Annotated in this window: 58 protein-coding genes and 1 riboswitch (2 of these 59 only partly in view); of the genes, 28 read left to right on the top strand and 30 right to left on the bottom strand. The window is 67.2% G+C overall.

Features of this window, described 5'->3' with window-relative positions; genetic code table 11:
• The 3 genes from RJ1_RS09800 to RJ1_RS09790 form a co-directional block, all read left to right on the top strand.
• Positions 1-522 carry the 3' portion of an ATP-binding cassette domain-containing protein gene (locus tag RJ1_RS09800; RefSeq protein ID WP_073359770.1) on the top strand. The gene continues 429 nt to the left of window position 1, outside the view, so only the last 522 of its 951 coding nucleotides appear in the window; its start codon lies beyond the left edge, outside the window; its stop codon occupies positions 520-522.
• A complete protein-coding gene (locus tag RJ1_RS09795; protein WP_073359748.1) occupies positions 519-1,307 on the top strand; it encodes an ABC transporter permease in 789 nt (262 codons plus the stop codon). The genes RJ1_RS09800 and RJ1_RS09795 overlap by 4 nt, the downstream gene beginning before the upstream one ends.
• A gap of 125 nt (positions 1,308-1,432) precedes the next feature.
• Positions 1,433-1,819: a hypothetical protein gene (locus RJ1_RS09790; protein WP_073359769.1), complete on the top strand. Its 387-nt coding sequence runs from the start codon at positions 1,433-1,435 to the stop codon at positions 1,817-1,819.
• A gap of 15 nt (positions 1,820-1,834) precedes the next feature.
• Here RJ1_RS09790 and RJ1_RS09785 read toward each other — a convergent pair whose 3' ends face one another.
• Positions 1,835-2,560, bottom strand: a complete 726-nt coding sequence (locus RJ1_RS09785) for a hypothetical protein (RefSeq protein WP_073359747.1) — start codon at positions 2,558-2,560, stop codon at positions 1,835-1,837.
• 250 nt (positions 2,561-2,810) lie between these two features.
• Here RJ1_RS09785 and RJ1_RS09780 point away from each other — a divergent pair, with 250 nt between their 5' ends.
• Together RJ1_RS09780 and RJ1_RS09775 are read left to right on the top strand one after the other, a co-directional pair.
• Positions 2,811-4,046 carry a hypothetical protein gene (locus RJ1_RS09780; protein ID WP_073359746.1) on the top strand — a complete coding sequence of 412 codons (1,236 nt, stop codon included), beginning with the start codon at positions 2,811-2,813 and terminating at the stop codon, positions 4,044-4,046.
• Between the two features lie 15 nt (positions 4,047-4,061).
• Positions 4,062-6,893, top strand: a complete 2,832-nt coding sequence (locus tag RJ1_RS09775; RefSeq protein WP_073359745.1) for an FtsW/RodA/SpoVE family cell cycle protein — start codon at positions 4,062-4,064, stop codon at positions 6,891-6,893.
• Here RJ1_RS09775 and RJ1_RS09770 read toward each other — a convergent pair whose 3' ends face one another.
• On the bottom strand, positions 6,894-7,883 hold the full coding sequence (locus RJ1_RS09770; RefSeq protein WP_073359768.1) for a rod shape-determining protein: 990 nt from the start codon (positions 7,881-7,883) through the stop codon (positions 6,894-6,896).
• Positions 7,884-8,132: 249 nt separating this feature from the next.
• Entirely contained in the window at positions 8,133-8,927 is a 795-nt protein-coding gene (locus tag RJ1_RS09765) for a class I SAM-dependent methyltransferase (protein ID WP_240320091.1), read from the bottom strand.
• Between the two features lie 442 nt (positions 8,928-9,369).
• On the opposite strand from RJ1_RS09765, the gene RJ1_RS09760 reads away from it, so the two are divergent.
• The 3 genes from RJ1_RS09760 (at position 9,370) to RJ1_RS09750 (ending at position 11,411) form a co-directional block, all read left to right on the top strand.
• Positions 9,370-10,062 (top strand): transglycosylase family protein, encoded by a 693-nt coding sequence (locus RJ1_RS09760; protein WP_073359743.1) that lies wholly within the window; start codon positions 9,370-9,372, stop codon positions 10,060-10,062.
• Positions 10,063-10,160: 98 nt separating this feature from the next.
• Positions 10,161-10,448, top strand: coding sequence for a hypothetical protein (locus RJ1_RS09755; protein WP_073359742.1), 288 nt, complete (start codon positions 10,161-10,163; stop codon positions 10,446-10,448).
• Positions 10,449-10,574: 126 nt separating this feature from the next.
• Positions 10,575-11,411 carry an HpcH/HpaI aldolase/citrate lyase family protein gene (locus tag RJ1_RS09750; RefSeq protein ID WP_073359741.1) on the top strand — a complete coding sequence of 279 codons (837 nt, stop codon included), beginning with the start codon at positions 10,575-10,577 and terminating at the stop codon, positions 11,409-11,411.
• Here the strand turns inward: RJ1_RS09750 and RJ1_RS09745 are convergent.
• A complete protein-coding gene (locus tag RJ1_RS09745) occupies positions 11,395-12,816 on the bottom strand; it encodes an MFS transporter (RefSeq protein WP_073359740.1) in 1,422 nt (473 codons plus the stop codon). The two genes, RJ1_RS09750 and RJ1_RS09745, sit on opposite strands and share 17 nt — an antisense overlap.
• Before the next feature lie 50 nt (positions 12,817-12,866).
• Between RJ1_RS09745 and soxR the strand changes: the two genes are divergently transcribed.
• The 3 genes from soxR (at position 12,867) to RJ1_RS49245 (ending at position 14,660) form a co-directional block, all read left to right on the top strand.
• Entirely contained in the window at positions 12,867-13,307 is a 441-nt protein-coding gene (gene soxR, locus RJ1_RS09740) for a redox-sensitive transcriptional activator SoxR (RefSeq protein WP_073359739.1), read from the top strand.
• Between the two features lie 120 nt (positions 13,308-13,427).
• Positions 13,428-13,838 carry a DUF1801 domain-containing protein gene (locus tag RJ1_RS09735; RefSeq protein ID WP_073359738.1) on the top strand — a complete coding sequence of 137 codons (411 nt, stop codon included), beginning with the start codon at positions 13,428-13,430 and terminating at the stop codon, positions 13,836-13,838.
• A 360-nt stretch (positions 13,839-14,198) separates the two neighbouring features.
• Positions 14,199-14,660, top strand: a complete 462-nt coding sequence (locus RJ1_RS49245; protein WP_378381314.1) for a hypothetical protein — start codon at positions 14,199-14,201, stop codon at positions 14,658-14,660.
• On the opposite strand, the gene RJ1_RS09725 is transcribed toward RJ1_RS49245, so the two are convergent.
• The 3 genes from RJ1_RS09725 to RJ1_RS09715 form a co-directional block, all read right to left on the bottom strand.
• On the bottom strand, positions 14,565-15,335 hold the full coding sequence (locus RJ1_RS09725) for a class I SAM-dependent methyltransferase (protein ID WP_073359737.1): 771 nt from the start codon (positions 15,333-15,335) through the stop codon (positions 14,565-14,567). The two genes, RJ1_RS49245 and RJ1_RS09725, sit on opposite strands and share 96 nt — an antisense overlap.
• Positions 15,336-15,424: 89 nt before the next feature.
• Positions 15,425-16,771, bottom strand: a complete 1,347-nt coding sequence (locus tag RJ1_RS09720; RefSeq protein WP_073359736.1) for an FAD-binding oxidoreductase — start codon at positions 16,769-16,771, stop codon at positions 15,425-15,427.
• 15 nt (positions 16,772-16,786) lie between these two features.
• Positions 16,787-18,256: an APC family permease gene (locus RJ1_RS09715; RefSeq protein ID WP_073359735.1), complete on the bottom strand. Its 1,470-nt coding sequence runs from the start codon at positions 18,254-18,256 to the stop codon at positions 16,787-16,789.
• A gap of 684 nt (positions 18,257-18,940) precedes the next feature.
• Here RJ1_RS09715 and RJ1_RS09705 point away from each other — a divergent pair.
• Positions 18,941-19,363: a hypothetical protein gene (locus RJ1_RS09705; RefSeq protein WP_073359733.1), complete on the top strand. Its 423-nt coding sequence runs from the start codon at positions 18,941-18,943 to the stop codon at positions 19,361-19,363.
• A gap of 34 nt (positions 19,364-19,397) precedes the next feature.
• Here RJ1_RS09705 and RJ1_RS09700 read toward each other — a convergent pair whose 3' ends face one another.
• Complete coding sequence (locus RJ1_RS09700) at positions 19,398-19,604, bottom strand: hypothetical protein (RefSeq protein WP_073359732.1); 207 nt, start codon at positions 19,602-19,604, stop codon at positions 19,398-19,400.
• Positions 19,605-19,763: 159 nt separating this feature from the next.
• Positions 19,764-20,723, bottom strand: coding sequence for a class A beta-lactamase (gene bla / locus RJ1_RS09695; RefSeq protein WP_073359731.1), 960 nt, complete (start codon positions 20,721-20,723; stop codon positions 19,764-19,766).
• Between the two features lie 147 nt (positions 20,724-20,870).
• Here bla and RJ1_RS09690 point away from each other — a divergent pair, with 147 nt between their 5' ends.
• The gene (locus tag RJ1_RS09690; RefSeq protein ID WP_073359730.1) at positions 20,871-21,764 is read left to right on the top strand and encodes a LysR family transcriptional regulator; all 894 of its coding nucleotides are present in this window, start codon (positions 20,871-20,873) and stop codon (positions 21,762-21,764) included.
• Positions 21,761-22,669, top strand: coding sequence for a serine hydrolase (locus RJ1_RS09685; RefSeq protein ID WP_073359729.1), 909 nt, complete (start codon positions 21,761-21,763; stop codon positions 22,667-22,669). The genes RJ1_RS09690 and RJ1_RS09685 overlap by 4 nt, the downstream gene beginning before the upstream one ends.
• Positions 22,670-22,677: 8 nt before the next feature.
• Here RJ1_RS09685 and RJ1_RS09680 read toward each other — a convergent pair whose 3' ends face one another.
• The 3 genes from RJ1_RS09680 to cobG are packed head-to-tail and all read right to left on the bottom strand — an operon-like array spanning position 22,678 to position 25,961.
• The gene (locus tag RJ1_RS09680) at positions 22,678-24,180 is read right to left on the bottom strand and encodes a precorrin-2 C(20)-methyltransferase (RefSeq protein ID WP_073359728.1); all 1,503 of its coding nucleotides are present in this window, start codon (positions 24,178-24,180) and stop codon (positions 22,678-22,680) included.
• The gene (locus RJ1_RS09675; protein ID WP_073359727.1) at positions 24,177-24,803 is read right to left on the bottom strand and encodes a precorrin-8X methylmutase; all 627 of its coding nucleotides are present in this window, start codon (positions 24,801-24,803) and stop codon (positions 24,177-24,179) included. The genes RJ1_RS09680 and RJ1_RS09675 overlap by 4 nt, the downstream gene beginning before the upstream one ends.
• Positions 24,804-24,827: 24 nt before the next feature.
• Positions 24,828-25,961: a precorrin-3B synthase gene (gene cobG / locus RJ1_RS09670; protein ID WP_073359726.1), complete on the bottom strand. Its 1,134-nt coding sequence runs from the start codon at positions 25,959-25,961 to the stop codon at positions 24,828-24,830.
• 9 nt (positions 25,962-25,970) lie between these two features.
• A riboswitch (cobalamin riboswitch) is annotated at positions 25,971-26,110 on the top strand.
• A 54-nt stretch (positions 26,111-26,164) separates the two neighbouring features.
• On the opposite strand from cobG, the gene cobN reads away from it, so the two are divergent.
• The 3 genes from cobN to RJ1_RS09655 all read left to right on the top strand — a co-directional run bounded on the left by cobN (position 26,165) and on the right by RJ1_RS09655 (position 31,738).
• Positions 26,165-29,767 carry a cobaltochelatase subunit CobN gene (cobN, locus tag RJ1_RS09665; RefSeq protein WP_073359725.1) on the top strand — a complete coding sequence of 1,201 codons (3,603 nt, stop codon included), beginning with the start codon at positions 26,165-26,167 and terminating at the stop codon, positions 29,765-29,767.
• Positions 29,768-29,798: 31 nt separating this feature from the next.
• Entirely contained in the window at positions 29,799-30,194 is a 396-nt protein-coding gene (locus RJ1_RS09660) for a PPOX class F420-dependent oxidoreductase (protein WP_073359724.1), read from the top strand.
• 143 nt (positions 30,195-30,337) lie between these two features.
• Positions 30,338-31,738 (top strand): FAD-dependent oxidoreductase, encoded by a 1,401-nt coding sequence (locus tag RJ1_RS09655; protein WP_240320093.1) that lies wholly within the window; start codon positions 30,338-30,340, stop codon positions 31,736-31,738.
• Here the strand turns inward: RJ1_RS09655 and RJ1_RS09650 are convergent.
• The gene (locus RJ1_RS09650) at positions 31,718-32,389 is read right to left on the bottom strand and encodes a TetR/AcrR family transcriptional regulator (protein WP_240320095.1); all 672 of its coding nucleotides are present in this window, start codon (positions 32,387-32,389) and stop codon (positions 31,718-31,720) included. The two genes, RJ1_RS09655 and RJ1_RS09650, sit on opposite strands and share 21 nt — an antisense overlap.
• 77 nt (positions 32,390-32,466) lie before the next feature.
• Between RJ1_RS09650 and RJ1_RS09645 the strand changes: the two genes are divergently transcribed.
• Positions 32,467-33,654, top strand: a complete 1,188-nt coding sequence (locus tag RJ1_RS09645; protein ID WP_073359765.1) for a DUF418 domain-containing protein — start codon at positions 32,467-32,469, stop codon at positions 33,652-33,654.
• Here RJ1_RS09645 and RJ1_RS09640 read toward each other — a convergent pair.
• The 5 genes from RJ1_RS09640 to RJ1_RS09620 form a co-directional block, all read right to left on the bottom strand.
• Positions 33,623-33,973, bottom strand: coding sequence for an ANTAR domain-containing protein (locus RJ1_RS09640; protein WP_073359766.1), 351 nt, complete (start codon positions 33,971-33,973; stop codon positions 33,623-33,625). The genes RJ1_RS09645 and RJ1_RS09640 overlap by 32 nt on opposite strands.
• Positions 33,970-34,176: a hypothetical protein gene (locus tag RJ1_RS09635; protein ID WP_073359723.1), complete on the bottom strand. Its 207-nt coding sequence runs from the start codon at positions 34,174-34,176 to the stop codon at positions 33,970-33,972. The genes RJ1_RS09640 and RJ1_RS09635 overlap by 4 nt, the downstream gene beginning before the upstream one ends.
• Before the next feature lie 219 nt (positions 34,177-34,395).
• A complete protein-coding gene (locus RJ1_RS09630) occupies positions 34,396-35,757 on the bottom strand; it encodes a metallopeptidase TldD-related protein (protein ID WP_073359722.1) in 1,362 nt (453 codons plus the stop codon).
• A complete protein-coding gene (locus RJ1_RS09625; RefSeq protein WP_073359764.1) occupies positions 35,754-37,274 on the bottom strand; it encodes a TldD/PmbA family protein in 1,521 nt (506 codons plus the stop codon). The genes RJ1_RS09630 and RJ1_RS09625 overlap by 4 nt, the downstream gene beginning before the upstream one ends.
• Before the next feature lie 22 nt (positions 37,275-37,296).
• Positions 37,297-38,064, bottom strand: a complete 768-nt coding sequence (locus tag RJ1_RS09620) for a TSUP family transporter (RefSeq protein ID WP_073359721.1) — start codon at positions 38,062-38,064, stop codon at positions 37,297-37,299.
• 46 nt (positions 38,065-38,110) lie between these two features.
• Between RJ1_RS09620 and RJ1_RS09615 the strand changes: the two genes are divergently transcribed.
• Positions 38,111-39,274: a sensor histidine kinase gene (locus tag RJ1_RS09615; protein WP_073359720.1), complete on the top strand. Its 1,164-nt coding sequence runs from the start codon at positions 38,111-38,113 to the stop codon at positions 39,272-39,274.
• Between the two features lie 10 nt (positions 39,275-39,284).
• Here the strand turns inward: RJ1_RS09615 and RJ1_RS09610 are convergent, their stop codons facing one another.
• Positions 39,285-39,689 carry an Rv0313 family protein gene (locus RJ1_RS09610; RefSeq protein ID WP_073359719.1) on the bottom strand — a complete coding sequence of 135 codons (405 nt, stop codon included), beginning with the start codon at positions 39,687-39,689 and terminating at the stop codon, positions 39,285-39,287.
• 137 nt (positions 39,690-39,826) lie between these two features.
• Between RJ1_RS09610 and RJ1_RS09605 the strand changes: the two genes are divergently transcribed.
• Positions 39,827-40,096, top strand: a complete 270-nt coding sequence (locus tag RJ1_RS09605; RefSeq protein WP_073359718.1) for a metal-sensitive transcriptional regulator — start codon at positions 39,827-39,829, stop codon at positions 40,094-40,096.
• Positions 40,097-40,138: 42 nt separating this feature from the next.
• Positions 40,139-40,540 (top strand): DUF302 domain-containing protein, encoded by a 402-nt coding sequence (locus RJ1_RS09600; RefSeq protein ID WP_073359717.1) that lies wholly within the window; start codon positions 40,139-40,141, stop codon positions 40,538-40,540.
• 20 nt (positions 40,541-40,560) lie between these two features.
• Here RJ1_RS09600 and RJ1_RS09595 read toward each other — a convergent pair whose 3' ends face one another.
• Together RJ1_RS09595 and RJ1_RS09590 are read right to left on the bottom strand one after the other, a co-directional pair.
• Entirely contained in the window at positions 40,561-42,216 is a 1,656-nt protein-coding gene (locus RJ1_RS09595; protein WP_073359716.1) for an amidohydrolase, read from the bottom strand.
• Between the two features lie 55 nt (positions 42,217-42,271).
• Positions 42,272-43,807, bottom strand: a complete 1,536-nt coding sequence (locus tag RJ1_RS09590; RefSeq protein WP_073359715.1) for an APC family permease — start codon at positions 43,805-43,807, stop codon at positions 42,272-42,274.
• Between the two features lie 129 nt (positions 43,808-43,936).
• Here RJ1_RS09590 and RJ1_RS09585 point away from each other — a divergent pair, with 129 nt between their 5' ends.
• Entirely contained in the window at positions 43,937-44,665 is a 729-nt protein-coding gene (locus RJ1_RS09585; RefSeq protein WP_073359714.1) for a TetR/AcrR family transcriptional regulator, read from the top strand.
• A 14-nt stretch (positions 44,666-44,679) separates the two neighbouring features.
• Here RJ1_RS09585 and RJ1_RS09580 read toward each other — a convergent pair whose 3' ends face one another.
• Complete coding sequence (locus RJ1_RS09580) at positions 44,680-45,306, bottom strand: class I SAM-dependent methyltransferase (protein WP_378381302.1); 627 nt, start codon at positions 45,304-45,306, stop codon at positions 44,680-44,682.
• Positions 45,307-45,383: 77 nt separating this feature from the next.
• Positions 45,384-45,908 carry a YceI family protein gene (locus RJ1_RS09575; RefSeq protein WP_162850417.1) on the bottom strand — a complete coding sequence of 175 codons (525 nt, stop codon included), beginning with the start codon at positions 45,906-45,908 and terminating at the stop codon, positions 45,384-45,386.
• Between the two features lie 332 nt (positions 45,909-46,240).
• On the opposite strand from RJ1_RS09575, the gene arr reads away from it, so the two are divergent.
• Positions 46,241-46,660, top strand: a complete 420-nt coding sequence (gene arr / locus RJ1_RS09570) for an NAD(+)--rifampin ADP-ribosyltransferase (RefSeq protein ID WP_073359712.1) — start codon at positions 46,241-46,243, stop codon at positions 46,658-46,660.
• Positions 46,661-46,666: 6 nt separating this feature from the next.
• On the opposite strand, the gene RJ1_RS09565 is transcribed toward arr, so the two are convergent.
• Positions 46,667-47,008, bottom strand: coding sequence for a hypothetical protein (locus RJ1_RS09565; RefSeq protein ID WP_073359711.1), 342 nt, complete (start codon positions 47,006-47,008; stop codon positions 46,667-46,669).
• A 149-nt stretch (positions 47,009-47,157) separates the two neighbouring features.
• Between RJ1_RS09565 and RJ1_RS09560 the strand changes: the two genes are divergently transcribed.
• Both RJ1_RS09560 and RJ1_RS09550 read left to right on the top strand, forming a co-directional pair.
• Positions 47,158-47,970: an HAD-IC family P-type ATPase gene (locus RJ1_RS09560; RefSeq protein ID WP_378381299.1), complete on the top strand. Its 813-nt coding sequence runs from the start codon at positions 47,158-47,160 to the stop codon at positions 47,968-47,970.
• Positions 47,971-48,178: 208 nt separating this feature from the next.
• Positions 48,179-48,559 carry a VOC family protein gene (locus tag RJ1_RS09550; protein WP_073359709.1) on the top strand — a complete coding sequence of 127 codons (381 nt, stop codon included), beginning with the start codon at positions 48,179-48,181 and terminating at the stop codon, positions 48,557-48,559.
• Between the two features lie 109 nt (positions 48,560-48,668).
• Here the strand turns inward: RJ1_RS09550 and RJ1_RS09545 are convergent, their stop codons facing one another.
• The 3 genes from RJ1_RS09545 to RJ1_RS09535 all read right to left on the bottom strand — a co-directional run bounded on the left by RJ1_RS09545 (position 48,669) and on the right by RJ1_RS09535 (position 51,806).
• Complete coding sequence (locus tag RJ1_RS09545) at positions 48,669-49,034, bottom strand: DsrE family protein (RefSeq protein ID WP_073359708.1); 366 nt, start codon at positions 49,032-49,034, stop codon at positions 48,669-48,671.
• Between the two features lie 270 nt (positions 49,035-49,304).
• Positions 49,305-50,546 (bottom strand): UPF0158 family protein, encoded by a 1,242-nt coding sequence (locus RJ1_RS09540; RefSeq protein ID WP_073359707.1) that lies wholly within the window; start codon positions 50,544-50,546, stop codon positions 49,305-49,307.
• 297 nt (positions 50,547-50,843) lie between these two features.
• Positions 50,844-51,806, bottom strand: a complete 963-nt coding sequence (locus RJ1_RS09535; protein WP_083400821.1) for an NADP-dependent oxidoreductase — start codon at positions 51,804-51,806, stop codon at positions 50,844-50,846.
• Between the two features lie 375 nt (positions 51,807-52,181).
• On the opposite strand from RJ1_RS09535, the gene RJ1_RS09530 reads away from it, so the two are divergent.
• The 3 genes from RJ1_RS09530 (at position 52,182) to RJ1_RS09520 (ending at position 53,720) form a co-directional block, all read left to right on the top strand.
• Positions 52,182-52,523: an ArsR/SmtB family transcription factor gene (locus RJ1_RS09530; RefSeq protein WP_005254327.1), complete on the top strand. Its 342-nt coding sequence runs from the start codon at positions 52,182-52,184 to the stop codon at positions 52,521-52,523.
• Between the two features lie 3 nt (positions 52,524-52,526).
• Positions 52,527-53,012 (top strand): SRPBCC family protein, encoded by a 486-nt coding sequence (locus tag RJ1_RS09525; RefSeq protein WP_073359705.1) that lies wholly within the window; start codon positions 52,527-52,529, stop codon positions 53,010-53,012.
• A 132-nt stretch (positions 53,013-53,144) separates the two neighbouring features.
• A complete protein-coding gene (locus RJ1_RS09520; RefSeq protein WP_073359704.1) occupies positions 53,145-53,720 on the top strand; it encodes a dihydrofolate reductase family protein in 576 nt (191 codons plus the stop codon).
• 25 nt (positions 53,721-53,745) lie between these two features.
• Here the strand turns inward: RJ1_RS09520 and RJ1_RS09515 are convergent, their stop codons facing one another.
• From RJ1_RS09515 to RJ1_RS09505, 3 genes are all read right to left on the bottom strand, one after another.
• Complete coding sequence (locus tag RJ1_RS09515; protein WP_338049607.1) at positions 53,746-54,549, bottom strand: dihydrofolate reductase family protein; 804 nt, start codon at positions 54,547-54,549, stop codon at positions 53,746-53,748.
• A gap of 108 nt (positions 54,550-54,657) precedes the next feature.
• Positions 54,658-55,065, bottom strand: coding sequence for a DUF3224 domain-containing protein (locus tag RJ1_RS09510; RefSeq protein ID WP_073359762.1), 408 nt, complete (start codon positions 55,063-55,065; stop codon positions 54,658-54,660).
• A gap of 249 nt (positions 55,066-55,314) precedes the next feature.
• On the bottom strand, positions 55,315-55,516 hold the 3' end of the coding sequence (locus RJ1_RS09505) for a nitroreductase/quinone reductase family protein (RefSeq protein WP_240320096.1). It continues 341 nt past the right edge of the window; the window shows 202 of its 543 coding nt (coding positions 342-543); its start codon lies beyond the right edge, outside the window; the stop codon is at positions 55,315-55,317.

Below are 55,516 nucleotides of genomic sequence, written 5' to 3'. Positions count from 1 at the left end.
CGACGGCTCGACCTCGCGATGACTCTGGTCGGTGATCCCCGGATCATCTTTCTCGACGAGCCGACGACGGGCCTCGATCCGCGAAGCCGCCGCACGATGTGGCAGATCATTCGCGATCTCGTCGCCGACGGCGTCACGATCTTCCTCACCACGCAGTACCTGGAGGAAGCGGATCAGCTCGCCGACCGGATCGCGGTGCTCGACGGCGGCACACTGGTCGCGGAGGGCACGCCCGAACAACTCAAGCGACTCGTTCCGGGTGGTCACATCTCACTGCAGCTGCCCGGGATGGACGAGTTCGCCGCCGCGTCCCGAGTGCTCGGCGATGTAACCCGAGACGAGGACGCGCTGACCCTGCAGGTTCCCAGCGACGGCAGCGTGCAGTCGTTGCGGTCGGTGCTCGATCGGCTCGACTACGCCTCCATCGAGGTCGCGAACCTCTCCGTCCACACGCCCGATCTCGACGACGTCTTCCTCGCGCTCACCGAGCGCACCGAACCCCGGAAAGAGAGCCTGCGATGACGACCATGGGCTACGCCCTGAGCGATTCGGCGACGATGCTGCGACGCAACGTCCGGCACATGATCCGGTATCCGTCCATGACGCTGATGCTCGTCGGGATGCCGATCATCCTTCTACTGCTGTTCGTCTACGTCTTCGGCGGGACCCTGGGCGCGGGCCTCGGCGACCCCGCCGGTGGGCGCGGCGCATACGTCGACTACGTCGCACCCGGAATCATCCTGATGACCGTGGCGAGCGCTGCACAGGGAACCGCAATCTCCGTTGCCACGGATATGACGGAGGGGATCATCGCCCGATTCCGCACCATGGCCATCGCCCGCGTGTCGGTCCTGACCGGGCATGTCGTCGGCAGCATGATCCAGACATTGCTCAGCCTCGCCGTGGTCGTCGGTGTCGCCGTTCTCATCGGATTCCGCCCCACGGCCGACCTGGGCGAGTGGGTCGCAGCGTTCGCGGTGCTCGCACTGTTCACCTTCGCGCTCACGTGGCTGTCGGTCGCGTTCGGATTGGTATCCAAGAGTGTCGAAACGGCGAGCAACCTCCCGATGGTGCTCGTACTGCTTCCTTTCCTCGGCAGCGGTTTCGTCCCGACCGACTCGATGCCGGCCGGTCTCCGCTGGTTCGCCGAATACCAGCCCTTCAGCCCCGTCATCGAGACCATCCGAGGACTGCTGCTCGGTGGGCCCATCGGCAGCAGTGCCGTGCTCGCCGTCGGCTGGAGCATCGGGATCGCGCTGGTCGGCTATCTCTGGGCGAAGCGACTGTTCAATCGGCGAGTCAGCTGACACTTTCCCCGCGCTGGTGAGCGATGACCGCGGTAGTCTTCCGATGCCGCGGTTTCGCCACCGATGATGCAGCCGCGAGTTACAGTCGGAACCGGTTTTTCCTTCTTCAGCAGGGTGGGATCGCGATGAACTTGATCAAGAAATCGGCAATGTCGGCGGTCGTCGCTGCGGCGGTGACACTCGGCGCGGGTACCGCTCACGCCGACCCCGTGCTACCGAACCCGGGAACACCGGCGCTCGAGATCCCCGGACGGCACGAGGTCGACAAGCAGAAGGCCCTCGAGAACATGCTCAACGAGCTCGGCGTCGGCTGGGCCAACGGGGGAGCGGCCGGGACAGCGATCGGCGCGCTCATGGGTCTGGGTGTCGGGTGTGTCTCGATGTTCCCCGGCAGCCTCGCAGGCTGCATCATCGGCACGCCGATCGGTGCCATCACCGGCGCGATCGTCGGCATCGGACAGGGAAATCCCAAGGCGCAGCAGGCCATCCAGGAGTACATCAACACGCCGTGAGTGCGCGGCTGGGCGTCAGGGGCTGGTGCCGGCGTCGGTGCGGACCTTCCGCAGAAGCCGCTTCAGTGCCCTGGCGTCCCGCCATCCGAACGACGTGCGGTCCGTCGCACGACGGTGCACCATGTCGAAGATTCGTGCAGGCATGACGACCCGGTGCCTCGCCGCGCTACCCACGGCTTCGATCACCGCACGGTGGGGCCGGTCGTCCTCGAGCGCGAAGCTCACGGAGTGCAGCGCCTCGGCAGGCAATGACGGGCGGAGCGCTGAAATCACCCCGTAGGCAAACGCAATGAAATCCCTTCTGCCGAAGGCATTCGCGAGGGTGACGGTGGCCACCGAACCGAGAAGCTCGCTCTCACGGGCCAGGCGAGGGAGTTGGCGTTCCCAACCGGGAGCGGAAGTGATGCCCGCTCCGGCGATCACGCCGACCGCGCCGAGGGCGCGAACCTGTTCGATCCACCCGTCCGGCGGCACGACGACACCCTCGAAGAGGACGTCTGTGTCGTCCTCGATCAGAAGGGTGCGTCCATCGACCGGTCGCAACGACAGGACCGTGGACGTCAGTCCGTCCACTCCGTCGAACACGGGGCTGGGATCGCGCCACCCGCGCCCTTCGAGGGCCTGCAGCAGCGGGCGGCGCATCGCTGGTTCGACGTCGTAATCGAGTGCGACGATCGGAGTGATCCGCTCGTCGTCGTGTGCGTGATAGATGGCGACTGCGTCGACGTTGGAATCCCCCATGTCTCGATACGATGCCACAGAAAAAGTCCGACCGGAAGGTTTTCTTCGTCACCGAGGGCAAGTCGGCCGAACGACGGGCGTCCACATCTCGGATGGATAAAAGCCATGTTCCGGGCACACGGATCGGAGTTAAATGAAGTAACACAGTTGTAGTGGATTTCGACAGCGAGTAAGCCCAGCTCAAGGTCCGCCGCCCCCCGCTCCGGTCCGTTCCAAACCGTACGGGAGGCATAGCGTTTCGGGGTGCGCGATGATCGAAGCAGTGACCGGGCTCCTCTCCAGGAGAATCGAGCCCGCCGAGGCCCGATCCGAACCGCCCGTACCACGCGAGGACACCGGTGGCGGTGGTGTCGCGCTCCGGAGACTGCTTGCGGTAGCAAGGGTGACACCGGCGCAGGCTGCTCTGCTCGTCGGGGATGTGCTCGACCAGATCGCGATCGCGCGCAGTCAGGGCCCTTACCCGACCCGCTTCCGAGACGATGCCGTGACGGTGTCCGACGCAGGGCACGTCACGATCGAGTGCACCGTCGGTGCGGCGTCGTGGCACGACATGAACGATGCGCTGACCAGCCTGGTTCTCAGTATCGCGGCGAACTGTCAGGGTTCGGCACTTGCCGAGCGACTGGACGAATCGATCACCGAATCAACAGATCTCGACAGTCTGGTGTACTCGGTCGGTCGGGCGATCGGACCCGACGTCGGCGCGGACGCGGAGCGCAGAAAGCGGCAGCAGATCGCCGACCTCGTCTCCGCGACGATGGGGCGCCCTCTTCCAGATGGTCGGTTGGTGGCCGAGCAGGCGAAGACGCTGTCGCCGTCGTCCGCGGTGTCGGGATCGACACTCGCTCCGGATGGCTGGTATCCACCGGTCCGAAACCCCTGGCACCGCAGAAGTAGACGGCCGTCGCGACGCAAAGGCGTGCTGGGCCTGATCACGATCCTGGTTCTCGTCGGAGCTGTGTGGACGGCTCCACGGCTGTGGTCGGAGCTGCGTCGGGGTTGGGATGCCGTCCTCAACCCGGTGAATTCCTCGGAGCAGAACCAGATTCGTCCGGTATCGCCCCCACCGGAACCCTCGGCTGCTCGAGCAGAGCCGGCACCGGACAGTGGAGCCACGGTGCCCGGACCCGTCGATGTCGGCGCCCCCGGTAGTGCCGGGCCGATCACTCTGGTCACTGCCACCCTCGCCGACGGCCGGTGTGTGTCCGGACAGGCGTGCGAGATCCGGGTCGACGTTCACCTCGATCCGGCGGCGAGTGTCGGTGTCGTGACCTGGAGGGTGAACGTGTACGACCGCTGTTCCGGCGAGGTGCGTCCGAGCAACGAAGTGTCGCTGCCCGTTCACCCCGGGTCGCAGCAGGTATACGGAATCGTCCGGACGGATCTGCCCCCCGGCGCCGCGCTCGCCGTGGCGGCGATCACGAGTGCCCCGGCAACCGCCGCGTCCGACCCTCTGCTGATACCCGCCGAGAACGCACGTTGTTAGGCGCCGGGGGGAGGGATGCACGACGGCAAGCAGGAATCCGATCCGTGGATCGTCGGGGCGGCGATCGTCCTCGTACTGCTCGGCCTCCTGAATCTCACCTCGACGGGGTTGGCGGGACATGCTGTTCGGCACGCGCTCTTCGCCGCAGCCGGTCTCGGCGTCATGTACCTGGTGTCCCGTCTGCGGATGAGTGATCTCCGCGCCTTCGGCTGGGCGGTCTTCACGGTGGCGACCGTGTTGCTGGCGGTCGTGCCCCTCGCGGGAGTCGCGACGAAGGGCGCCCAACGCTGGCTGGACTTCGGCATGTTCACCGTCCAGCCGTCCGAACTGGCCAAGCTCGCTCTCGTTCTCGTGCCCGCAACAATGCTCGCGGGTGGGTTCAGCCTGGCGCGATTCCTCGCGACCTTGATGATCGCGGCCGTGCCGGTGGCACTCGTCGCACTCCAACCCGACCTGTCGACTGCCGTCGTCCTCGTTGCGACGGTGGGGTTCATGCTCATCCTTGCCCGCGTCCCGCTGCTGCCTCTCGTTCCGCTGTTCGTGCTGGGTATCGCGTCGCTCCCGCTTGCCGTGCTCTTCCTCCGCCCCTACCAGCTCGAACGGGTGCACGTGTTCCTGTCGAGCAACGCCGATCCCGCCGGGGCGGGATGGGCCGAGCTGCAGGCGAACATCGCGATCGGAAGCGGTGGCCTGTGGGGTCTGGCGCGTGACCCGCTGTACGACGTGCGGGCGGAGTTCCTTCCCGAATCGGAGCACGATCTCGCGTTCGCCAGCCTCGTGTACGGGTGGGGCCTGATCGCCGGTCTGGCTGTGGTGGTGGCGACCTCGGTCATCGTGTGGCGGGCCGCACTCGCCGCGCGAACGGCGCGGACCCGGGAGGCTGCACTCGTCGCGGCCGGAATCGGCGGGTTGTTCGGGATCCACGCGCTGGTGTCGATCGGTCAGAGTCTGTCGCTGCTGCCCCATACCGGGATGCCGATACCTCTGTTCAGCTACGGAGGTACGGCCGCAATCGTCGGATTCGCCGCCATCGGACTGGTACTCGCGGTGCGCCGGGACGGCGTCGCGCGACCACTGTGGGCCCCGGATCCCCGGCGCCGCCGGCGCCCGCGCGGAATGTCGGCGGGCACCGTGACGATGACCGCGGCGCTGGTTGCGATGTCGGTGTTCGCCTGGCAGTTGCAACACGACCGGGGTGCGGAATTCCGGGCGATGAGCGACCAGCAGATGATGCGGTGCATCCGCCTGCCTGCCGAGCGCGGACTGATCCTCGACCGCAACGGTGTTCCTCTCGCGGTGAACGTCGCCGAGTACACCGTCGCGGTGGTCGCCCGGATGTTCCAGGAGAACGACGACGACACCCGCAACCGGCTCGCCGCGCTGCTCGCCACGTCTCCGGACGCGTTGGCGGATCTGATCGACGCCGGTGGGGAAGGGGAATCTCAGGTAGTCGTGGGCCGAGTCACGCCCGACCAGGCCCGGCGCATCGTGGACGCGCGACTTCCCGGTGTCCTCGTGGTGCCGTCCGGCCGCAGGCAGTACCCGTACGGTGCGGTGTTCGCCTCCGTCCTCGGACACGTCGGGGTCGCCGACACCGACGACATGGAACGCTGGCCGCATCTCGCGCTCGGATCACGGGTCGGCAAGGCGGGACTCGAGAAGCAGTACGACGCGCTGCTCCGCGGCAGCGACGGCAAACAGTGCATGTACGTCGATCCGTCCGGACATCCTGTGGCCACCGGTGAGCGCGTGGACCCGGTGCGGGGCCACGATCTGCGCTTGCACCTCGACCTCGGGGTGCAGAACCTGGCCACCGACGCTCTCGTGGAGGCGATGCGAACCAGCAAGGGCGACCTCGCTGCCGCCGTCGTGATGGACGCCCGGACCGGAGCTGTGCTCGCCCTCGCCAGTGTCCCGGGGGCCGACAACAATGTCTACGGTCCTCCGGCCGACGTCGTCGCGCTCGCCGCGCAGAGCCAGACCCCGGGGCCGAGTCCGTTGGTCAACAACGCCACCCAGACCGCGGTCCCGCCCGGCTCGACCTTCAAGATCGTCGTCGCGGCGGCGAATACCCAGTACCCGGTGCTGTCGCCAGACACGGTGGTCGACACCGGCGCGGCCTACACCTACGGTGGGCACACCTTCCGGAACTGGCAACCGATGGGTCCACACAACCTGCTGCAGGCCATCCAGTGGTCCGACAACGTCTACTTTTACAAGCTCGGTGAACTCCTGGGCCCGGAGAGGATGGCGGACGTCGCAGGGCAACTCGGCGTCGGCCGGCGTTCCGGGATCGATCTTCCGGGCGAGGCCGAGGGATTTCTCGGCACCCCGGAGAACGTCGGAAGCATCGGGGCCACCTGGTATCCCGGTTCGACGCTGTTGATGGGTATCGGGCAGGGCACCGTCAGCGCGACCCCGATACAGGTCGCGCGGTGGACGTCGGGCATCGCCACCGGCGCCATTGTGACGCCTCAGCTCGCGGCAGCCTACGGGTCGGAACAGATTCCCATCCCGACAGCGGCACCGGAGCGCCTACCGTTCGCAGACCGACTCGGTCCCGTGCGGGCGGGGATGCGGGCGTCCGCTGCAGCCGGTACCGCAGGACAACTCGCCGATCTCCCGGTGCCGGCCGGCGCGAAGACCGGCACGGCGGAGGATCCGTCGGCGCCGGGGGAGGGCCTCAACGCCTGGTTCTCCGCGGTGGCGCCGTTCGACGCTCCCGAAATCGTGGTGTCGGTGCTGGTCCGTGGCGGCGGATTCGGGTCCGCGACTTCAGGACCGGTGGTCAAGAAAATCCTCGAACGCTACTTCCCGCGACCGCCTGCCCCGCCGCCGAATCGGTGATCAGCTGCTGTAGGCGGCAACGACCTCAGGGTGCGTGAGACACGCCGTCGCGCCTTCGGCGACGCACGTGAGCGGGCGCTCGGCCGACTTGACGGGAAACCCGAAGGACTCTTCGAGCAGCTGCGACAGACCGCGCAACATCGCCCCGCCGCCGATGACGAGTAGCCCTTCCGACATCACGTCACCGATCGCCTGGGGAGGAAGGTCCTCGAGAACCTCGGTCAGTGTCTGCACGATTCCGGTTGTTGTCGGCCGCAACGCATCCACGATCTCCTCGGTCTCGAGGGTGACGAATCGTGCCCGGCCGGTGACGGCGTCGCGCCCCTCCACGACGAGCGACTGACCCTCCTCGGTGTCGGGTGCACCGAGCTTGGCTCGCTCCGCGGTGAGCTCGCCGACGACGATCTTGTGCTCTGCCCGCAGGTACTGGTACAGCGCGTTGGTCAGTTCGTCCCCCGCGAGCCGGCAACTGCGGTGGGACAGAATGCCACCGAAACAGATGGCGGTGATTTCGGAAGTGCCGCCGCCGATGTCGACGACGAGGTGGGCACGCGGTTCGAGCGGATTGATCCCGCAGCCGAGCGCTCCCGCCACCGGCTCCGGCACCAATCCCACTTTCCGCAGACCGGCCTCGTGTCCGACCTCGAGCAGGGCGCGACGTTCGAGCGGGGTGGCGCCCGCGGGTACCGAGATGACACCCTTCGGGCGCAGACCGTACCGCCGGGACGGGGACACCCGCTTGATGACGGCTGTGACGAAGGCGCGCGCCGACTCCAGATCCACGATGACCCCGTGGCGCATCGGCCGAACCGGCGTGATGCCGATCGGTGTGCGGCCGACGAGGCTGCGCGCTTCCGTGCCGATCGCGAGAGCGCGATGCGGATTCTTCGTTCGAACCAGCATGAATGATGGTTCGTTCAAGACGATCCCGTCGTCGGGGGTTCCGACGACAGTGTTGGCAGTTCCGAGATCGATACCAAGTCCACCCACGTCGGCCTCCACAGGGATTCCAGCGAGATGGTGTAGATGTTACGCATGTGCAGCGGTGTTCGGAAGATGTCGCTCGCCACCAAAGACCAGTACACTGTGCCCCGATCGTCCCGCGGAGCCGTCCGCACTTCGCGGATCCGGGAGGTGGGGGAGATCGACTGCGCGACGGACGTGTTCGAACCGCAACTCGACCTCGAGAACCTTCGAGCATCCCGAACGGTCGCAGCCACTCCTCCTCGGCAGGTCCGATCACCTGCTGCGGCGGGCGGTGACGAACTGGGAGATGCCGCGCAGCTGTTGCTCGACGTCGATGAGCCCCGCGGCGGCAAGGAAGGCCGGGACGGTCGTGCGGTCGAACACCCGCGCTCCGCACAATGCTGCGCCCAGCTCGAGTCCCTTCCGCAGGAAGAGGGACTCGCGACCGTAGCTGGTCGTCACCGCGATCCGGCCACCGGGCGCCAGCACCCGTACCATCTCGCGGAGCACGGCACACGGCTCCGCCACGAGGTAGAGCGCCGCGAAACAGCAGACGGCGTCGAACGTCCGGTCGTCGAACGGCAGGCTGACCGCGTCGGCGTGGAGGTAGACCGCCCGGGTGCGACTGTTGTCGCGGACTGCGCGCTCGAGCATTGCCGGCGAGTTGTCCACTCCGATGACGAATCCGTCGCCGACGAGCCTGTCGGCGAAGAAACTGGTGAAATTGCCCGGACCGCATGCCACGTCGAGCACTCGTTGCCCGCCGTCGAGTTCCATGGCCGCGGCGGCCCGTTCGCGCTCTTCGGCGATGGAAAGTCCGTGCAGGCTCAGCGCCGCGACGACGACCGGCCGCCACAGTCGTTCGTAGACCGCGGCAACGGTTCTGTTGGTCATCGCCCGCTGCGCGATGGTGCGTCGTGTCGGTGGATGCGACTCGAGGAGGTCGATATATCCGGTGTCCGAGTACCGCGTCGAGCGCAGCGCGTCCTCGCGGATGAGTCCCCGGGCCAGCGCTGTCGACCACATCCCGTCGGATTCCGGAGCCGGACCGGATTGTCGAACGGTCATAACCTATTCACGAAAACGGGCGCCCGATAGTTCACCGATCTCACCCGGTCGGTCCGATCGCACGCACAACCCTCTATCGGTGTCGTATCACGACCGAGACCGAAGGGCTGAGCGGGACCGAATGGGCCCCTACATCATTCACATTCACGCTTACTGCGTCACGAAATTATCACGACATGACGTCGGAATGGTATCGAAACCTCAGAACTACACAATTTTCACTCCCGCATCTCAATAGTCGGACATCCGTACCTTGTTCATGCCGTGTGAATTTCGGGAGGAGGCCACGTTCGGGGGCCCGCCGCTGCAAATCTGTGCACGCGGGTTCGGAATCCCGACACCTTCGAGGCGCGGGACGAGGCACCGAAAGGTGATGCCGAGCCGGCAGCGACCGTTGTCGCAGGCATACCCCGTCCGCACGCGCGGAGAGGATTGAGCCAGCATGATCACTCGCACTATTCGAAAACGCACCCTCGGCTGGATCGCCCTGATCGGCGCGGTCGCCACCGCCCTACTGGCACTGGCCGCCGGAATTGCGTCCGCCGCGCCGCACGACTGGGACGAAGTCGCGGAATGCGAAAGCGGTGGCGTCTGGACCACCGACACAGGAAACGGTTTCTACGGCGGCCTGCAGTTCACGCCGGAGACCTGGAAGGCGAACGGCGGAACGGGCGACCCCTCGGAAGCCAGTGAAGCCGAGCAGATCCGGGTTGCCGAGAACGTCCTGAAAACGCAGGGCCCCGGCGCATGGCCTGTTTGCGGCCAGTATCTGAAGAAGGGCGGCACCGCGCCCGTCGAGGTACCGAAACCGACTCCGGCACCTGCCATCAAGCCTCCCGAACCCGTCGAGGCGCCTGACCTCGCGGAAGCCCCGGACGCCGTCGAGACACCTGACCTCGCGGAAACCCCGGAGACCCCGGACGCCGTCGAGACCCCGGGTACCGTCGAGACCCCGGACGCCGTCGAGACCCCGGGCACGGTCGAGACGCCCGACCCGGTGGAAGTTCCCGCGACCGCCGAGGATCCGGCCACGGTGAAGGCGGCCGCCCAGGCTGCCCTGGACGGTGCACGGCAGCTCGCCGAGCAGAACGGGTCGAGTGAGGTGTTCGAGCAGAGGGCGTCGGCTCCCCGGTAATTGTCCGCGCGCCAACGGACAACAGGCGTAACGCTCGACCCGCCGTGCGCGACCTAACCGCACAGAACTGTCGTGTTTTCGCCAACGAAGGAGCTCTCGTGCAGAAGAAGTCCGCTCGACGTACCGCAGCACTTGTCGGGATTCTTGCCGCGCCCCTGGTGCTCGGAGCCACCCTGGGAGCCGGCACGGCGAGTGCCGAACCGTGGCACGTCGGACCGGTCTACCGGGCGGAGACGTCCGGCGAAGGCGCGGAGTACTTCTGCGGAAAGGCCTCGGCGCTCGAGCAGACGTCGGGGGTCGTGATCGTGCCCTGCACCTTCGATGCCGTAACCGACGTCTGGTACCGCGTCGTGTTCAACCCGGTCTCCTGGGGTTTCGACTTCTGACGGGATCTGCGGGGGCACCGACCCTGCCGAAGCGGTGACCGGAAGGCCCCGCAGCACTCCGCTTCGTCGAGTGTGTCTTTGCTCGGTGCCGCGCAGAGTCCTCGGTATGGCCGAGGAGAGAACAGCATGAGTGTGGAGACTGCCCAGCGCAGGGAGGTCGACGTCGCGATGGCGCGGAGTTGGCTCCTGGTTCCCGCGGTCGGCAGCGAGGTCGTCGCCGCGGCGGCTGCGTCCGGTGCGGACGCCCTGATCATCGACCTCGAGGACGGATTGCCGTTCGCGGCGAAGGAGGAGGGTCGTGCCTGCGCTGCAGCGTGGCTCGAACAGCGTGCAGGCTGGGTGCGGATCAACGACGCCACCACCGCACACTGGCGGCGCGACCTCGAGGCGATCCGCGGTCTGCCGGGTCTGCAGGGGCTCATGCTCTCGAAAACCGAAACCCCCGATCAGGTCCGTGACACGGCCGCTGAGATCCCCGGTGTCCCGGTGGTCGCCCTCGTCGAATCCGCGGCAGCGATCGTGGTCGTCGACGACATCGCTCGCACCCCTCCCGTCGTTCGGCTCGCGTTCGGGATCGGCGATTACTGTCGTGACACCGGTGCGGGGCGAAGCCCGATGGCGTTGGCCTATGCCCGATCCAGGCTCGTCAACGCGAGCCGGGCGGCGCAGATCGGGTCCCCGGTCGACGGACCGACGTTGTCGCTCGACGCCGAGGTGGTGCGGGACGACACCCGGCTGGGCCGCGAGATGGGAATGACCGGAAAACTCACCCTCGCGGGGGAGCAGGTGCTGGTGATCAATACTGCACTGGCCCCGGATTCGGACGACATCTCCTGGGCCGAAACGACGATCGATCGCCTCGGTGCGGATGGTTCGCGTGTCACTCATGGCGGACATTTGCCGCAGTTGGCCCGGGCCCACGACATCCTGCGTCGCGCGGAACATTTCACGCCACTGTCCTAGGGGAGGCCGGCGACGTCGCGGCGGCGTGCCGGGTCGCGCGATACGCGGTGTACACGCCGACTGTTGCGATGACGCCCAGGCCGAGGAAGAGCAGTCGTGCGGACGTGAGGATAGAGGGAGCGCCGAGGTTGACCAGCACGCCGGCGATCGCGGACCCGACAGCCATGGCGATCAATTCGACCGTGTTCAGCCCGGCCGCTGCTTTGGCACCCTCCTGCTCGTCGTCGCTGCTTCGCATGGCGGCGACCATGAGGTGGGGAAAGGCGAGTCCGATCCCGGCGCCCGCGGCCGCGAGCGCGCCGGCCCACAGAATCACGGTGCCGAGGCCGGCGTCGTCGCGCCAGAGACCTGCCGTCACGAGGAGGCCGGCAGCGAGGACGACCGGTCCGGCGACCTTGGCCGCCGTCTGCGCACGTGGGCGGGAGATGTCGGAACTGAAGATCATGGTCACGGACCACCCGACCGACATCATGGCGCCGAGGAATCCCGCAGCGAACGGCACCAGTCCGGCCAGCCGTTGACCGAAAAGGGGAGTGAAGGCCTCCGAGACGGTGCCGGACGCCAGCACCGCGATCGTGAGGTAGATCCACTTCAGCGACGACGCCCGCGTGTACGTCGACTGCGGCAACACTCGGTGATGTGACCGTCGCTCCCAGGCGACGAAGAGAGCGATGAACACGACCCCGAGCGCGATCAGCACCAGCATCTGGGTGCGGTTGCCGAGAATGCCCGCGACGCTGATCGCGATCGTGGCCAGGGTGAGCAGTGCGAGTGACATGGCCGGGACGGGTTCTCCGCCGCGCACACGCTCGGTGCGCGGCAACGCCCGCGGAGCGATCAGTGCGATCGCGGCGGCGACCACGGCCAGCGCGACGAACGCGAGCCGCCACAGGCCGAGTTGGGCGAACAGTCCGCCGATCGCCGGGCCGGCGAGAGTTCCGACGCCCCACATGGCCGAGACCAGGGCGGTCGCGCGAGCCCACAGTTGTTCCGGCAGCGCCTCGCGCAGCACCGCGTAGCTCAAACCGGCGAGCAGACCGCCGCCGAGACCTTGGATCGCACGCCCGACGAGGAGGACTTCCATCGTCGGGCCGACCGCGCAGATCATCGTGCCGACGAAGAAGGGTGCCAGCGCGAACAGATACGCGCCGAGCGCCCCACGGTGGGCGAGCAGGCGGCTGACGGTCATCGACGAGATGACGGACGCCACCATGAAGACGGTCGCGCTCCACGCGTACAGCGATTCGCGACCGAGCTCGCCGATGGCGGTGGGCAGCAGGCTCGTGGTCAGAAAGATGTTGACGGCGTGGAGTCCGACGCCGCCGGCGAGGACGACAGAGGTGGAGCGGTATCGGGGCCCGAGCAGTTCGGACCAGCTGGCCGGTGACGCGGCGGTCGTTGTCATGCGTTCCACGCTAAAATCTCGAGTGGACTCGAGGTCAAGGGGAAATCACGATGTCGCTGGATCCGAAAGATCTGCTCTCGGTCGGGGAGGTGTCCCGGCGGACGGGTGTCGCCGTCTCCGCCCTCCACTACTACGAGCAGCTCGGCTTGATCTCGTCGACGCGGACGTCCGGGAATCAACGTCGATACGAACGGCACATGCTCCGCCGGATCTCGTTGATCGTGGTGGCCAAGCGGCTCGGTATTCCGCTTGCGGACGTCGGAACGGTGTTCGAGACCCTCCCGGCCGACCGGATGCCGTCGATCCGCGACTGGCAGCGTGTGTCGAAGCTGTGGCGGGTGCAGCTCGAGGACCAGCGCAAGAGAATCGAGCGCCTCGAGCACGAGCTCACCGGATGCATCGGGTGTGGTTGCCTGTCGATGAAAGCGTGTTATCTCCTCAACCCGGAAGACGAACTCGCCGTGGAGGGGTCGGGTCCGAACCGACTCTGACCGCGTCGGAGGCACTGTTCGCGGCCGCTCTCGACGCGAATTGTGATGCAATGAAGGTGGCCGACGAGGATACTCGGGAACGGGTGAGTGCAACAACCACGACGAGAGCGACAGGCGACAATGAAGAAGAGGCAGAGCGGATCTGAAGAAGGTAGCGGAGGGGAGTGTCCCTCTCGGCTGATCGATGCGAGAATCGAGGAGCTGGGTGATTGGCGGGGGGAGATGCTCGCCCGGGTTCGCACTCTCGTCCAGCAGGTCGACCCCGAGGTTGTCGAGGAGTGGAAATGGCGGGGAGTCCCTGTGTGGTCGCACGCCGGAATGATCTGTACCGGTGAGACGTACAAGAATGCCGTGAAGATCACCTTCGCGAAGGGTGCTTCGTTGGACGACCCTTCCGGCCTTTTCAACTCCAGTCTCGAAGGCAATACCAGGCGTGCCATCGACTTCCACGAGGGCGACGAGATCGACGAGAAGGCATTGAAAGCACTCCTTCAGGCCGCCGTGGACCTGAATACCTCCTCGGCCGGCTAGGTCATTTCTCTGCCTCCCTGAAACGTCCGTTCCGGATACTCACCCGCCCTTACGTTTTCGGGGGATCCGAGTGGACTCCTGGGCTCTTGCTCGTTTCTCTGCCCGGCGCTCCTTCAGGGCGCGTGCGGACTGTTTCGAACTCTTGGCGGACTTGTCAGCCATTGTCGCTCCATCTTTCGAGAGTGGCAATCACGAACTGGCCTCGACCATACCCAGTCCGGCAGAGAAGTCCAGTCGCGCAGTCCGTCTCTGATTTTCCTGAGATCCTAAGAACCGCAAGAACGCTCATGGACTTGCTTATTGTTTGCCGATGGCTATGGTGCATGCAGGCATCAACGCCATCTACCGGAGGACTGAAATGTGAATGCAGCTACCGATCGTCAATGGGCGGTTCGTGACGCTGTTCTGCGTTGGCTTCTCGCGAAGGTCACGGAAGGATACCGAAGTCCGATTCTGGACCCGGATGTCATCAGGGAGACGGTCGGATGGGCACCCTCGCCGCTGACCCGGGACGAAGTCGCCGACGCATCGAATTACCTCTATCGGGAAGGGTATGTGACAGGAGTTCCGGTGATGGGAATCGGGATTCCTCGCCCGATGCTGACCGTAGCCGGACGACGGGTCGCCGCGGCAGGCGGATCTCTGCGGCAGGCGGATCTCTGCGGCCCGCGCGGTGCGATCATTCGGTCGATGTCGATGTCGATGTCGATGTCGGCATCGGCGTCGCTACGTGACCTGTGCCGTCAGCAACAACGTTCGATAGGGGTACACCAGGCTGCCCGCGCCAGTACGCGTGATGGCGGCGTGGATCGCTGCCAGTAGCCGTTCACGCTGATCAGCGGGTAGCAGCACGTGGCTGGACTGCGTCCGCATCAGCCCGATGAAGCTGTCGGCGTCGTAGGTGTTCGTCCAGTCGTAGGTCCGGGACGTCCACGGTGCGAAGCCGGCAGCTGGTTCGGCCTGCTCCTCGGTGTCGGGTTGCAGGCGCGGCGCGGCATGGCGATCGAGTGCGGGAGCGTGTTCGGCGTAGGCAGCGTCGATGGCGTCCCAGGTGGGACCGGAGAGGTCGTGAGGCCGGTTCCACCACAGGCACAGCGAGCCGCCGTCCCGGAGTGCGTGGGCTGCGACGGCCGCGCCGCGCCGCGGTTCGACCCAGTGCCACGACTGAGCGGCAACGACGAGGTCGAACGCGGCGGGCGCAGCGTCGCAGTCCTCGAAAGTCGATTCCTGCACCACCACCCTCGTTCCCCGGGTGCGTCGCCTGGCGACGGCGGCCATCGCGACGTCCGGTTCGATCGCCATGATGGACGCACCGCGCTGTGCCAGGGCAAGTGTGGCCCGACCGGTCCCGGCGCCGGCCTCGAGAACTCGGCCTGATCGCGCGAGAGCGGCGACGTCGTCGAAGAGGGCGTCGGGGTATCCGGGCCGCCACTGGTCGTACAACTCGGCGACCTGACCGAAACTCCGCGCCCGCCGTGCCCGTTCGTCGTCCCTCACATCACGAACCTACGTCGCGGCCGCGGGCGCCGAAACAGATTCCGCTGCCGAGGGCCGGTGCGGCATCACCGACTGATCTGCCTCGCGGGCTACGGCGTGCCCGCGATCGGGGGAATGCTCTGCTCGAAGCTGAACACGTTTCCCGGGTCCCAGGTGGCCTTCACCTGGCGCAGCCGCGTGCGGTGGGAGCCGTAGTACTCGCGCTCCCAGTCCGCCGCGGCGGCGTTGGGCACGTTGACGTAGGCGCCGTCGCCGTACGGGCGTAGCGCGCGCCAGAAGTCGGCCGCCCAGCCCAGCGCCGATGCGTGCAGCGCGGGGTCGTTCCAGGCCGCGCCCGGCTCGCAGTAGAACAGCGCGTCGCGGTGCGGGAACGCCGACCCGCCGGGCGGGGCGTGCCGGACGGCCCCGCCGAAGCTCGAGCAGAAGAAGTTGCTCGGCCCGCTGGGCGTGTTGCCCATGTAGCGGACGATCAGATCGACCGCGTCGTCGGGGAACGGACGGGTGACGAACTGGGAGTAGAACTTCCAGAAGGGGACGTCGTCGGGCCCTCGGTCGACGTTGCCGTACACGGTCGGCCAGGCGCCGTCCATGTACGTCACCTCGGGGTCGCCGATCGCGAGCAGCGAGCTCAACTCGGCGTCCAGCTCTCGGCGGGTGCCGCCGTGCATCAGAGCGGAGAGTTCGACCGCGGCGGAATCGGCCTCGAGCGCGCTGGTCAGCCGTTCGTCGGCGACCGGTGCGTCCCGCTGCCACGTGCGGAGCAGGGCGCCCAGGTGGTCGTGTCCGGTCCACCGGGCGATCGCGAAGTGGACGTCGGAGAGCTCGTGCAGCCTCATCGTGTAGGACGTCGCGATCCCGAAGTTGCCGCCGCCACCGCCGCGGCACGCCCACAACAGGTCGGAGTTGTGGTGCTCGGTGGCCTCGACCACCTTCGCCGAGCGCGCGCCGTCGGCGACCACGATCTCGGCGGCGAGGAGGTTGTCGCAGGCCATGCCGAGGCATCGGGTGAGTAACCCGAAGCCACCGCCGAGGATCACCCCGCCGAGGCCGACGCCCCCTTCCGAGCCGGTCGGAACGACGAATCCGCGGTGCCCGAGCGCTGCCACAGCCTCCGTCTGGGTGAGACCTGTCCCTACCGTCGCCGTCCGCGCCGCCTCGTCGATCACGACGTTCTTCATTCGGCTGACATCGATGACCAGGCCGCCGTCCAGCGACGACCAGCCCTCGAGGCTGTGGCGCCCGCTGCGGGCACGCAGGGCGATGCCCTCCTCGCGGGCCCACCGGACCGCGTTGACCACATCCTGTACGTCGCAGCAGAACACGATTGCCTCGGGGTACCGGGAGTACAGCCGGTTCCAGCCGACCCGCGCCGCCTCGTACGCGGAATCGCCCGCACGGACGACCTCACCCGTCAGGTGGGTGGTGGTGGCGGTCATGGGGTCACCTCGAGATCAGTGCGAGAACACATCGGCGTTTCCCGGCTCGGTGTCGAGTACCTCGCGTTTGAATATCAACAGGTAGGCGAAGTACAACCCGCCGGCGAGGAGCAAGCCGACCGCGATCAGGATGGAGGTCACAGCCTCCGAGGGCGAGACGATCACGAACAGCACGACCGCAGACCACACCAGCGCGCCGATCGCGACCGGCCACTCGAAGCGTCCGAGATCGAACGCGCCCTCCTTACGATCGAGCCGACTCCGCACCGCGAGATAGAGGATGACGATCCCGCCGTAAAGGACCGCCGAGATGACCGTGCCCACCGTGAGCAACTCCAGCAGTGCGCCACCGGGCAGCGTGGCCATCAGGACGACCCCGACGACGACGATCAAGATGGTCGCCGGAATAGGTGTCTGCGTGCGGGGGTTGACCCGACGCATCAGCCGGTGAGCAGGGAAACGAGCGTCGCGCGACATCGCGAACACCATCCGTGAGCAGGTGGCCAGGGTCACCATCCCGGCGCCGAAGAACGCGAACGCAATCGCGACCAGCAGCGTCCGCTCCATCACCGGGCCCAACTGATCACGCAGGATCGCCGCCACCGGCGTGTCGCTGGCACTGATCCGGGGGACATCTTTGATCGCGATCGTGAGCGCGATCAGGAACACCAGTCCCAGCAGCGCCGCCGCCACGACGGATCCCACGATCGCGCGGGGGACGCTGCGAAAGGGATCCTTGGCCTCCTCGGCCATGTTCGCCGCGGAGTCGAAGCCGACGAGCGTTGCGAGCCCCAAGATCATCGCGGCCATCAACCCGCCGCCGATCGCGAAATAGTTGGGGGCGCCCTCGGTGATCCCGCGCGATGTGAGGTTGCCGACCGAACCCTCGCCCGTGATAGCCACAGCGACGAAGAGCCCGATCGCCAGCACCACGACGATCACCAATTCGAGCCCGACCGCGCCCGAGGTGATCAAGCCGACGAGGCGCGTGGAGAATATGACGAGAACCGCCTGAACGAGCACCACGACGAGCGTGATCACGCGCGCGGTGTCTTCGTCGGGCTGCATGCCGAACAGCGGCATGAGTGCGGAGCTCGCCATCGCATTGTCGACGGTCACCACGCCGAGCGCCAAGTAGCAGAAGGTCAGCCAACCGAACAACCAGCCGATTTTCGGGTTGGCCAGCCGCGACGCCCATTGGTAGGAGGACCCGCTGAGTGGGATGCGGGCCGCGAACTGGGCGATCACCAGCGCCACCAGGGTCTGCCCCAACGCCACGACGACCCAGAGCCAGATCCCCACCGGCCCCGCGTTCCGGAGCACGTCGTCGTACGTCCCGAAGATCCCGACCGCCACCGAGATGAACGCGAACGACACTGCGAACACTTGGAAAGAGCCCAGAGTTCGCTTCAATTCCGGTTTGTAGCCGCAGTCTTGACATTCCTGATCGGCGCTCTCCGCGCCCATCACGTTCTCTGCCGTCATCTGGGCCGCCTCACGTTCGGTCGGGAACTGCGGAGAAGGTGAATCGCTCGAAACGACCCGCCGCGACGAAACCCGTTCCCGCGATCGGAGCGAGACCGGTCTGTTTCATCCTCCACCTGATGGATACGAATGTCAGCGTTGGTTCGGCTGCCTAATTGGTTTGGTGCGAATCGTCACAGGCGGGAGGGAGGTGATGACCTTGGCGGTCTCGATGGGATGAACGCCGCTCCACCCCAGTTCGACCGCTTCAGCCTCGACCTCGCCGACGAGGCGGAGGCGCCGGGCCGCGACGTGGCGCGACGTCCTTCCCCGGGCCGCACGATGGGTCCCCTGGCGGTGCGTGGCGACGCACATCAGGGGAAGTCAATCCGACCGCAATCGGCACTCGGTGCCGAATCGCGTTGGGCATCAATATGATCCACGCAACATCCGGGAGAAGGCCTCGAACTCCGCGAGGTGCAGCGCCGACACGATCCCGCACGACATTGCCGCGGCGCCCGCTCCCGGCGGAACGACCGCCAGCGGGCGGCCGGTGCTTGACCTCGTTCGGTGATCGCCGGACACGATCCCATGATGCGTGAGCGCGCCGGCGGCCCGGAGCCGATTCGCCGATACGCGCAGGTCGAACGGACGACATACCGCTGTTCCGCGGAGCGGACGGTGGGAGGCGGGTAAGTTCGGGTCGTGGGTGACAAGGCAGTCGACCCGGAGAAGGCGTATGAAGCCCTCTCCGATGGCGCACGCCTCGCACTGCTCGGAAATCCGGAGGGCATCATGCCGCCGCAGTTCATCGGGCAGGTCATGACCGTGTGCGGGCAGTCGTGCGTCGCAAGTATCACCGCCGGAGCCGATGCGTTGCCGCTGATGGCGGTTCTCCAAGGGCCGGTCTCGGAGTATCTGTCCCAGTGCCGGAGCGCTCTGGACGCGTGGTGGAACTCGTTGACGCCGCAACTCCGGGCGGTCATCCGGTGTCGCGAGGAGTTACCCGAATCGATGGCACCCCAGTTTTCCAAACACAGTCCCTGGACTGCTATATCCACGCCGGGTTCGCGCCTGTTGGTGCGCGACTATCTGGAATTGCAGGCAACGGGACGCGAGTTGATGTAGCGCCGGCCGGCGGGCGGCGTGCCCGGGCAGGCCGTCAGGGGACGTGCATCAGCTGCCCGGCAAGGGAGAAGAGACGAGTGGCGAGCTTGACGACGGGGATGCCGAGCGGAAGCAGGATGACCGTCGCGCACAGCACCGCCCCGACGAGCCAGAGCACGCCCGCGAGGATTCCCAGAACCGTGCCCAGCACGGCGGAGAGGATCCCGAGGACGACGCCGAGCAGGCCGCGCAGAATACCCATGATGACCTCCTGACCTCCCGACCTCCAGTCTGCGCGCCTTCGCGGCCGGGCGCACCCCTCCCCACGCACAGGCGCCTGTCGACGTCTCGAGCGGGTGATGCGCGATGTCGGTCCCCGCTGGCGCACCCGTCGAACTGGCGACGACCCTGCACAGATGGCTCACGACGCGGTCAGGCCCTCGATGACGGCGGCGGTCGTGTCGGCGATCGCCTGGTTGTTGCCCTGCGCGTCTTCCTGATTCGTGAGGCTGTCGGTCAGGATGGTCAGGACGATCGGGTCGCCGTCCGGAGTCCAGGCCACGCCGGCGTCGTTGGCGGTGCCGAAGCCGCCGCCACCGGTCTTGTCGGCGGCAGTCCATCCGGGAGGCAGACCGGCGCGCATCCGCTTGTCCGAGGTCTTGCTCGCCCGCATCCAGTCGAGAAGTTGCTCGCGGCTCGCGGTGTCGAGAGCGTCGCCGAGCAGCAGCGCTCGAACACCCTGCGTGAGACCGTTCGGTGTGGTCGTGTCCCTGGGGTCGCCGCGGAACGCGGTGTTGAGTTCGGTTTCCCACCGATCCAGTCGGGTGCTCTCGTCGCCGAGGTCGCGGGCGAGTGCCGTGATCGCAGCCGGACCACCGATCTCCCGGAGCAGGTAGTTCCCGGCCGTGTTGTCGCTCTGCGTCAGTGCCGCTTCGGCGATCTGCCCCAACGACATCGGGGTGCCCGCGGCAGCGGCGGTGACCGGCGAGTTCTCGACGAGGTCGGCGGGTTCGATCACGATCGCCTTGTCGAGTGACGCCGACCCGTCCTCCGTTGCGCGCAGGACCGCGGCGGACGCGTACGCCTTGAACGTCGAGCACATCGCGAACCGTTCGTCACCCCGGTGGCTGTAGGTGACGCCGGTCGTGGGATCGACGGCAGTCACCCCGATCCGGGTGGAGTATCGCGCCTCCAACTCGTCGATCTTCGCGTCGAGTGACCGAAGATCCGGTGCCGTCGCCACCGACGTCGGGGGTTGGGCATGTTCCGCCGTGGCCGTGCACGCTCCCACCAATAGGGGTAGCGCCAGAGCGAGAGCGTAGATGCCACGACGGCCGGTGCCGGTGAGCCGGGGTTTCGGATGATCTCGGTGTGTGAGCATTGATCCAATGTCGGGTGCCCCCGCTCATAGCGCAAAGACGACTGCGGCGTCGCCGCGAGTCGGATACGCTATCACCCCAGTTCGGGGCCCCGTTTTGTGCACGGGAATTGATCGCACCGGCCGGTGCGGGCGGTCGGAACTGGTTGAATGATCGCCATGGATCTGCTCCGCCACTTGAGTTTCTTTGTCGCCGTTGCGGAAGAGGGACACTTCGGCAACGCCGCCTCGCGACTCGGGATGACGCAACCGCCGCTGTCGCAAGGAGTGCGGCGCCTCGAACAGCGACTCGGAACGGAGTTGGTGCATCGGAGTGCCCGGGGTGTCGGGCTGACCGACGCCGGGCGCCAATTGCTCCCGCGCGCGAGACTTCTCGTCGCCGACGCGGCGAGGTTCGAGGACGAAGCGCACCGCATCGCCGGCGGTCGCGACGCGGCGGTGCGGTGGGGGGTCCCGCACTCGGTGGCCGACGGCGTGGTGGTGCGGTGTGTGCGAGCGCTCCGTGACGCGGACGAACCCCGGCCCACCCGGGTCGTGACGACGACGGCGTCCACCACCGAACTCGTGGACGCCGTCCGCGCGGGCAGTCTCGACGTCGCAGTGGTCGAACATCCCGCCCTGCTGACCGGTCTCGGCAGCGGACCGGTGCTGAAGCTCCGGCGGTGGGTGGTGGTCCCGGACGACCATCCGGCGGCGACCGCGAAGAAGGCGCAGGTGCGGATGCTGCGCGGGCTGGCGCTGGCCACCGGCCCACGCTCGGACAACCCGCCTGCCCACGACCTGTTCGTCGACGGGTGGCGGGCCCGGGGCCTGGACCCGGACATCGTGGTCGCGACGGGACCGCGGGAACTCCTCGCTCACGTGGCGGCCGGGGGCCATTTCGGGGTGACGACGACGGCGCCGACCACGACGCCGGGTGTGGCGTGGGTCGAAATGCTGCGCGAAGACCTCGCCCTGCGGCTGCGCATCGTCTGGCGTTCCGGTGCCGACGTCGCATCGTCCGCGGCCGCACTCGACCGGGTGCTGTTGAAGGCCGACCGATGACCTCGCCGGCAGTGAAACGAATCTGCGACGTCTTCGCCGACGCCGGGTGCACCGGATGGCTGCACGCCCGCCGGGTCGGAACGCCGGCCGACGACGGCGCTGACATCGCCGTCGGTGCGGACGACCTCGTGGTGCTGGCGTCCGTCTACAAGCTGCCGCTGCTCGTATCCCTGTGCCGCGCTTTCGATTCCGGTTCGGTGGTGCCGACCGCGACCGTCCGGGTCAACCCGGCCGACTGCACCCCGGGCCCCACCGGGGTGTCGACGTTCCGTGATCCCGTCGTGCTGAGCTGGCGGGACCTGGCGCTGTCGATGATGACCGTATCCGACAACGCGGCCGCGGATCTCGTTCTGGGGCAGGTGGGACTCGAGAGTATCGAGCAGATGCTGTCCGAACTCGGCATGACGAGCACCCGCGTCATCGGCGGCACGGCGGATGCGCATCGCAGTCTGGTGATCGACGCCCACGCGCACACCACCGCCGAGGCATTCGCGGCGCTGGCCGACAACGACGAGGCGTGGACCGTGTCGGCCTACGACCCGTCCTTCGCGAGCGCGACCACCCCGCGGGACATGACCACGCTGCTCGACGCGATCTGGACCGGCCGGGCAGTGCCCGGGCCGCAGGGCGAGTTCATCAGGCAGGTGATGGCCGCGCAGGTCTGGCAGCACCGCATCCGCTCCGGATTCCCGTACTCCGACGTGGACGTGGCCGGGAAGACCGGGACCATCGGCGCCATCCGCAACGAGGTCGCGGTCGTGACCTTTCCCGGTGAGATTCCCGTCGCTGTCTCGGTGTTCACCCGAGCAGCCCGTGCGGACCCGGTGCTGCCCGTGGTCGATGCGGCGATCGGGCACGCCGCCCGGATCGCGGTGACCGAACTCCGCTCCGGCCGAATCGACTGACCGGGAACTCAGCCCGGATAACGCCGGGGCGTGAAGACCCTCGTCCCGTGTTCGTTCTCGACGACGGTCGTCATGGAGGAGCCGACGATGAGAAGGCACCGCATGTCGATCTCGGCGGGGTCGAGGTCCGCGAGCCGCACGACCCGCACCGACTCCTCCGCACCGGCCACGTCGCGGCCGATGATCACCGGGGTGTCGGGGGAGCGGTGCTCGAGAACGAGGTCGCGCATCGCGGCGACCTGCCAGGTGCGCGACTTCGACGCGGGGTTGTAGACGGCGAAGGCCATGTCCGCGCTCGCGACCGCGGAGATCCTCTGCGCCACGACGTCCCACGGCTTGAGCCGGTCCGACAGCGACAGGACGGCGTAGTCGTGTCCGAGGGGAGCGCCGACCCGGCTCGCCACGGCGTTCGCGGCGGTCATGCCGGGCAGGACCCGGACCGGAACACCGCGCCACTGTTCCTCGGCCGCGACTTCGAGCACGGCGGCGGCCATCGCGAACACACCCGGGTCGCCGGACGACACGACGGCCACGCGGGCGCCGTTCTTCGCCAGGTCGAGTGCCATCGCGGCGCGTTCGGCCTCGACCCGGTTGTCGCTGGAGTGGCGGCGCTGGCCGGGACGTTCGGGAACCCGGTCGATGTAGGGGCCGTAGCCGACGAGGTCGGTGGCCAGTGACAGTTCGTGCTGCACTTCCGGTGTCGTCCACGCCTGGTCGCCGGGTCCGAGCCCCACGACGACGAGTTCCCCGGCGGGCGGCGCGTCGCCGCGGCGCGTGTTCGACGGACTCGGCACGATGGCGATCGAGAAGTACGGGACGTCGCCGTCCGAGACGTCGTCGGCGGCGTCGATCCTCTGCCGGGTGGTGCTGGCCCGCTCGACGTACCAGGTCTCGTCGATGCGCCCGGAGTCCTTCAGCGCCTGCCGCACGGCGGGGTAGGTGCGTCCGAGTTTCAGGATCGCCGCGGCGTCGGTCTCGCGCAGACGCCGTGTCAGCTCGCCCTGCGGGAGGGTCCCGGGGAGGACGGTGAGAATTTCCTCGCCCTCGACGAGCGGCATCGCGAGTGCGGCCGAGGCGGCGCTGATCGACGTGACTCCGGGAATCACCTCGGCGTCGAAGCGCTGCGCCAGCCTCTTGTGCATGTGCATGTACGAGCTGTAGAACAGCGGGTCACCGGCGGCCAGCAGCGCCACGGAACGCCCGGCCTCGAGGTGGGCGGCGAGCCGCTGCGACGCCTCCTCGTAGAACTCGTCCATCGCGCCGTGATAGCCGCCGGGATGGTCGACGGTCTCGGTGGTGACCGGGTAGACGAGATGCTCCTCGATCTGGCCCTCGCGCAGGTACGGCGCCGCGACCCCGCGGGAGATGCTCTTGCCGTGCCGGGCGCTGTGGAACGCCACCACGTCGGCCTCGGCGATGACCCGCGCCGCCTTGACCGTCACCAGTTCCGGGTCGCCCGGTCCGATGCCGACGCCCCACAGTTTCCCGGTGGCACGCTGTTCGGAGCTCATTCGACCTCGCTCGCAATCGCATTCAGGGCCGCCGCCGTGATGGCACTGCCGCCGCGGCGGCCGCGGACCACCAGATAATCGAGTCCGCTCGGGTGCTCGATCAACGCTTCCTTCGATTCCGCGGCACCGATGAACCCGACCGGACCGCCCACGATCGCTGCGGGCCGGGGTGCACCGGACTCGATCATGTCCAACAGGTAGAACAGGGCGGTCGGGGCGTTGCCGATCGCCACGACGGCGCCGTCGAGTTTGCTGCCCCACAGTTCGAGCGCGGCGGCGGAACGGGTGTTCCCGATCTGTTCCGCCAGCACCGGCACCCGCGGATCACGGAGCGTGCAGAGGACCTCGTTGTCCGCCGGGAGACGTTTGCGGGTGACGCCGGCGGCGACCATCTGCGCGTCGCACAGGATCGGGGCGCCGCCCGCCAGCGCCGCGCGGGCGGCCTTCACGACACCGGGGGTGAACGCGACGTCGTCCACGAGATCGACCTGACCGCTCGCGTGGATCATGCGGACCACGGCCTGCGAGACGTCCTCGGGAAAGGCACTGAGATCCGCCTCGGCGCGGATCGTGGCGAAGGACTGGCGGTAGATCTCCGCGCCGTCTCGGATGTACTCGATCATCCGCTCACGATAGAGGGACCGCGTTCACGGCTCCTCCACCCGGTAACCCGTCTCGGTGGCGACGACGTCGGCGACGTCCCCCTTCGGTCGCCCGCAGCACCGTTCGCAGCCCGACCAGTGCTGCCGGCCCTCCACCGGGAGTTCACCGCTCCCGACGGCGTCCCGCGCGTCGGAGCGGACATCGGCCAGTGCCTTCTCGCAGCCGGGTTGCCCGGTGCAGGCACTCACGCTCAGCCAGGGTGAGTTCTCGTCGAAGATCAGGCCCAGCGGGGCGAGGACGCGCACCACCTGCTCGGCGGTCCACTCGTCGAGGTCGCACAGCAGCACCGATTTCCACGGCGTGACGATCACCGGCTTCTCGACCGCGGCGAGGAACTCCGCCAGCCGGGCGTCGAGGATCCCGAACGCCAGACCGCCGCCGAGAGTCACATTGCCGTCCGGTTGGTCGAGCCACCCGATGGGCGGCCGGTGCTCGTCGAATCCGCTCACCGGGTCGGCGGTCGGAGCGAGCGTCAATGCCGACAGGGTCTGTTCGACCCCGTCGGCGATTTCGGACAGCCGCCAGTGCCGATCGCGCAGCTCCAGGAAGACGCGGGCGGCGTCGAGTAGCACGGACACCGCCTCCGTGGTCGTGATCCGGGCGCCGCTGTCCCGGCCCGCGAGGACCAGGGCGACCTCCGTCTCGCCGACCGCGTGGACGCCGAAGTCGCCGCCGAGCGCAGAGACGTCGCCGCGCCCGTCGTCGAGGGTGAACAGGGTGCGGCCGGGCAGTTCCGCCAACGCGGAATCCGCGCACAACTCCCGGTCGAGCTCGGCGACCAGATCACGCAGGTCCGCGAGACCGCCGATCCGGCCGGTCAGCGGCGAGACCAGGATGTTGCGCACCCGCTCGTGCGTCTCCGACGGCAGAAGGCCCACGTCGGCGAGACGCCGGGCGAACTCCTGCGGGTCGCGGACCGCCCGCAGCTGAGCGTTGCCGCGGGACGTCAGTTCGATCTCACCGTTCCCGAGGTCGCGAGCCGATTCCGTGAGGGCCTGCAGCTGGGTGGAGGTCAGCACCCCTCCGGGGAGGCGGACCCGGGCGAGCGCACCGTCGGCGGCCTGGTGGACCTGCAGCGCGCCGGGGCACGCGTCGGGGCGGGAACGGGAGTCGACCATGGTCCCAGGTTACGTCCGGCCCCAGGTAGCATCACCTGCACTTGCGACAGCAGGAGAGGAAACCGGTGAAAATCCGGTGCGGTCGCGCCACTGTGAGCCCGCCGAACCCGGTGTGCGAGCCAGACCCTCACCTGCGTCGTCCGACCTACGGTTCCGCACGGAACCACTGCCACGGGGCGCGACACCCCAGGAAGGCTCCACCCGTGATCCTGCTGCTCTCCACCTCCGACACCGACCTGCTCAGCGCACGCGCCAGCGGGGCGGACTACCGCTGGGCCAACCCGGCCCGGCTGCTGGTCGAGGAGGACCTGCCGGGACTGCTCGACGGCGCCGACCTGGTGGTCGTGCGCATCCTCGGCGGCCGCCGGGCGTGGGAAGAGGGCCTCGACGCCGTCCTGGCCAGCGGACTGCCGGTGGTGGTCCTCGGTGGTGAGCATGCCCCGGACGCCGAACTGATGGAGTGCTCGACCGTCACCGCCGGTGTCTCGGCGGAGGCACACAACTACCTCGCCGAGGGCGGCGCCGACAACCTCGCGCAGCTGCACCACTTCCTATCGGACACCGTGCTGCTGACCGGTCACGGGTTCGAGGCACCTGTCCACCTGCCGAGCTGGGGGGTCGCGCCCTTCGCTCCCGACGCCGACCCGGGCCGCCCCACCATCGCCGTCCTCTACTACCGCGCCCAGCACCTGGCCGGGAACACCCGCTACATCGAGGCGCTGTGCGAGGCGATCGAGGCGGCCGGCGGCACCCCGCTGCCGATCTTCTGTGCGTCGCTGCGCACCGCCGAACCGGAGTTGCTGCAGACGCTGCGCCGCGCGGACGCGATGGTGGTCACCGTGCTCGCCGCCGGCGGCACCAAACCGGCCGGCGTCTCGGCCGGTGGCGACGACGAGGCGTGGGACGTCGCCGCGCTGGCCGCGCTGGACGTGCCGATCCTGCAGGGGCTGTGCCTGACCAGCAGCAGGGAGTCGTGGGAGTCCAACGACGACGGATTGTCGCCGCTCGACGTCGCCACCCAGGTCGCGGTCCCCGAGTTCGACGGCCGGCTGATCACGGTCCCGTTCTCGTTCAAGGAGATCGACGCCGACGGACTGTCCACCTACGTCCCCGACGCCGAGCGCGCCTCCCGGGTCGCGGGCATCGCGGTCCGGCACGCCCGCCTCCGCCACATTCCCGCGCCGGAGCGCCGGATCGCGCTGATGCTGTCGGCGTACCCCACGAAGCACGCCCGCATCGGCAACGCCGTCGGTCTCGACACCCCGGCCAGCGCGATCCGGTTGCTCACCGAGATGCGGTCCGCCGGCTACGATTTGGGCCCGGAGGACGGACCCGACGCCGTGCCGGGGCTGGCCGCCCGGGACGGTGACACGCTGATTCACGCCCTCATCGCCGCCGGCGGCCAGGACCCGGACTGGCTGACCGCGGAGCAGCTCGAGGGGAACCCGATCCGGATCTCCGCGGCCCGCTACCACGAGTGGTTCTCGGCGTTGCCCGCCGAGCTGCGGGAGGGCGTCGAAGAACACTGGGGTCCCGCCCCGGGTGAACTGTACGTCGACCGCTCCCAGGACCCGGCCGGTGAAATCGTCATCGCCGCAATGCAGTTCGGCAATCTCGTGCTGATGGTGCAGCCGCCGCGCGGGTTCGGGGAGAAGCCGGTCGCGATCTACCACGATCCCGACCTGCCGCCGAGTCACCACTACCTGGCCGCCTACCGGTGGATCGCGGCCGACGCTGCCTCGGGCGGTTTCGGGGCCGACGCGGTGGTGCATCTCGGCAAGCACGGCAACCTCGAGTGGCTGCCCGGCAAGACGCTCGGCATGTCCGCCTCGTGCGGCACCGACGCCGCGCTCGGCGACCTGCCGCTCATCTACCCGTTCCTCGTCAACGATCCGGGGGAGGGCACGCAGGCGAAGCGCCGTGCCCACGCCACCCTGGTCGACCACCTGATCCCGCCGATGGCCCGCGCCGAGAGCTATGGCGACATCTCGCGACTCGAGCAGCTCCTCGACGAGCACTCGAACATCTCCGCGCTCGACCCGTCCAAGTTGCCGGCCATCCGCCAGCAGATCTGGACGCTGATGCGCGCCGCGAAGATGGACCACGACCTCGGACTCGAGGAACGGCCCGACGAGGACGTGTTCGACGACATGCTGTTGCACGTCGACGGCTGGCTGTGCGAGATCAAGGACGTCCAGATCCGGGACGGACTCCACATTCTCGGCGAGGCGCCGCGCGACGACGCCGAGGTCGAACTGGTACTCGCGATGCTGCGGGCCCGGCAGATGTGGGGCGGGGAGCAGAACGTCCCCGGACTCCGCGAGGCACTCGGCCTCAGCGAGGACGGCGACGAATCCCGCACCCGCGTGGACGACATCGAGCGGCAGGCGCATGCGCTGGTGCAGGGCATGCACGACGCCGACTGGCAGCCCGACGCCGCCGACACACTCACCGAAGACGCCACCGTCGCGAAGATCCTGCGGTTCGCGGCCACCGAGGTGGTTCCGCGGCTGCGGGAGACCGACAACGAGATCGCCCAGGTGCTGCACGCGCTCGACGGCGGATTCATCGCCGCCGGACCGAGCGGTTCGCCGCTGCGCGGGCTGATCAACGTGCTTCCGACGGGCCGGAACTTCTACTCCGTCGACCCGAAGGCCGTGCCGTCCCGGCTCGCTTGGGAAACCGGTCAGGCGATGGCGGAATCGCTGTTGGACCGCTACAAGTCGGATCACGGCGAATGGCCGCGGTCGGTGGGACTGTCGGTGTGGGGCACGTCCGCGATGCGCACCTCCGGCGACGACATCGCCGAGGTGTTCGCGCTCCTCGGGGTCCGCCCGGTGTGGGACGAGGCGAGCCGCCGAGTCGTGAACCTCGAGGTGATCGACCTCGAGGAACTGGGCCGGCCGCGCATCGACGTCACCGTCCGGATCAGTGGGTTCTTCCGGGACGCGTTCCCGCACGTCCTGGCACTGCTCGACGACGCCGTCCGGCTCGTCGCCGCACTGGACGAACCCGCGGAGAGCAACTTCGTCCGCGCCCACGCGCAGGCGGATCTCGCCGAACACGGCGACGAGCGTCGCGCGACCACCCGCATCTTCGGGTCCAAGCCGGGCACGTACGGGGCCGGACTGCTGCAGCTGATCGACTCCAAGAGCTGGCGCGGCGACGCCGACCTCGCCGACGTGTACACCACGTGGGGAGGCTTCGCGTACGGCCGCGGACTCGACGGCGCCCCCGCCGCCGACGACATGCGGACGGCGTACCGGCGGATCACCGTGGCGGCCAAGAACACCGACACCCGTGAACACGACATCGCCGACGCCGACGACTACTTCCAGTACCACGGCGGCATGGTCGCGACCGTGCGGGCGCTCACCGGGAAGTCGCCCGAGGCCTACATCGGCGACAGCACCCGGCCCGAGTCGGTGCGCACCCGAACCCTGTCGGAGGAGACATCGAGGGTGTTCCGCGCCCGCGTAGTGAACCCGCGGTGGCTCGAGGCGATGCGCCGCCACGGATACAAGGGCGCGTTCGAGATGGCGGCCACCGTCGACTACCTGTTCGGGTACGACGCCACCACCAACGTCGTCGCCGACTGGATGTACGAGAAACTCGCCGAGACCTACGTGCTCGACGAGCAGAACCGCAAGTTCATGGAACAGTCCAACCCCTGGGCCCTGCACGGCATCGCCGAACGGCTCCTCGAGGCGGCCGAGCGGGACATGTGGGAGCACCCCGAACAGCAGACCCTCGACGGACTGCGGCAGGTGTACCTCGAGACCGAGGGCGAACTCGAAGGCGACTGACCAACCGTCCGGCTCCGCGGTTCGGTCTAGCATGGGCCGGGTGACCACAGAATTCGACCGGGTGTCGTCCGCGAAGTATGTCCTGCTCACCACGTTTCGGAAGGACGGCACCCCGGTGGCGACGCCGCTGTGGGCCGCGGCCGACGGCGACCGCCTGCTGATGTGGACCGTCACCGACTCCTACAAGGTCAAACGCATCCGTCGTAACCCGGAGGTGACGGTGGCGGCGTGCGACGCGCGCGGCAAGCCGAAGGGTCCCGGCGTTCCCGCCCGCGCCGTCATCCTCGACGCCGCCGGCACCGATCACACGCGGGACGTGATCGCCCGCAAGTACGGCATCCTCGGCTGGCTCACGATGAAGGGCAGCCTCCTGCGGCGCGGAAAGACGGGCACCATCGGTCTCGCCGTCACGGCCGACGACCGGTAGCCCCGGGAACGGGCTACACGAAGCGCAACCCCCTCAGGGGTCGATGTGGTCTCCCTGGGGTGGGGGAGGGCCACCCCAGGGGGCCTGGTGGCGTGCCGGCTCGGGGATCACGGTGGAGATGTCCCGTAGAAGGAAGTCCCACCATGAACCGCCACATCGTCCTGCACGAGCGATCGCAGAGACTGAATGCCCCTCGCCGGGACGCACATGCGGTCGTCATCGGGGGCAGCATCGCCGGCCTGCTCGCGGCCCGCGTCCTGGCGGACTACTTCGGCACGGTGACGATATTCGAGAAGGACCCACTGGTCGACGGCGCCGAACCTCGACCGGGAGTCCCCCAGGGCCGTCACGTCCACAGCATCTGGAAGCGCGGCCTGAGCCTGATGGAGGAGTCCTTCCCCGGTCTCACCGCCGAACTGATCGAGGGAGGATCGGCCGAAGTCGAAATGACGAAAGACTTCGCCTGGTACCACCGCGGCGTGTGGAAGCTGCGGGTACCGAGCGGAATCGTCATCACCTGTCAGACCCGACCGTTCCTCGAATGGCACATCCGTCGGCGGGTGTGCCAGATCTCCAACATCGGTCTCGTCGATCGGTGCTACGTCAAGCGATTCGTCACCGACACCACGGCGGGCCGGATCACCGGGGTGGTGGTCCAGTCGCGTGGAGTGGGTGCCACCGAGGAGACTGTGGCCGCCGACCTGGTTGTCGATGCGAGTGGTCGCGGTTCCCGGACGCCGCGCTGGCTCGAGGAGTTGGGGTACGGCCGCCCCGAGATGTCGGTCATCGACGTCGATGTCGGCTACGCGACACGGTTCTATGCCCGACCGCCGATCGAGGACTGCCCGTGGAAGGCGCTGATCATCGCGCCCACCCCGCCGGACGGAACACGGTTGGGTGTCATCTTTCCCGTCGAGGGTCAGCGCTGGATCGTGATGCTCGGCGGCTGGAACGGTGACCACCCGCCGCGCGACGAGGACGGCATTCTCGAATTCGCGCGCAATCTCGAGGCGCCCGACATCTACACGTTCATGCGCGACGCGGAGCCCTTGACGCCAATCGTCGGGTACAAGTTTCGCGCCAACGTCCGCAGGCACTATGAACGGATGCGGCGCTTCCCGGGCGGTCTGATCGTGCTCGGCGACAGCCTGTGCAGCTTCAACCCCATCTACGGTCAGGGAATGACCACCAGCGCTCTGGATGCGATGACGTTGCGGGAATGTCTCGAACGCGGCGTCCGCAAGGGGGAGACCATCGACGCGATGGCCCACCACTTCCTGAAGAGAGTGCCGAGGAGGCTCGAGGCGCCGTGGAGGATGGCTGCAGGGGAAGACATGAACTGGCCTGGAACACAGGGTGATGCGCCGTTCGGTACCCCGTTCATGAACTGGTACTTCGGTAGGGTGCATGCCCTCGCGGCCCGCGATCCGCAGGTGCTGGTCCGATTCGTGCGTGTCGCGAACATGATCGATTCGCCGGTCCGGGTCTTCCACCCGAGGGTCCTGGCGCCGGTCCTCACCCGATCAGCACGAGGACGCAGGTGAGCCAAACCTAAGTTGTTGGTAGGGTTCGCGCGTGCCCACCGAATGCGTCCCCGTCCCGTTGGCTGGTCGGGCCAGACTGCGGAGGTGCTCGGCGATCATGCGCTGCGCGGTGTCCGGGGTGTCGGTGTCGCCGAGCAGGACGTGCATCGCCGCGCCGTCGACGAGTGCGTGCAGGCGCATCGCCTCGGTATCGACGTCGATGTCGGGCGCGATCAGGCCCCGTTGAGCGAGACCCGTGAGGATTACGGCGCACGCACCACGGAGTTGCCGCTGGGCATCGAGGGCGATCTCTTTCAGTTGGGGATGGGCGGGGCTCTCGGCGACGAGGGCCAGGTTCACTTCCATTTCGCAGCGCCGGCGGTCGTCGAGGGGGAGTAGTTCGTCCAGCACGGCCAGCGCGCGTTGCCACGGGTCGGCGATCGAGGTGTGGGCCTGCGCCCGCGCACGGACCCGGGTCGCGACGAGTTGCATCGAATAGGCGAGAAGTTCGGCCTTGCTGGCGAATACGTGCCTCAGCGAACCGCTCGAGATTCCTGCCTCGGCGGCCACGTCGCGTACGGACACCGCGCCGATGCCGTCGCGCTGGATCACCCGCCACACGGCCTCGGCGATCTCCTGTTGCCTCTGGTTGTGGTCGATAAGCCTCGGCACCCCATCATGCTAACACGATCGTGTTAGCATAACCTTTGCTGGCACGATCGTACTAATAAACCATGGGGGTCGAACGCATGACGTCGCAACGATCGAGTTCCCACCGCTACGCCGCGCTCGACGTGATGCGCGGAGCCGCGATCCTGGGCACACTGGGCACCAACATCTGGATCTTCACCAACGTCGAGGGGCTTGTCGGCTACATAGGCGGCACCGGTCGGGCGACCGGCGGGTGGGCGCCGGTGCAGGCCGTGCTGCAGCAGTTCGCGCAGGGAAAGTTCCTCGGCCTGCTCACGATCATGTTCGGCATCGGATTGGTGATCCAGCAGCGTTCCGCCCAGCGGCGGGGTCTGCGGTGGCCCGGCGGGTACCCGTGGCGCGCGGGGCTGCTGATGTTCGACGGTGCGCTGCACTTCCTGCTGTTCACCGAGTTCGACGTCCTCACCGGGTATGCGCTGACCGGGCTGGTCGTCGCCTTCATCCTGACCGCGGGTATGCGCGCGCAACGAGTGTGGATGGTGTGTGCGGTGACCGTTCACCTGGCGATGCTGGCGCTCGTGGTCGCGGCGGTGTCCTCGGCGCCGACGCGGGAACCGCAGACACTGTCGCCGAATCCCTACGCCGACGGCAGTTTCCGGGATCTCGTCGTCTTTCGCGCCGACAATCTGCTGCTGTTCCGCCTCGAGGTGATCTTCATCCTGACGTTGTCGATCGCGCTGTTTCTCTTCGGCGCACACCTTTTCGGGGCACGCATCCTCGATTCGGACCGCGGTGCTCTCCGACGCCGCCTGATGATGGCGGGACTGGTGGTGGCGCTCCCGCTCGACTTCGCGCTCGGACTCTTCGGCGGGGATGCGGGCCTGCTCCTGGGCAGGTACGGAACCGCGCCGGTGGTGGCGTTGGGGCTTCTCGCCGCGATCGCGCACCGCTACGCCGATGGGCGTGAACCCGGCGTGACCGGCCGCGCACTGTCGAGTGTCGGCCGGGCCGCGCTCAGTTGCTATGTGCTGCAGAACATCCTGTGCTCGATCGTCTGCTACGGGTGGGGTTTCGGACTCGCCGCCCGGTTGGACGGCACCACCGTCGTTCCGGTCACCGTCGTGTTGTTCGGCGCCGTCTCGGCAACCCTGATCGTCGTGTCCCGCCTGTGGCTGCGGCGGTTCGACCGCGGGCCACTCGAATGGCTCACGCACCGGGGCTGCGAGCGTCTGACCGGGGCGGACAGAAAGCGCGTCACCGCGCCAGCAGTGTCGTCCATTCCGTGAACTCGAGAGCGTACGACGGTGTCGGGGTCGTCACCGAGGGGCACGGCTGCCGCCGGGTCGCCAACTCCACCAACGACTTCGCTGCCCGCAGCACACTGACGTGGTGATGTCGGGACACGTCGAGCAACTCCTCGAATGCCTCCGTGTCTCCATAACCGCGAGTGGCGATGAGAATGCCCTTCGCGGTCGCGAGAACCTCACGTCCGTCCGGGTGGCGGTGCGGAATCGAATGTGCCGGCGGCGCTGCCGCCTCGAGTACGTCGTTCGACAAAGTGATCTCCTGGGTTGTGGTGCTTCGCTGATTTCTCGGGGCGGTTATACCGCTGCCACCATCAGCGCCGTGGCGAGGACGACGATCAGCCCTCCCGCCGCGGCGGCCAGAACTGAACCGGTGATGATGCCGATACCGGTCGCGCAGACGAGGCATACGAACGTCGTCAGTGCTACGTCGGCGAGACCGAAACGTCTCGCCGCCCCGGTGGGGCTGTGGAGCGCCTCGCGGGTGCGAGTGTCGGAGTGCATGAAACCTCCTGGTCGGACGTGCAAGGGCGGTACTCGGCGCATGCGCCGACAACGCGGCGACGCGATGAGTGGTGGCCCCTCTTTCTGGAGACCTGAATATGACATCCGCGGCGAAACGTCTCTGGAGTGAGAAATCTCATATGCGTGATGTCTGCAGCATTTATAACGGAAAGCGCACGGGCTGTCACCTAGACGAGCGTCCGCATAGAAACCCGCGTCTCAGAGCGCCTTGCTGACCGAGGACATGTGGAAATCCGGAATGCGTAGCGGTGGCATCGCGGTGCGGGTGAACCAGTCCTTCCACTCGCGCGGCAGCGTCCGCTCGGTGGCGCCGGCCTGAGTGACCCTGCGCAGCAGATCGAGGGGGCTCTCGTTGAACCGGAAGTTGTTGACGGCGCCCGTGACCTTCCCGTTCTCGACGAGATAGACGCCGTCCCGCGTCAAGCCCGTGAGCAGCAGCGTGGCGGGGTCGACCTCCCGGATGTACCAGAGGGTGGTCAGCAACAGCCCGCGTTCGGTCTCGGCCACCATCTGGTCCAGCGACACGGAGCCGCCCGCGTCGAGGATCAGGTTGTCACCGGGCACGGTCACCTCGGCACCGAACTCTTTCGCCGCCGCCCGCGGGTACGCGAGGGCGTTCACGGTGCCGTCGCGAACCCAGTCCACCCGGCCCGCGTCCATGCCGTTGTCGAAGACGGACAGCGATTCGGACGACGACCCGGCGACGACGAACGGCGCGTACTCCAGGCCGAGCGCGGCCGGATCGGAAGTGAGGGCCAGTGGGAGTGCACTCAGCTTCTCCCCGATCCGGGTGCCTCCGGGCGCCGACAGGGCGGAATGCCCCTCTTCCGCGGCCCGGCCCTCCATGGTCCACAGGAGGTAGATCATGAGGTCCGCGACCGCGGAGGGCGGCAGGATCGTCTCGTAGCGGCCCGCGGGCAACTCGACCCGGTTGCGGGCCCAGTCGAGGCGGGTCGACAGGTCCTGAAGCAGCTTCACGCTCGCCACATCCGTGAAGTCCTTGGTGCTGGTGCCCACCCACGCGCTGGCGTCGCCGCGTTTGCCGTTGATCTCGACGGACCCGGTCGGCTGGGCGAACCGGCGCCGGATGCCCGTCGACGTGCCCAACCAGGTGGTGTGCAACTGGTGATGGGCGAAACCGAAGAGCTGGTCGTCGCCGTCGAAGCCCATGCTCAGATCCTGGGCCAGCTGTTCGAACGCGCCGATCTCGGTGCGCTCCGCCGAATCCTCCCAGCGCTCGTCGGTGTCGGAACCGGTGAGCAAGGGCATCGCATCCGAGGCGGGTGTGGCTGCGCGGGCGGCGATTTCGGCCGAACGCACCACGCCGTCGATGTCTGCGGCGTCGACGCTCGCGGACGTGACGATGCCGACCCTCGCGTCCTCACCTGCCCGGACGATCGAGATCACCGTCCAGCTGCGCGACGTGGACACGCCGTTGGTGGTCATCGAGTTGCCCGCCCACCGGAGGGACGCCTCGCTGGCGTCGGTGACGATCACGATGGTCTCGTCCACGGTGGCGCGGGCGAGGACCTGCTCGACGACTTGCTGCGGTGCGATCATCGGCCGCCTTCCGTCCGAGTGTTCAGTACGTTCACGCCGCGGAAGAGCGCCGACGGGCAGCCGTGGCTGACGGCCGCGACCTGACCGGGCTGCGCCTTGCCGCAGTTGAAGGCGCCGCCGAGCTGCCAGGTGGACCGGCCGCCGACGGCGTCCATCGAACCCCAGAAGTCCGTGGTGGTGGCCTGGTACGCGACATCGCGGAGTTGCCCGTCGAGTTTTCCGCCGCGGATGCGGTAGAACCGCTGACCGGTGAACTGGAAGTTGTAGCGCTGCATGTCGATCGACCAGGACTTGTCGCCGACCACGTAGATGCCGTCCTCCACACCGGAGATCAGCTCGTCCGTGCTGCGATCGGTGTCGGGATCGGGCTGCAGCGACACGTTGGCCATCCGCTGGATCGGAACGTGGTGCGGCGAGTCGGCGTACGAGCAGCCGTTGGAACGCTCCAGCCCGAGTCGCGGCGCGAAGGCCCGGTCGAGTTGGTAACCCACGAGAAGCCCGTCGGCGACCAGGTCCCAGGACTGCGTTGCGACGCCCTCGTCGTCGTAGCCGACGGTGGCCAGCCCGTGCCGCTCGGTCCGGTCGGCGGTGACGTGCATGATCGGTGTGCCGTAGCGCAGCGTGCCGAGCAGGTCGGGGGTGGCGAACGACGTCCCCGCATAGGCGGCCTCGTAGCCGATGGCGCGGTCGTATTCGGTGGCGTGCCCGATGGACTCGTGGATCGTCAGCCACAGGTTGGTGGGGTCGATCACCAGATCGGTGGGGCCGGCCACCACGGTCGGGGCCTTCACCTTCTCGGCGAGGAGATGGGGGATCTCCGCGAGTTCACCGGTCCAGTCCCACACGCCGTCGCCGGCGACGTACTCCCATCCACGGCCGACCGGGGGCGCGAGGGTGCGCATCGTCTCGAACACTCCCGCCGACTGGTCGACGGTGGTGGCTTCGAGTTGCGGATGCAGCCGCACCCGCTGCTGGACGATGGACGATCCGGCGAGGTCGGCGTAGAACGTCTGCTCCTTCACCTGCAGGCATCCGGCGGTGACGTGGTCGACGCCGTCCGCCGCGAGTAGCCTGCGGGAGTATTCACCGAGCAGCGAGATCTTTTCGGAGGCGGGCACTTCGAACGGATCGACGTCGTACTCGGACACCCAGTGGACGTCGGTGTACATCGGTTCGTCGGCGAGTTCGACGTGCTCCCGGTTGAGTCCGCGCAACGCGCGGGCGACGGCCACCGCCTGCTCCGCCGTCGCGGCGGCGGTCGCGGGAGTCAGCTCGGCGTGCGAGGCGAAACCCCAGGTGCCGTCGACGACGACGCGCACCGCGAAGCCGAGTTCGTTGGTGTCGACCGCCGACTGCACCTCGCCGTCCCGCAATCGCAGGGACTGGCTGGTCAGGCGGTGCACGCGCAGGTCGGCGTGCGACGCCCCCGCCGCACGGGCCGCGGTCAGCGCCGCGTCCGCCAGCGAACGCAGGGGGAGGGCAAGGAATTCCGGATCAACCTGTCGTGGAGCCGTCACCTGGACCACCGTAGTCGGTCGCTCAGCCGAATTGCTGCCAACCCAACCGGATCACCATCGCGATCACCACGATCAGCAGGGTGATCCGGACGAAACCGGCGCCCTTGCTCAGGGCCATCCGCGAACCGGTGACCGCGCCGATCACGTTGCAGACCGCCATGCTCAGCCCGAGCGCCCACAGCACGTGACCGGTGGCGGCGAAGAACACCAGCGCACCCAGATTCGATCCCAGGTTGATCACCTTCGCCATCGCGGCGCTGCGCACGAACTCGGTGCCGAGGAAGGTGGCGAAGCTGATGATGAGGAAGGTGCCGGTGCCCGGCCCGAACAGTCCGTCGTAGAAGCCGAGGAGGCCGGCGGAGAGCAGGACGACCGCGACGACCTTCCGCCGGGTCGGCGGATCCTTCGCCAGTGTGGTCCCGAGTTGGGGCCGGATCGTCACGAACACGGCGACACTGACGAGCACCGCCATGATCAGCGGGATGAAGACGTCCTTGTCGATGCGCGACACCGTCGCCGCGCCGAGCGCGGACGCGACCGCCGCCAGCAGGCCGGCCGGAACCAGCAGTCGCCAGTTCATCTGGATGCGGCGCGCGAACGTGATCACCGCGGCGGAGGTACCGGTGAACGCGGTGAGCTTGTTGGTGGCGAGCGCCGCTTGGGGCGTCAGTTGCGGTGCGACGAGAAACAGCGCGGGAATGAGGATCAGTCCACCGCCGCCGACCACGGCGTCCACCCAGCCGGCAGCTGTCGCGGCGGTGAGAAGAAGCGCCCAGTCACCCACATTCATGGTGCAGACTCAACCACACCCACCGCGAGGTACTTACGCTGTGCACATGCGGAGGTTCAGTCTGTGGCTGCGAGGAAAGCCGACGGTTGCGGACTCGATGTTGGCGGCGATCCTGTTCACCCTCGAGGTGTTCGTCTTCACTGCGGCGGGCGATCGGTCACCGTGGGTGCAGCTCGTCATGGGGTTCCTGCTGTGCCTGCCGATCGTGTGGCGCCGCAAGTACCCTCGCGCCGCTGCCGGGGCGATTCTGGTGGTGTCGATCACGATCACCTTCGTCAGTTACTCGATCGACGATCTCGATGCCGAGCACCCGGGGCTGCTGGCCCTCGCGGTCGCGCTCTACACCCTCGTCGCCTACGTCGACCGGCGCGCCGCCGCCGTGTTCGCGGTGGGACTGGTGCTCGACTCCGCACTCTCCATCTGGCTGCTCGAGCAGGGGCCGCTGGAGACCGGTCTGTATTCGGCGCTGATCTTCGCGCTGTCGTGGATCACCGCGGAGTTCCTCGGAGCCCGCCGGGCGTACGACGAGGAGGTGGCCGCGCGGCTCGCCGTCGCCGACTACGACCGGGATCGGCGCGCCGAGGACGCGGTGGCCGCCGAGCGCACGCGGATCGCGCGGGAACTGCACGACGTTGTCGCACACGCCGTGAGTGTGATGATCGTGCAGGCCGACGGCGCGTCGTACGCGTTGAAGAAAAACCCCGAGATCGCGAAACAAGCGCTCACCAACATCGCGAGCACGGGGCGGGAGGCTCTGGCGGAGCTGCGGCGCACCGTGTCGCTGTTGCGTACCGAACCTGCGACCGACGACATGCCCCAGCACGGAACGGCCGGTCTCGCCCGGGTGGTCGACATGATGCGCAGCGCGGGCCTGCCCGTGGAATTGGAGCTGACGGGGAAGCTGGACGACATCAGCCCCGCCGTCAGTCTCGGCGTCCACCGTCTGGTTCAGGAATCGCTGACGAACGTACTGCGGCACGCCGGAGAACGCCCGCGGGCGAAGGTGCGGGTGCGGCGCCGCGAGACCGATGTCCTCGTCGAGATCACCGACAACGGCAACTCCACGGGCCAGTTCTCCCTCGGGTCCGGCAACGGGCTGCTGGGCATGCGCGAACGGGTCGCCGTGCTGCACGGCACACTCGAGGCCGGACGGCAGACCGACGGCAGCTGGCGAGTCACCGCGGAGTTACCGCTCGAGTTGGAGGAGTGAGCGGCCTCGCTCACTCCGTCTCGCGCGGGGTCGCCTCCTCCGGCTGGTCGAGGACGCTGACGGTGACGCCGTAGGGGAGGAACCGCACCGACCGGTGGGGATCCGTGTTGTGCTTGTGCGCGCGGAGTGCATCGAGTTCGGTGGCATACACCTGTTCGACGCGGGCGACGCCCTCGGCGTCGACCGTGTAGATCGCCCACACGCCGTCACCGGTCTCCCCGGTCGTCTCCGGCTTCGAACCGGGGCGCGGGGTGCGGGCGAAGTCGGCGAAGACGCCCGTCCACGGAATCTGGGAATCCGCCTGGTCGAGGAACCTGACGATGCGATCCTTGACGCCCTGCAATTCCTCGCCGGCCTCACGGATCACGCGGTCGAGATCGTCGGGGTCGAACCCGAACGGCCTGTTGTCGCCCATCACTGTCTCCTGACTTCGGCGGGACACCTCCAGTGTGGCCGCGGATGCCGATCGGCGCCACGACGGCCGTCGGCCCCACCTCCCGAATATACCCCTGGGGGTATTATCGGGGAGCAACCTACGAAAGGGCCCACACCATGGTCGGCGACGAAGACAGCATTGCCCTGGTACTCAATCGGCTGCGCCGTGCGCACGGTCAGCTCGCCGGCGTGATCTCGATGATCGAGCAGGGCCGCGACTGCAAGGACGTCGTGACCCAACTCGCCGCCGTCTCGCGGGCACTCGACAGGGCCGGATTCAAGATCGTCGCCACCGGCCTGCGGGAATGCCTGACCGGCGAGACCCCGCAGGGCACCGAGCCGATGACCGAAGCCGAACTCGAGAAAATCTTCCTCGCTCTCGCCTGAACGGCGACAACCGCACTCGTGAACCGAAGTCAGGAAACAATCATGAATCTCGCACTGTCGACCACTCTGCACACCACGTTCGCCGACGCCGTGGAGCGCACTCGGCAGGCGCTGTCCGCGCAAGGATTCGGCGTGCTCACCGAAATCGACATGAAGGCGACGCTGAAGGCGAAACTCGGTGAGGACATGGAGGACTACCTCATCCTCGGCGCGTGCAACCCGCCGCTCGCGCACCGCGCCGTGAACGTGGATCGGCAGATCGGCCTGCTGCTGCCCTGCAACGTCGTGGTCCGCGTGGACACGTCCGCAGACGACACGATCATCGTCGACGCGATGAACCCGCGACTGATGGTCGAGGTCACCGACGAACCGGCGTTGCAGGGCGTCGCCGACGAGGCCACTATTAAGCTCCGGGCCGCGATCGACTCCCTCGGCGCGCAGTAGGGCCGGATACTGCCGCCGACTCAGGCATTCGGCGCCGTGTAGACGCGGTCCCCGCCCACATAGGTCAGTGCCACCCGAGTGTCGGCGATCGCGTCATCGCTGACGGTGAACGGATCCCGGTCGAGGACCACCAGATCGGCGAGCTTACCGACCTCGATGCTTCCGGTGTCGTCCAGACGATTCACGTACGCGGACCCCGCGGTGTACGCGGTGAGCGCGGCCGTGAGGTCGAGGCGCTGCTCCGGCAGGAACACCGGGTGATCCCGGCCGTCGTCACCGGGCAGTACGCGGTTGACTGCGACATGGATGCCGTGGATCGGGTCGGCGCTGCTGACCGGCCAGTCGCTGCCGGCTGCCATGGTGGCGCCCGCGCGCAGCAGGGAACCGAACGGATACTGCCGGCGGGCGCGTTCGTCACCGAGAAACGGGATGGTGAGCTCGTCCATCTGCGGTTCGTGCGCCGCCCACAGCGGCTGCATGTTGGCCGTGACACCAAGAGCGCGGAAGCGCGCGATGTCGCTGGGGTGCACCACCTGCAGATGCGCGAGGTGCGGCCGGGTGTCGCGGAACCCGTTGGTCGTCCGGGCGGCATCCACCGCGTCGAGCGCCTCACGTACCGCTCGGTCGCCGAGGGCGTGGAAATGCACTTGGAATCCGAGGGCATCGAGCTCTGTGACGTAGTCGCGCAGGTGTTCGGGGTCGACGAAACTGGTGCCGGAATGGGCAGTAGGACAACCACATCCATCGAGATACGGGGAGATCATGGCCGCCGTGCGGGACTCGGCGACACCGTCGAGCATCATCTTCACGGTATCGGCCCGCATCCGCCCCACTCGGAGACGGGAGCGCCGCTGGAGCAGTTCGGGAATTTGGTCGGCGCCCCGATCGCGATCCCACCACAGGGCGCCCGCCACCCGTGCGGTGAGAGATCCGTCGCGCGCTGCCGTCAGGTAGGCGTCCGAGACGTCCGCGATGCCTGAAGCGTCGCCGAGGAGCGCGTCCTGCCAGGCCGTGATGCCGAGCGAATGCAGGTACTGCTGGGCGTAGAGCAGTGCCTTCAGCCGGTCGTCGGGGGTGTGCTGCGGAGTGTGGCAGCCGATCAGCTCCATCGCCGACTCCTGGAACATGCCGGTCGGCTCGCCGTCGGCATCGCGTTCGATGCGTCCGCCGACGGGATCCGGGGTGTCCCGGGTGATGCCGGCGAGGTCCATGGCTCTGGTGTTCGCCCACCCCCCGTGGTGGTCGCGGTTGGGCAGGAACACCGGGCGATCACGGACGACTGTGTCGAGTAGTCGCGCGGTGGGTGTGCCCCCGTCGAACGCCTCCATCGACCACCCGCCCCCGACGATCCACGGCAACTCGGGGTGCTCGTCGGCGTAGGTGCGGACGGCGGCGAGTGTGGAGGCCGCATCGCTGGTGCCCGTGAGGTTGCAGCGGGCGTGTTCGAGGCCGGCCAGCACGGGATGGATGTGCGCGTCCTGGAAACCGGGCAACAGCATCCGTCCGGTGAGGTCCACGACCTCGGTGTGAGGGCCGATCAGTTCCCGGACCTCGTCGTGGCCCACCGCCGATATCCGTCCGCCGGTGACGGCGACCGTCGTGGCACGGCTGCGGGCAGGGTTCAGGGTGGCAACGGATCCGCCGGTGAAGAGCAGATCTGCGGGTGCTGCTGACATCGAAAATCTCCTATCGGGAAGTGCTGACGTCGTCGTGTGGATCGGGTCGTATCGGTCAGGACGGGGTGGTGACGGGGACTTCTGCGGGCGCAGGCCTGTCGAGCAGGTCCGCGTCGTCGGCGTCCGTTCCCCGGCCGGTGAGGAAATACGGTGACTTCCGGACCCATTTCGCGTGCGCAGCCACCACCAGGCCGGAGACCAGGATCAGCACCGGGAACAACAGCTGGAACCAGCCGTTGGCTGCGCTGAATTCGAGATGATCGGCTGAGGTGTAGAAGATCCAGCCAAGGTAGCCGCCCAGTGCCAGCAGCACCAGCGCACTGAGCGCGGGAGACACCACCGCACGCAGCCCCTCCCACGGATGCTCCCACAGCAGTCGCCGGAACCGCACCGCGGCGGCGAGTGCCGTAAGGCCGTACCAGAGCGCGACGACCAGACCGATGGAGCTGATGCCGGCACCGAGAAGGTCGCTCAGCTTGGGAATGACCGTGGCCAGCAACGCAACTACCGCGGAGATGCCGCCGAGCAGCAACGTCCCGGCCGCCGGGGTTCCGTAGCGGGAATGGATCCGGGTCCACACCGAGCCGAGGGTGCGGTCCCGGCCCATGGCGAACAGTCCACGGGCGCTGGGGATCACGGTTGCCTGGAGTGACGCGACGACAGAGAACATCAGCGCGACCACCGGTAGCGCCGCCAGGGGCTGGCCGGCGAGCGCCTCACCGAGGAACGCGAGACCGACGGTACCGTTGTCCGCCAGTTCCGCCGGGGTGAGGACGCGCTGGAAGGACACCGCACCGAGCAGGAACAAGCCGAGTGCCAGGAAAACGGTGATTACACCCGCGCGGGAGGCATCGCGAGGATCGTGGACCTCCTCGCTCACGCTGAACGCCGCCTCGAAACCCCAGTAGAAGAAGACCGCGATCACCATGCCCTGCGCGAGCAACGCGAACGAGGGAATCGCGAAGGGATTGAACCAGTCGAGCGAGAACGGCTGGCTGCCGGCGAACAGCCCGTACACGCAGAAACCGATCAGCACGACGTATTCGAAGACGAGGAGATACTTCTGCAGCCGTGCCGCGACCGCGACGCCTCGGACGGCGGTGAAGGTGACCGCACCCAGGATGATCAGCCCCACCAGTGTGGACTGCAGCGTCGAGTCCGGGTCGAGAGTGAGCCCCCCGATGCTGTGCACACCGGCCATGCCCCCGAGCTGCAGGATCGCCGACCCGGCGATGGCGGTGGTGTAGGCCATGAACACCACGACGGCGATGATCGCCATCCAGCCCGTGAGGAAGCCCAGCCACGGACTGAGGCTGCGGCCCACCCACACGTAGCTGTTTCCGCAATTGGGCTCGACACGATTGAGCCGAGCGTATCCACCGGCAATTCCGAGAATCGGGACGAACGCCAGCAGCAGCACCACCGGCATCTGGAGTCCGACCACGGCTGCGATGACTCCCAGGCCGACGCCGATGCTGGTCGTCGCCGCGGTACTCGACGCGGCGATTGCGATTCCGTCCAGGACCCCGAGGGTCTTCTGGAGGCCCGCCGCCGGTGGTGCGCCGGCTGTGCCGTTGTTCTGTGCTGCCATGTGTGCGTCGCTTTCGCTGGGTGGATGTCGGGGACGAGTTGCCGCGCGCTGCCTGTGACATGCAACACCTTCGCCGTTTACACCGTCAACGGTGTTGGCATAAGGTTGCGACAGCGGAAGGAGTCGGTGATGGCAAAGCAGATGGTCTCGGAATCGGCCCGGCGTAGGAGGCGGCCGACGAAGCAGGGCGCCGTGCTCTCGGAGAAGTTGATCGTGGACACGGCATTGCGGTTGCTCCGCCACCACGGCAGTGCAGGCCTGTCGGTCCGCCGTCTCGGGGTTGCGCTCGGCGCCGATCCGAGCACCCTCTACCGGTACTTCGACGGCATCGACGACCTGACGTTGGCGATCGCCGACGAACTGATCGGTCGGTCGTTCCACGGGTGGGAACCCACGGGGGACTGGTGGCGCGATCTACATTCCCTCGGAATTCGTTCGCACGCAGCATATCTGGATCATCCTCAGGCGGCGGTCTTGTCGGCGAGCCGAGTCAGCGGCCGCACCTCCGAAAAGTCCGCAGTCGAGACGATCCTCGGAATTCTGCGCGAGGCGGGATTCCCCGACGGCGCCGCGGTGCGGCTCTACCGCGCCTACGTGGATCAGATGCTGGCCTTCGCGGCCCTCGACGGTGCCGAACTCGCGCTACCCGACGCCGTGCGCGAGTCCGACCGGCAACTGTGGCGATCCTCCTACGCACAGCTTCCGGCCGAAACCCATCCACACATCGCGGCGACCGCCGATCTGCTCGTCGACCTCTCCGAACGCAGCGCCTATCCGAACGCCCTCGAATTGCTCCTCGACGGGGCGCGTGCCGTGCTGCATCGTCTCGACTCCACGCGAGGAACGACGACTCCGTGATGCAGGAGGGACCCTCACCGGCTGCTCTGCCGGCGCGCGGTGATCGCGCCGTGAGGCCGGTAGCCACGCCCCGTCCGGGTATGGGTCTCGATCACCTCGAAGCCGGCTGTGATCAACTTCTGGCCGAGTTCAGCCACCGGCCATCGATAGGCAGTGGTGACGGCATGGTCGAACGTTCCCACGGTTGCTCCTTCGAAGAAGCCGACCAACAATCCTCCGCCCGGCCGAATCACGCGCGCGAACTCGGCGAGCGGAGTCTGGATGTCCTGCGGACTGTGGTGAATGAGCGAATACCAGGACAGCACACCACCCAGTGATTCGGTCGCGGCGTCCAATGCCTCGAAACCGCCGACTTCGAAGGTGAGGTCTGGGAACTGCGTACGAGCTCGGTCGACGAACTCGGGAACCAGATCAATCCCGCTCACGGCTGGTCCGCACGCGGCCAAGAAGTCTGTCCACTGCCCCGGACCACACCCGGCGTCGAGCACGGGACCTGTCAGGGTGGCGGCCCAGCTGCTCACCAGGGCGCGATCGGTTGGGTGTGTCGAAGTCACGGAGCCGAAGAGATCCGCGTACTCCTGGGATCTGGCCGAGTATGACTCTCGGACGATGTCGTCTCGATGGGTGCTGGTGTTCTCCACGCCGTCAATGATCGTCGATGGGAAGCGCCGCTGGAGGTTCCTGCTACGGAGGGTGTGCGAACAGGCTGGCCGGTTGGTCAGGATTTGATGAAATGGGCGTTGATCACGACGTGGGTGGCGAGGCGGGAGCCCTTTTTCGTGTAGGTCAGACCCCAGTTGCTGCGGTCGAGGTGTACTTCGGCGGTGACTGTCGCGGTGTCCTGCGCGGCGACGACATGGGCGGGGATGGTGAGCGGGTGTGTCTGGCCGTGAACGGTCAGATCGCCGTCGAGGTGTAGGTCTCCCGTATCGGCAGGCCGTGCTTCTGGTGCGGTGAAGACGATGGTGGGGTACTTCTGGACGTCGAAAAAGTCGGCGGAGCGCAGGTGCTGGTCGCGTTTGGTGTTCTCGGTGTTCACGGAGGTGGCGTCGACGACCAGCATTCCGGTGACAGATCCGTCGGCGCCGACCGTTCCGGCGCCTTCGACGGCCTGGAAAGTCCCGTTGACCGGGAGCAACCATAACGCCTTGGTGTGGAGGGTGATCGAGGTGCGAGAAGGGTCCAGGGTCCAGGACCCGGCGAGCGCGGACAGATTGGGGACGGACTCCATGGGCGATGTCATTCGTGTACCTCCGTGGGTGGCGACCCGGCGCCGGAGAAGGTCTCCGGTCGAGGAGCGGGCCGCCTGATGGGGTGTCATCGACCACTCGGTCTCGGTCCTCGGCCGGGATCAGGCAAGAGGCTGGACACCGTCTGGCCTTACCGACATCACACCGGAATCAAGCACCGAATCAATCGGATTCGACTGGAATGGAAGTCGCCTGAGATCTTCCAACCCACAGGTCTTGACCTACTTACTTTCCCATTCTCACTATATGACAGAGAAAGGGGCTTGCGGCAAGGCCCCTGACGTGCTGCACAATCTTCGAACCAACTACAACGGATGGGGTTGTTGTGACGAAACCTTTTGTAGTGCACGAGTCGGGTGCGCTCTTCCACGGCACCAAGGCGGACCTCTCGGTGGGTGAATTGCTGGTGCCCGGACGCCCGTCGAACTACGCCGAAGGACGCCTATCGAACAACGTCTATGTGACGCAAACATTGGATGCCGCAGTGTGGGGAGCTGAGCTGGCCACTGGAGAGGGCCGGCCTCGTATCTACATCGTGGAACCGGAAGGCGCACTGGAGGACGACCCGAACGTGACGGACAAGAAGTTTCCCGGAAATCCGACCCTCTCCTACCGCACCCGGGAGCCCGTGAGAATAGTCGGCGAGATCACGGACTGGGTGGGGCATTCACCCGAACAGCTTCAAGCCATGCGGGACGGCTTGGCGGACCTCGAGCGCCGGGGACTTGCCGTTATCTACGACTAGATCCGGTCAGTACCGGCGGACGAGTTCGGGGTGGCGGGCGCGGAGATGGAGTCCGCCGAACATCGCGCATTCGTCGGCGATCCACGTCCACGCTCGCTGGTCCCACGCGGCCAACTCGGTGAGAGCGTCCGCGCCCGAGGCCGTCCCGTTCGTGCTCGTGTGTAGTACGGCGGTGGGGTCGTCCCGATCGATCGAGACGAGCCAGGTGAGCGGCGCCGCGGTCGAGGCGACCAATACGGCGGCAACGGGTATCGGGTCGCGCCCAGTTGATGAGCGGACGCCGTCCACGAGCTGGCTGACGGTGGCGATGACGTGTTGGCGTCGTGGATCGGCGAGTCGATTCCTCATGGGTGTATCACCGCCGGCTCGGGTCGGGCGTCGGTCGCCATACACCCGCGGTCTGCTGATACTCGGCGGTTTCCCACCCGGCGCTGCGCCGCGTCGTCGCCGAGACCGAAGTCTTCGCCCGCGCCTGCCCCGAACACAAGCTGCGACTGGTGCGAGCCCTCCAGGAAGATGGGCAGGTCGCCGCCATGACCCGGGACGGGGTCAACGACTCCCCGGCCCTGACCCGCGCCGACGTCGGGGTCGCGATGGGCCGCACCGGGAACGAGGCCGCCAAGGAGGCCTCGGACATGGTGCTGTTCGACGACAATTTCGCGACGATCGCCGCCGCGGTGCGCGAAGGGCGCGGCGTCTACGACAACCTGAAGAAGTTCGTGCTGTTCATGTTGCCCACCAACGGCGGCGAAGCACTGGTGGTGATCGCGGCGATCCTGTTCCAACTGACGCTGCCCCTCACCCCTGCGCAGGTGCTGTGGATCAACCTGGCCACGGTCAGCACGCTCGGGTTGGCGTTGGCGTTCGAACCCACCGAAACGTCCGTGATGCGCCGGCCACCCCGCCCGCCGACGGAGTCGCTGCTGTCCGGATTCTTTGTCTGGCGGGTGGCGCTGGTGTCGGTGCTCATGATGTCCGGCGCGCTCGGGCTGTTCCTGTGGGAACTCGAATCCGGCACCACCGTCGAGGCGGCCCGCACCATCGCGGTCGACGCGATCGTGATCACCGAGATGTTCTATCTGATCAACAGCCGACACATCAAAGCCTCCATCCTGAACCGGGAAGGGCTGTTCGGCAACAGATATGTGCTCGGCGCGATCACCGCGTGCATCGTGCTGCAGGTGCTGTTCGCCTACGCCCCGTTCATGCAGGCGATCTTCGGCTCCTCCCGGCTGACCCCGACCGAATGGGTCAAGGTCCTCGGCGTCGGGCTCGCCGTGTTCTTCGTCGCCGAGGGAGAAAATGGGTGATACGCAGACGACGCCGGAGCATTACCGCGCATGCTGATTGACGCAATGACGCACTTCGATGGGCAACTCGATTCCGTGTGGGATACGGTCAAACCCACACCACTGCAAGGTGATACCGGTAGCCGTGACACACGTACTTCTCAGACGTCCGCCTTACTAGTGGCGGATAGTATGAGATCTACGTCGACGCTGAGAGTAGGTTTTGTCAATGTCATGTCGTATCAGTGAGCTCGTACTCGGTTGCAGCGACCCTGAAGTGCTGGCGCGGTTCTGGTGCGAGGTCCTGGACTTCGTGGTGCTCGATCGCGAGAGCGACGGCTCGGTGGAGATCGGGCCGCGCGAAGGGTTCGGCGGTCCGCAGCCGACGATCATCCTCAGTCGCAGGGATGAGCCGGAGAAGGGGAAATCCCGGCTGCACATCGACGTCAACGCCACCGACCGCGATCAGGACGCCGAGCTCGAACGCCTTCTCGCGCTCGGTGCTCGCCCGGCGGACATCGGCCAGACGGGGGAGGAGCAGTGGCATGTCCTGGCCGACCCCGAAGGCAATGAGTTCTGCTTGCTCAAGGCACGCCTCGCCCCACTCTGATGCTCGTCGGTCACGTCTCGACACCAGGGGATCAGCGTCCGGGATTTCGACCTCGGCGACGACGGGGCCTATCGACGGGCCTGCGCCCTCGCCCCGCACCCTCAGCCGTTCAGTAACTGAACGTGACCGCCCCGTCGTCGCCGATCCACTTCCACATCGGCACCGTCCCGGCGAGTTCGGCGTTGGAGACCAGCGCGTCCTTGTCGAGGTGCTTGGCCTCGAAGCAGATCGGACACACCATGTAGATGCCGCCCGCGGTCTTGTATCGTGCTGCCAGATCGGGAAGCGGCGGACAGCCTTCGCAGGCCACCCCCTGAATCGTGCCGTCGAGCGCGAGTCGTACTGCTTCCTTCGTGAGAAACATCAGCGTCTCGCGCTGTTGTTCTGCCGCGCCGACCGCGACCAGAAACGCAACCGTCACCTTCTCGGCGTCCTCGAGACCGGTGGTGAGACTGACCACTGCTTTATTACTCATGGATTCGAGTCTTCGCTGCGTGAGGAATGCCGACAAGGGGTTGGCAGTGACGGTGACGAGCCTGCAGCGGTGACGTTGCGACTCGGAATCCGACTCAATCATTCCACCGGCGGGGAGCGGCTTTGTCCCAACGGACCCATCGCCAGCCGAACCGCATTGCGAGAGGACCGCTGAGACGGCAGATCATGAGAGGCCGGTGATGTCGTTATCGTCTTGTAGGCCAGCGGAATACAAAGAACGATCGCCAGGTGGCACGGCGTGGGCTGACCGTCAGCCCACGCGGATGCCCTCGTCGGCGAGGAACTCGCGGGCACGACCCAGTTGGCGGTCGGCGGAGAACGCGTACCACTGTTCGGCGAGGTTCTCCTGGTGGACCAGGTTGCGGAACCGGTGGAACGCGCCCTTGCCCTCGATCGCCCGCTTCAGCCGCTCCCGCAGCGCCGCATCGTGCTGGCGCTCGGCGAAGGCCGCCATGTCACGCCAACCGTCGCGCGAACCTGTGCGGTCGAACCGGAGCCAACGGTCGGGCTCCTCCTCCACGTCGACGGCGGCGTCCTCCCCGACCATCGCCGGGTCAGTGCTGCTGTCGTCGTACACGTCCCCGGTGCGCTGGTCGACGTAGCCACCCGTCGACATGCCCAGATCTCCCTCCAGTGCGGTGCCGAGCATCTCGAGGTCGACCGGCACCACCCGCCCTGCGAGCGGCTCGTCGCGCAGGCACGCGAGCAGGTCCTCGGCCAGCACTTCGTCGCCCCTGCCGGCGCGCAGAGTCAGCCGGTTGATGACCGACAGCGTCACCGGCTCTGCCTGCTCCCGGCGCTGTTTCAGTGCCATCGGTATGCCGGCCCCCACCTGTTGCAGCGCGTCGTCGACGTCATGTCCCCTCACCGCGGCGAGGAAGCGGACCGCATCTCCTGTCGCGATAGCGGCGCGCAGCTCGGACACCTCGAGCGGGGGCACTTGCTCGCGTCCGGGCCACGCGTGCAGCAGCATCGGATGCGGCTGGCTCGGTCTGCGCGGTGCTCGGCTGTCCCCGTCGTCGTCGGCCCACCGGCGTCCGTACTGGTCCGGGATGCTGCCCCATCCCCAGTAGGGCAGGGGATTGCCTGGCGTGGTTCCCAGCACTTTCATGGGGTCGATCTTGTCGCGGCCGACCACGCAGCGGTGGGTCCAGTTATCGCCCAGATCGAAGGTGAACTGGAACTCTGCTCCAGGGCCCAGGAGGCGGGCGATCTTGGCTGTCTCGATGTCCACCGGCTCCGTGATGGGCCCATCGATCGACCCAGCCATCTCCGCCCCAGTCTCCGCGTCGGTGACCACTCGTCCATCGGCAAGGGTGTACATCGACAGGTGAGACCTGTCCCACCGAGCGAAGGCGTCGTTGACGGCATTCGCGAGGTCCATGAAGGTGTGCGATGGTCCGACCGCGAAGACGCGGCCGGGCCATGGCCACAGTTCCTCGCCGCGCCCGCCGATCAGCTCCACCGTCACCGACAACCAGGTTCGTGCCATCTCCCGAGGATGGCATGCGGGCCGCGGAACCGCAGCCGCAGCCCGCAGACATAGCGCCCCGTTCACTGATCGCCGATAGCTCAGCGGTAGAGCTCTGGACTGTCTGTCGAGCGGCCGTTAGGTCTAACTCGGGGAGCCGGCCTCCGTCGGCCAGCGCGTTACTTGCTTGAAGCGGATTTCGCACTTCCGGCGCGGTCATACCGGCGGATAGGGCCGCGACGTCGTCTACGACAAGGAACATCACGCCCCTGCCGGCGATATCGTCGTCCGTTGATTCGTTGTCTTGATGAACGCGGGTCAGGTGGCAACCGTGGTCGCGTCGAGAACGAGCTTCCCTCGGACGTGTCCTGCCCGGCCCTCTTTGTGGGCGGCTTGCGCTCCGGCGAGGGGATACACCGAGCTGATCGTGGGCCGCACTGTGCCGTCATCGACGAGCCGGGAGATCTTGGCCAGCGTGTCAGCGTTCGGTTCGACGCTGAAGTAACGCGTCCGTATACCGCGTCGCTCGGCTTCGGCCTGGACCTCGTCCGGGACCTCTCCTGGCAGGGCGACGAGAACCCCGTCTCGCTCCAGCACGTCGAGGGACCGCTGTTGGACTTCGCCGCCGACCGTGTCGATCACGGCATGCACCGGCGCCACCGACGTCTCGAACCGCTGCTGGCGGTAGTCGACGAATTCGTCAGCGCCGAGCGAATACACGTACTCCCGGTTGGAGCCGGACGCGGTTGCGACCACGTGCGCTCCCCGCGCCTTCGCGAATTGCACGGCCAGATGGCCGACACCGCCCGTGGCGGCATGGATCAACACGCGTTGCCCTCGTTGTAGGCCGGCCTCGTCGAAGAGGGCCCGCCACGCCGTCAATCCGGTCATCGGCATCGCCGCTGCTTGTATGTGGGACAGGCTGGGCGGCTTGGGGACGACCTGACCGGCGGGGACTGCCGCGTATTCGGCGTAGGCGTTGCCGGGTTCGGGCAGCCGAACCATTCCATAGACGCTGTCGCCCTGCCGGAACCCGCTGACGCCGCTTCCGACCACTTCCACTACTCCCGAGATGTCCCACCCCGGAATCCACGGCAGCGGAACATCGGGGAAGTGTTCGAACCCGCCTTCGCCGAGCAACCAGTCCAACACGTTGACCCCCGCAGCGTGTACCCGCACCAGGAGCTCGTCCCCGGCAGACTCCGGAAGGGGAGCATCCTCGTAGACCAGCTTTTCCGGTCCGCCGTAGGCGTGGAGCCGAACCGCTTTCATTTGTTCCATGTTCCTCCACCTCTCCGCCCGCTGTCACGCCGGTGACGACCGAAGGAATGTCGGAAACTCGAGACAGAATGCAGTGGCCACACCGTGAGTAAAACCAGAAACGTCGACGTCGCAGCTGACCGGTCGACGATCGGTTGAATCTGACAGCTGCGGATGCTGAAACCGAGGGCGTGCGAATCTTGGTAAGGCGCGGCGAGGCGCCGAGCGAGGGACGTCGCTTGGACCGTGTCGTCGGGATCGACGGCCGGGGCGGTCAGGTCTTGTCTTGGTGGTCGGCGGGCATCGTCGAAGGTGCCCTCCGCCGCCCACGCGCATCCTGAGAGTCGAAGCCTCAGCGGTCTTGCACATACAACCAATCGGTTGTATGTTCTGTTTGTGTCAGAAACGGACGAGGACCAGGCAGATGCCCTGTTCCACGCGCTTTCCGACCGAACGAGGCGCGACATCATGCGTCGCGTGCTGGCCGGCGAGCATTCCGTCTCGGCACTCGCGGCGAAGTACGACATGAGTTTCGCTGCGGTACAGAAGCACGTCGCCGTCCTCCAGAAGTCCGGACTACTCGTCAAACGGCGCAGCGGCCGTGAACAACTCGCCACGGGCGATGTGGAAGCGGTTCGCGCGGTGTCGTCCATGCTCGCCGAGCTGGAACAGGTCTGGCGTGGGCGGATCGCACGCATCGACGAACTGATCGCAACGCAACCCCAACGGAAGGAATGAACGATGCCTGTCACCAACGTCAGCCACGACGCAGATGCATTGACCCTGACCATCACCGCCGAGTTCGCCGCGCCCCTAGTGCGGGTCTGGCAGATTTACGCCGATCCTCGCCAGCTCGAAAAGGTCTGGGGTCCACCGACGTACCCGGCGACAGTGGTCGACCATGAGTTCACCCCCGGCGGTCGGGTCACCTACTACATGACCGGCCCCGAGGGCGACAAGCATGCGGGATACTGGAACATCACCTCCGTCGATGAGCCGACCGGCTTCAGCTTCACCGACGGCTTCGCCGACGCGGATTTCACCCCGATCGAATCGATGCCAGTGTCCACCAACGAGTACTCCTTCCAGGACAAGGATGGCAGCACCATTGCCACCTATGTCAGCACCTATACGACCGCCGAAGGTCTCCAGCAGGTGCTCGACATGGGCGTGGTCGAGGGCGCGTCGCAGGCGATCGGCCAGATTGACGACATCATCAAGGGTTGAGCTGCCGGTTCAGAGCACAGGCCGATCTCGTCGCCTCGCCCTCCAGGTGCGAGGCGGCGAGGCGGCACGAAGGACGCGTGGTTTCCAGTCTGTACCCGTGTACCGGAAAAACCCACACTCGAGGAGAACGACATGACCGCGACCTACACCTTCGACGTCTTTTCCAGTCTCGACGGCTACGGCGCCGCCAGCGGAAACTGGACCGGCTACTGGGGTAAGCAAGGCCCCGAGTTGCTCGACCGCCGCCTTGCGTTGTACGGCGCGGAGCAGCGGATGGTATTCGGGGCCAATACATATCGTTTGTTCGCGCAGATGCTGGCCGAGAGCACCGAGGAGTCCGAAGTGCGTGACCCATGGGTCACCCGGATGAGGAACCTGCCGGCCACGGTGGTGTCGACGACGCTGGAAGGACCGCTCGACTGGCCGAACGCGAGCGTCGTGAGCGGTGACGCCGTCGACGTCGTCGCCCGGCTCAAGGAGGAGTCCGAGGTGCCGTTGCGCTCGCACGGCAGCCTGTCGATGAACCGGGCGCTGATGGCCGCCGGCCTGGTCGACCGCCTCCAGGTGACGCTCTTCCCGGTCATCACCGGGCAGACCGGTGATGACCCGATTTTCCAGGGTGCGGCCGACTTCGACCTCGAGCTGGTCGAGAGCCGGACGCTCGACAGTCACATCCAAGAGCTAATCTACCGGCCTACGCTCCATTGACCTGTACGAATTCGAAGAGGATCCGTCATGCCTGCATCCATTCATTCACCACGCCGGGCGGACGTGAACGAAGCACGACCGCTTTCCCTGGCGACTTCGACGGTGCGCAGGTTGTCGGCGCATCGAAGGTCCGGCGAGGCGCTGATGTCTCGGACGGTGGTGTCAGTCCGACTTTTCCCGGGTGCGCCGGTAGCGCTCGTAGATCAAGCGCGAGCCCAACGTCCTGGTCTCGATCCAGGTCTAGCCGAACGTCTTCGGTGACCGGCGGCAGGAAGGGCGTGCCGCCACCGATGACGACCGGATTGCGGAACATACGCAACTTGTCGACGAGGCCGAGTTCGATCGCCGCCGCGGCCAGGCCGGCGCCGCCGATCGAGACGTCCTTGTCGGTCGCGTCGAGCGCCGCAGCGGCCTCCTCGGCCACCGACGCCTCGGCGAGCCGGGCGTTGCCCTGGACGCTGTCGAGCGTGCGGGCTGAAGACGACCTTCGGCATAGCGCACCAGACATCGGCGAACGCGGCCCCGAGCTCGTTGTCGCGCATCGACGGATCCGTCTCCCGCGGCAGCATGGTCTCGTAAGCCTGCGGCCGCACACACAGCCGCCGAGCTCGCGTGTCTGCGCGACGTGGATACGAAACTGCTCCTCGCCAAAGACCGTCCACTCGAACGCGCCCTCTCGGTCGGCGATGAAGCCGTCCGCCGAGACACTCATCGAGTAGATCAGCATGGCTTCGAGCTCAACGCACCGGAGCGACGGACGATGATCGCGATGAAGTTCGCCATTGAGCGTGACATCGTGCTCTCCTCCTTCTGAATGCTGATCTGCCACAGCTGGTGACCGATCGCGAAACGAGAACTCATCGTCGTGGGCGGTCGAAGCGATCGTACGGCTATTGCCGACGCCACACCGAGATCCCGGAGGCGGAACCACCAGCGTTCAGGACGGGTTCTCGAAGCTGTAGACGAGAGTCAGCACGCCTTGGCGGGCCTCGGTGGCGTGACCGGACAGTCCCGTCAGCTCCGCGGTACCAGAATGCGGGATCACTGTTCCGAACGTTGTCTGGTCGGCGCCGTCGGCCAGGCCGCCATGTTGAATCACGAATGTTCCACGCCGACCGTCCAGAGCCGCGTGGATGCGTTCCGAGGCAACGTATCCGGCGCCTTGGGGACCCTGCGTGGTGAGAACGTCCGCGATCCCGCTTCCCTCCAGTGCGCCTCGGTAGGTCTTGCGGATCACGACCCTGGCCAATTTCGGGCCTTCGTCCGGCTCGTCATAGGGAACTTCCTCCCAGCTGTCGATGTCGAACTCGGCTTCGACGGTCCGTTGCGTTGTGTTGTCAGCCATCAGCAAAGAATGCCAGACCGGACTGACAACCTCCTGTCCGGGCGGACGCGAATCGTCGGTCATGGCACGGTCGGCGCTGCGCGTTCACGTTCCTGGCCAGCCGAACGCCAACGGGAGCGCCGGATTGCGATCACCATGCGAGAACGCCCCTCGAGCCTCGACGTCCGAACGACTCGTCCCGGGTCCTGGTTCGTCCCACGAACTTCACGAGGTATCGCCGACAGCGTGCGGCGCACCTGCCACCCTTACCTACTCGGCGAGTTCGATGACGAGTGGGATGCCGGTGTCGAACCAGTAGCCGTGCAGATCCTTGATCTTGGCCCGGGAGGGGCGCCCGCGCAGATGAAGACGGCACTCGCCATAGTCCACGAGATGAACCGTCTCGCAGATTGCCTCTCGCGCCTGGCGCAGCTCGGTCGGGTCGCTGATCTCCCGCGCGACGCCGGCAAAG

The organism is Rhodococcus jostii NBRC 16295 (assembly GCF_001894825.1).
In the GTDB taxonomy this organism is placed as follows: domain Bacteria; phylum Actinomycetota; class Actinomycetes; order Mycobacteriales; family Mycobacteriaceae; genus Rhodococcus_F; species Rhodococcus_F jostii.
The sequence above is the reverse complement of the archived record's forward strand: the minus strand, read 5'-3'. Positions and strand labels throughout refer to the sequence as shown.

Bases quoted from the DNA above. Each gene is read 5' to 3' on its own strand.
- RJ1_RS09645 (WP_073359765.1), top strand. From the start codon at position 32,467: ATGACGTCGCAACGATCGAGTTCCCACCGCTACGCCGCGCTCGACGTG.
- RJ1_RS09565 (WP_073359711.1), bottom strand. From the start codon at position 47,008: ATGAGGAATCGACTCGCCGATCCACGACGCCAACACGTCATCGCCACC.
- RJ1_RS09605 (WP_073359718.1), top strand. From the start codon at position 39,827: ATGGTCGGCGACGAAGACAGCATTGCCCTGGTACTCAATCGGCTGCGC.
- RJ1_RS09700 (WP_073359732.1), bottom strand. From the start codon at position 19,604: ATGGGTATTCTGCGCGGCCTGCTCGGCGTCGTCCTCGGGATCCTCTCC.
- RJ1_RS09585 (WP_073359714.1), top strand. From the start codon at position 43,937: ATGGCAAAGCAGATGGTCTCGGAATCGGCCCGGCGTAGGAGGCGGCCG.
- RJ1_RS09550 (WP_073359709.1), top strand. From the start codon at position 48,179: ATGTCATGTCGTATCAGTGAGCTCGTACTCGGTTGCAGCGACCCTGAA.
- RJ1_RS09765 (WP_240320091.1), bottom strand. From the start codon at position 8,927: ATGACCGTTCGACAATCCGGTCCGGCTCCGGAATCCGACGGGATGTGG.
- RJ1_RS09715 (WP_073359735.1), bottom strand. From the start codon at position 18,256: ATGACGGCAGAGAACGTGATGGGCGCGGAGAGCGCCGATCAGGAATGT.
- RJ1_RS09675 (WP_073359727.1), bottom strand. From the start codon at position 24,803: ATGATCGAGTACATCCGAGACGGCGCGGAGATCTACCGCCAGTCCTTC.
- RJ1_RS09535 (WP_083400821.1), bottom strand. From the start codon at position 51,806: ATGGAACAAATGAAAGCGGTTCGGCTCCACGCCTACGGCGGACCGGAA.
- RJ1_RS09780 (WP_073359746.1), top strand. From the start codon at position 2,811: ATGATCGAAGCAGTGACCGGGCTCCTCTCCAGGAGAATCGAGCCCGCC.
- RJ1_RS09720 (WP_073359736.1), bottom strand. From the start codon at position 16,771: ATGACCGCCACCACCACCCACCTGACGGGTGAGGTCGTCCGTGCGGGC.
- RJ1_RS09615 (WP_073359720.1), top strand. From the start codon at position 38,111: ATGCGGAGGTTCAGTCTGTGGCTGCGAGGAAAGCCGACGGTTGCGGAC.
- bla (WP_073359731.1), bottom strand. From the start codon at position 20,723: ATGCTCACACACCGAGATCATCCGAAACCCCGGCTCACCGGCACCGGC.
- RJ1_RS09680 (WP_073359728.1), bottom strand. From the start codon at position 24,180: ATGAGCTCCGAACAGCGTGCCACCGGGAAACTGTGGGGCGTCGGCATC.
- RJ1_RS09690 (WP_073359730.1), top strand. From the start codon at position 20,871: ATGATCGCCATGGATCTGCTCCGCCACTTGAGTTTCTTTGTCGCCGTT.
- RJ1_RS09750 (WP_073359741.1), top strand. From the start codon at position 10,575: ATGAGTGTGGAGACTGCCCAGCGCAGGGAGGTCGACGTCGCGATGGCG.
- RJ1_RS09620 (WP_073359721.1), bottom strand. From the start codon at position 38,064: ATGAATGTGGGTGACTGGGCGCTTCTTCTCACCGCCGCGACAGCTGCC.
- RJ1_RS09600 (WP_073359717.1), top strand. From the start codon at position 40,139: ATGAATCTCGCACTGTCGACCACTCTGCACACCACGTTCGCCGACGCC.
- RJ1_RS09735 (WP_073359738.1), top strand. From the start codon at position 13,428: ATGAAGAAGAGGCAGAGCGGATCTGAAGAAGGTAGCGGAGGGGAGTGT.
- RJ1_RS09595 (WP_073359716.1), bottom strand. From the start codon at position 42,216: ATGTCAGCAGCACCCGCAGATCTGCTCTTCACCGGCGGATCCGTTGCC.
- RJ1_RS09590 (WP_073359715.1), bottom strand. From the start codon at position 43,807: ATGGCAGCACAGAACAACGGCACAGCCGGCGCACCACCGGCGGCGGGC.
- cobG (WP_073359726.1), bottom strand. From the start codon at position 25,961: ATGGTCGACTCCCGTTCCCGCCCCGACGCGTGCCCCGGCGCGCTGCAG.
- RJ1_RS09540 (WP_073359707.1), bottom strand. From the start codon at position 50,546: ATGGCACGAACCTGGTTGTCGGTGACGGTGGAGCTGATCGGCGGGCGC.
- RJ1_RS09630 (WP_073359722.1), bottom strand. From the start codon at position 35,757: ATGATCGCACCGCAGCAAGTCGTCGAGCAGGTCCTCGCCCGCGCCACC.
- soxR (WP_073359739.1), top strand. From the start codon at position 12,867: ATGTCGCTGGATCCGAAAGATCTGCTCTCGGTCGGGGAGGTGTCCCGG.
- RJ1_RS09525 (WP_073359705.1), top strand. From the start codon at position 52,527: ATGCCTGTCACCAACGTCAGCCACGACGCAGATGCATTGACCCTGACC.
- RJ1_RS09635 (WP_073359723.1), bottom strand. From the start codon at position 34,176: ATGCACTCCGACACTCGCACCCGCGAGGCGCTCCACAGCCCCACCGGG.
- RJ1_RS09760 (WP_073359743.1), top strand. From the start codon at position 9,370: ATGATCACTCGCACTATTCGAAAACGCACCCTCGGCTGGATCGCCCTG.
- RJ1_RS09520 (WP_073359704.1), top strand. From the start codon at position 53,145: ATGACCGCGACCTACACCTTCGACGTCTTTTCCAGTCTCGACGGCTAC.
- RJ1_RS09510 (WP_073359762.1), bottom strand. From the start codon at position 55,065: ATGGCTGACAACACAACGCAACGGACCGTCGAAGCCGAGTTCGACATC.
- RJ1_RS09795 (WP_073359748.1), top strand. From the start codon at position 519: ATGACGACCATGGGCTACGCCCTGAGCGATTCGGCGACGATGCTGCGA.
- RJ1_RS09775 (WP_073359745.1), top strand. From the start codon at position 4,062: ATGCACGACGGCAAGCAGGAATCCGATCCGTGGATCGTCGGGGCGGCG.
- RJ1_RS09745 (WP_073359740.1), bottom strand. From the start codon at position 12,816: ATGACAACGACCGCCGCGTCACCGGCCAGCTGGTCCGAACTGCTCGGG.
- RJ1_RS09660 (WP_073359724.1), top strand. From the start codon at position 29,799: ATGGGCCGGGTGACCACAGAATTCGACCGGGTGTCGTCCGCGAAGTAT.
- RJ1_RS09545 (WP_073359708.1), bottom strand. From the start codon at position 49,034: ATGAGTAATAAAGCAGTGGTCAGTCTCACCACCGGTCTCGAGGACGCC.
- RJ1_RS09790 (WP_073359769.1), top strand. From the start codon at position 1,433: ATGAACTTGATCAAGAAATCGGCAATGTCGGCGGTCGTCGCTGCGGCG.
- RJ1_RS09685 (WP_073359729.1), top strand. From the start codon at position 21,761: ATGACCTCGCCGGCAGTGAAACGAATCTGCGACGTCTTCGCCGACGCC.
- RJ1_RS09575 (WP_162850417.1), bottom strand. From the start codon at position 45,908: ATGACATCGCCCATGGAGTCCGTCCCCAATCTGTCCGCGCTCGCCGGG.
- RJ1_RS09785 (WP_073359747.1), bottom strand. From the start codon at position 2,560: ATGGGGGATTCCAACGTCGACGCAGTCGCCATCTATCACGCACACGAC.
- RJ1_RS09610 (WP_073359719.1), bottom strand. From the start codon at position 39,689: ATGGGCGACAACAGGCCGTTCGGGTTCGACCCCGACGATCTCGACCGC.
- RJ1_RS09655 (WP_240320093.1), top strand. From the start codon at position 30,338: ATGAACCGCCACATCGTCCTGCACGAGCGATCGCAGAGACTGAATGCC.